Origin of the sequence: Vibrio sp. B1FLJ16 (assembly GCF_905175385.1) — a bacterium.
Taxonomy (GTDB): Bacteria; Pseudomonadota; Gammaproteobacteria; order Enterobacterales; family Vibrionaceae; genus Vibrio.
In genome coordinates, this window is the sequence record NZ_HG992750.1 from 519045 (window position 1) to 576418 (window position 57374).

General features: G+C 45.1%; 56 protein-coding genes (1 of these 56 only partly in view). 36 read left to right on the forward strand and 20 right to left on the reverse strand.

Annotated elements, in window-relative coordinates; genetic code table 11:
- Positions 1 to 204 precede the first annotated feature (204 nt).
- Positions 205 to 981, reverse strand: coding sequence for a DeoR/GlpR family DNA-binding transcription regulator (locus KHN79_RS16400; RefSeq protein WP_182011481.1), 777 nt, complete (start codon positions 979 to 981; stop codon positions 205 to 207).
- A 280-nt stretch (positions 982 to 1261) separates the two neighbouring features.
- Between KHN79_RS16400 and ltnD the strand changes: the two genes are divergently transcribed.
- The 6 genes from ltnD to KHN79_RS16430 all read left to right on the forward strand — a co-directional run bounded on the left by ltnD (position 1262) and on the right by KHN79_RS16430 (position 7769).
- Complete coding sequence (ltnD, locus tag KHN79_RS16405) at positions 1262 to 2161, forward strand: L-threonate dehydrogenase (protein WP_182011480.1); 900 nt, start codon at positions 1262 to 1264, stop codon at positions 2159 to 2161.
- Positions 2162 to 2185: 24 nt separating this feature from the next.
- A complete protein-coding gene (otnK, locus tag KHN79_RS16410) occupies positions 2186 to 3442 on the forward strand; it encodes a 3-oxo-tetronate kinase (RefSeq protein WP_182011479.1) in 1257 nt (418 codons plus the stop codon).
- Positions 3443 to 3453: 11 nt separating this feature from the next.
- Complete coding sequence (locus tag KHN79_RS16415) at positions 3454 to 4101, forward strand: aldolase (RefSeq protein WP_182011478.1); 648 nt, start codon at positions 3454 to 3456, stop codon at positions 4099 to 4101.
- On the forward strand, positions 4101 to 4877 hold the full coding sequence (gene otnI / locus KHN79_RS16420) for a 2-oxo-tetronate isomerase (protein WP_182011477.1): 777 nt from the start codon (positions 4101 to 4103) through the stop codon (positions 4875 to 4877). Before KHN79_RS16415 ends, otnI begins: the two co-directional genes overlap by 1 nt.
- Positions 4878 to 5039: 162 nt before the next feature.
- Complete coding sequence (locus KHN79_RS16425; protein WP_182011476.1) at positions 5040 to 6494, forward strand: SLC13 family permease; 1455 nt, start codon at positions 5040 to 5042, stop codon at positions 6492 to 6494.
- 123 nt (positions 6495 to 6617) lie between these two features.
- Positions 6618 to 7769, forward strand: a complete 1152-nt coding sequence (locus KHN79_RS16430) for a glycerate kinase (protein ID WP_182011475.1) — start codon at positions 6618 to 6620, stop codon at positions 7767 to 7769.
- An 858-nt stretch (positions 7770 to 8627) separates the two neighbouring features.
- Here the strand turns inward: KHN79_RS16430 and KHN79_RS16435 are convergent.
- Positions 8628 to 9434 (reverse strand): PEP-CTERM sorting domain-containing protein, encoded by an 807-nt coding sequence (locus KHN79_RS16435; RefSeq protein ID WP_182011474.1) that lies wholly within the window; start codon positions 9432 to 9434, stop codon positions 8628 to 8630.
- Between the two features lie 355 nt (positions 9435 to 9789).
- Here KHN79_RS16435 and KHN79_RS21625 point away from each other — a divergent pair, with 355 nt between their 5' ends.
- Positions 9790 to 10917: a nitrilase-related carbon-nitrogen hydrolase gene (locus tag KHN79_RS21625; RefSeq protein WP_244812753.1), complete on the forward strand. Its 1128-nt coding sequence runs from the start codon at positions 9790 to 9792 to the stop codon at positions 10915 to 10917.
- The gene (gene nadE / locus KHN79_RS21630) at positions 10859 to 11875 is read left to right on the forward strand and encodes an NAD(+) synthase (RefSeq protein WP_244812755.1); all 1017 of its coding nucleotides are present in this window, start codon (positions 10859 to 10861) and stop codon (positions 11873 to 11875) included. The genes KHN79_RS21625 and nadE overlap by 59 nt, the downstream gene beginning before the upstream one ends.
- A gap of 98 nt (positions 11876 to 11973) precedes the next feature.
- Here the strand turns inward: nadE and KHN79_RS16445 are convergent, their stop codons facing one another.
- On the reverse strand, positions 11974 to 12447 hold the full coding sequence (locus KHN79_RS16445) for a DUF2798 domain-containing protein (protein ID WP_182011473.1): 474 nt from the start codon (positions 12445 to 12447) through the stop codon (positions 11974 to 11976).
- A gap of 138 nt (positions 12448 to 12585) precedes the next feature.
- On the opposite strand from KHN79_RS16445, the gene KHN79_RS16450 reads away from it, so the two are divergent.
- Positions 12586 to 13029: a winged helix DNA-binding protein gene (locus KHN79_RS16450; RefSeq protein ID WP_182011472.1), complete on the forward strand. Its 444-nt coding sequence runs from the start codon at positions 12586 to 12588 to the stop codon at positions 13027 to 13029.
- Positions 13030 to 13312: 283 nt separating this feature from the next.
- Here KHN79_RS16450 and amrS read toward each other — a convergent pair whose 3' ends face one another.
- Positions 13313 to 14401, reverse strand: a complete 1089-nt coding sequence (amrS, locus tag KHN79_RS16455; protein WP_182011471.1) for an AmmeMemoRadiSam system radical SAM enzyme — start codon at positions 14399 to 14401, stop codon at positions 13313 to 13315.
- 64 nt (positions 14402 to 14465) lie between these two features.
- On the opposite strand from amrS, the gene amrB reads away from it, so the two are divergent.
- Both amrB and amrA read left to right on the forward strand, forming a co-directional pair.
- Entirely contained in the window at positions 14466 to 15269 is an 804-nt protein-coding gene (gene amrB / locus KHN79_RS16460) for an AmmeMemoRadiSam system protein B (RefSeq protein ID WP_182011470.1), read from the forward strand.
- Positions 15247 to 15825, forward strand: a complete 579-nt coding sequence (gene amrA / locus KHN79_RS16465; protein WP_182011469.1) for an AmmeMemoRadiSam system protein A — start codon at positions 15247 to 15249, stop codon at positions 15823 to 15825. Before amrB ends, amrA begins: the two co-directional genes overlap by 23 nt.
- A gap of 18 nt (positions 15826 to 15843) precedes the next feature.
- On the opposite strand, the gene KHN79_RS16470 is transcribed toward amrA, so the two are convergent.
- The 3 genes from KHN79_RS16470 to KHN79_RS16480 form a co-directional block, all read right to left on the reverse strand.
- Positions 15844 to 16434, reverse strand: a complete 591-nt coding sequence (locus KHN79_RS16470) for an AAA family ATPase (RefSeq protein ID WP_182011468.1) — start codon at positions 16432 to 16434, stop codon at positions 15844 to 15846.
- Between the two features lie 136 nt (positions 16435 to 16570).
- Complete coding sequence (locus KHN79_RS16475; RefSeq protein WP_244812757.1) at positions 16571 to 17374, reverse strand: metallophosphoesterase; 804 nt, start codon at positions 17372 to 17374, stop codon at positions 16571 to 16573.
- 38 nt (positions 17375 to 17412) lie between these two features.
- Positions 17413 to 18291: a LysR family transcriptional regulator gene (locus tag KHN79_RS16480; protein ID WP_182011467.1), complete on the reverse strand. Its 879-nt coding sequence runs from the start codon at positions 18289 to 18291 to the stop codon at positions 17413 to 17415.
- A gap of 156 nt (positions 18292 to 18447) precedes the next feature.
- Here KHN79_RS16480 and KHN79_RS16485 point away from each other — a divergent pair, with 156 nt between their 5' ends.
- Positions 18448 to 19650 carry an MFS transporter gene (locus KHN79_RS16485; RefSeq protein ID WP_182011466.1) on the forward strand — a complete coding sequence of 401 codons (1203 nt, stop codon included), beginning with the start codon at positions 18448 to 18450 and terminating at the stop codon, positions 19648 to 19650.
- An 88-nt stretch (positions 19651 to 19738) separates the two neighbouring features.
- Here the strand turns inward: KHN79_RS16485 and KHN79_RS16490 are convergent, their stop codons facing one another.
- A complete protein-coding gene (locus KHN79_RS16490; protein WP_182011465.1) occupies positions 19739 to 21016 on the reverse strand; it encodes a cytosine deaminase in 1278 nt (425 codons plus the stop codon).
- Between the two features lie 149 nt (positions 21017 to 21165).
- Between KHN79_RS16490 and KHN79_RS16495 the strand changes: the two genes are divergently transcribed.
- A complete protein-coding gene (locus KHN79_RS16495; RefSeq protein ID WP_182011464.1) occupies positions 21166 to 21519 on the forward strand; it encodes a DOPA 4,5-dioxygenase family protein in 354 nt (117 codons plus the stop codon).
- Between the two features lie 63 nt (positions 21520 to 21582).
- Here KHN79_RS16495 and KHN79_RS16500 read toward each other — a convergent pair whose 3' ends face one another.
- Both KHN79_RS16500 and KHN79_RS16505 read right to left on the reverse strand, forming a co-directional pair.
- Positions 21583 to 22509, reverse strand: coding sequence for an FAD-binding protein (locus KHN79_RS16500; RefSeq protein WP_182011463.1), 927 nt, complete (start codon positions 22507 to 22509; stop codon positions 21583 to 21585).
- Complete coding sequence (locus KHN79_RS16505) at positions 22506 to 23258, reverse strand: electron transfer flavoprotein subunit beta/FixA family protein (protein ID WP_182011462.1); 753 nt, start codon at positions 23256 to 23258, stop codon at positions 22506 to 22508. The genes KHN79_RS16500 and KHN79_RS16505 overlap by 4 nt, the downstream gene beginning before the upstream one ends.
- Before the next feature lie 141 nt (positions 23259 to 23399).
- On the opposite strand from KHN79_RS16505, the gene KHN79_RS16510 reads away from it, so the two are divergent.
- The 10 genes from KHN79_RS16510 to KHN79_RS16550 all read left to right on the forward strand — a co-directional run bounded on the left by KHN79_RS16510 (position 23400) and on the right by KHN79_RS16550 (position 34169).
- Complete coding sequence (locus KHN79_RS16510) at positions 23400 to 25037, forward strand: electron transfer flavoprotein-ubiquinone oxidoreductase (RefSeq protein ID WP_182011461.1); 1638 nt, start codon at positions 23400 to 23402, stop codon at positions 25035 to 25037.
- A gap of 243 nt (positions 25038 to 25280) precedes the next feature.
- On the forward strand, positions 25281 to 26081 hold the full coding sequence (locus tag KHN79_RS16515; RefSeq protein ID WP_182011460.1) for an ABC transporter ATP-binding protein: 801 nt from the start codon (positions 25281 to 25283) through the stop codon (positions 26079 to 26081).
- Positions 26081 to 27820, forward strand: coding sequence for a long-chain fatty acid--CoA ligase (locus tag KHN79_RS16520; protein ID WP_244812759.1), 1740 nt, complete (start codon positions 26081 to 26083; stop codon positions 27818 to 27820). The genes KHN79_RS16515 and KHN79_RS16520 overlap by 1 nt, the downstream gene beginning before the upstream one ends.
- On the forward strand, positions 27727 to 28032 hold the full coding sequence (locus tag KHN79_RS21635; protein ID WP_244812761.1) for a hypothetical protein: 306 nt from the start codon (positions 27727 to 27729) through the stop codon (positions 28030 to 28032). Before KHN79_RS16520 ends, KHN79_RS21635 begins: the two co-directional genes overlap by 94 nt.
- Entirely contained in the window at positions 28032 to 28925 is an 894-nt protein-coding gene (locus KHN79_RS16525) for a branched-chain amino acid ABC transporter permease (protein ID WP_182011458.1), read from the forward strand. The genes KHN79_RS21635 and KHN79_RS16525 overlap by 1 nt, the downstream gene beginning before the upstream one ends.
- Positions 28926 to 28936: 11 nt before the next feature.
- Positions 28937 to 30004, forward strand: coding sequence for a branched-chain amino acid ABC transporter permease (locus KHN79_RS16530; RefSeq protein WP_182011457.1), 1068 nt, complete (start codon positions 28937 to 28939; stop codon positions 30002 to 30004).
- A 63-nt stretch (positions 30005 to 30067) separates the two neighbouring features.
- The gene (locus KHN79_RS16535) at positions 30068 to 31312 is read left to right on the forward strand and encodes an ABC transporter substrate-binding protein (protein ID WP_182011456.1); all 1245 of its coding nucleotides are present in this window, start codon (positions 30068 to 30070) and stop codon (positions 31310 to 31312) included.
- 55 nt (positions 31313 to 31367) lie between these two features.
- Complete coding sequence (locus KHN79_RS16540) at positions 31368 to 32189, forward strand: ABC transporter ATP-binding protein (protein WP_182011455.1); 822 nt, start codon at positions 31368 to 31370, stop codon at positions 32187 to 32189.
- Positions 32190 to 32198: 9 nt separating this feature from the next.
- A complete protein-coding gene (locus tag KHN79_RS16545) occupies positions 32199 to 33416 on the forward strand; it encodes an AMP-binding protein (protein ID WP_182011454.1) in 1218 nt (405 codons plus the stop codon).
- A 150-nt stretch (positions 33417 to 33566) separates the two neighbouring features.
- Positions 33567 to 34169 (forward strand): methyltransferase domain-containing protein, encoded by a 603-nt coding sequence (locus tag KHN79_RS16550; RefSeq protein WP_182011453.1) that lies wholly within the window; start codon positions 33567 to 33569, stop codon positions 34167 to 34169.
- A 35-nt stretch (positions 34170 to 34204) separates the two neighbouring features.
- Here the strand turns inward: KHN79_RS16550 and KHN79_RS16555 are convergent, their stop codons facing one another.
- Together KHN79_RS16555 and KHN79_RS16560 are read right to left on the reverse strand one after the other, a co-directional pair.
- A complete protein-coding gene (locus KHN79_RS16555; protein ID WP_182011484.1) occupies positions 34205 to 34825 on the reverse strand; it encodes a c-type cytochrome in 621 nt (206 codons plus the stop codon).
- A gap of 47 nt (positions 34826 to 34872) precedes the next feature.
- Entirely contained in the window at positions 34873 to 36186 is a 1314-nt protein-coding gene (locus KHN79_RS16560; protein WP_182011452.1) for a molybdopterin-dependent oxidoreductase, read from the reverse strand.
- Between the two features lie 323 nt (positions 36187 to 36509).
- On the opposite strand from KHN79_RS16560, the gene KHN79_RS16565 reads away from it, so the two are divergent.
- Positions 36510 to 38069 (forward strand): HD-GYP domain-containing protein, encoded by a 1560-nt coding sequence (locus tag KHN79_RS16565; RefSeq protein ID WP_182011451.1) that lies wholly within the window; start codon positions 36510 to 36512, stop codon positions 38067 to 38069.
- Between the two features lie 276 nt (positions 38070 to 38345).
- On the opposite strand, the gene KHN79_RS16570 is transcribed toward KHN79_RS16565, so the two are convergent.
- From KHN79_RS16570 to KHN79_RS16585, 4 genes are all read right to left on the reverse strand, one after another.
- The gene (locus KHN79_RS16570) at positions 38346 to 38804 is read right to left on the reverse strand and encodes an exoribonuclease R (RefSeq protein ID WP_182011450.1); all 459 of its coding nucleotides are present in this window, start codon (positions 38802 to 38804) and stop codon (positions 38346 to 38348) included.
- Between the two features lie 188 nt (positions 38805 to 38992).
- A complete protein-coding gene (locus KHN79_RS16575) occupies positions 38993 to 40564 on the reverse strand; it encodes a PAS domain-containing methyl-accepting chemotaxis protein (RefSeq protein WP_182011449.1) in 1572 nt (523 codons plus the stop codon).
- Between the two features lie 217 nt (positions 40565 to 40781).
- On the reverse strand, positions 40782 to 41396 hold the full coding sequence (locus tag KHN79_RS16580; RefSeq protein ID WP_182011448.1) for a glutaredoxin: 615 nt from the start codon (positions 41394 to 41396) through the stop codon (positions 40782 to 40784).
- 740 nt (positions 41397 to 42136) lie between these two features.
- Positions 42137 to 43105 carry a porin gene (locus tag KHN79_RS16585; protein WP_182011447.1) on the reverse strand — a complete coding sequence of 323 codons (969 nt, stop codon included), beginning with the start codon at positions 43103 to 43105 and terminating at the stop codon, positions 42137 to 42139.
- 334 nt (positions 43106 to 43439) lie between these two features.
- Here KHN79_RS16585 and KHN79_RS16590 point away from each other — a divergent pair, with 334 nt between their 5' ends.
- Positions 43440 to 44054 carry a fumarylacetoacetate hydrolase family protein gene (locus KHN79_RS16590; RefSeq protein WP_182011446.1) on the forward strand — a complete coding sequence of 205 codons (615 nt, stop codon included), beginning with the start codon at positions 43440 to 43442 and terminating at the stop codon, positions 44052 to 44054.
- On the opposite strand, the gene KHN79_RS16595 is transcribed toward KHN79_RS16590, so the two are convergent.
- Together KHN79_RS16595 and KHN79_RS16600 are read right to left on the reverse strand one after the other, a co-directional pair.
- Positions 44051 to 44362 (reverse strand): AzlD domain-containing protein, encoded by a 312-nt coding sequence (locus KHN79_RS16595; RefSeq protein ID WP_182011445.1) that lies wholly within the window; start codon positions 44360 to 44362, stop codon positions 44051 to 44053. The genes KHN79_RS16590 and KHN79_RS16595 overlap by 4 nt on opposite strands.
- A complete protein-coding gene (locus KHN79_RS16600; RefSeq protein WP_182011444.1) occupies positions 44359 to 45072 on the reverse strand; it encodes an AzlC family ABC transporter permease in 714 nt (237 codons plus the stop codon). The genes KHN79_RS16595 and KHN79_RS16600 overlap by 4 nt, the downstream gene beginning before the upstream one ends.
- A gap of 248 nt (positions 45073 to 45320) precedes the next feature.
- Here KHN79_RS16600 and KHN79_RS16605 point away from each other — a divergent pair, with 248 nt between their 5' ends.
- The 3 genes from KHN79_RS16605 (at position 45321) to KHN79_RS16615 (ending at position 47841) form a co-directional block, all read left to right on the forward strand.
- Positions 45321 to 45956: a LysE family translocator gene (locus KHN79_RS16605; protein WP_182011443.1), complete on the forward strand. Its 636-nt coding sequence runs from the start codon at positions 45321 to 45323 to the stop codon at positions 45954 to 45956.
- 512 nt (positions 45957 to 46468) lie between these two features.
- Positions 46469 to 47320, forward strand: a complete 852-nt coding sequence (locus tag KHN79_RS16610) for a hypothetical protein (protein ID WP_182011442.1) — start codon at positions 46469 to 46471, stop codon at positions 47318 to 47320.
- Positions 47317 to 47841 (forward strand): hypothetical protein, encoded by a 525-nt coding sequence (locus KHN79_RS16615; protein ID WP_182011441.1) that lies wholly within the window; start codon positions 47317 to 47319, stop codon positions 47839 to 47841. The genes KHN79_RS16610 and KHN79_RS16615 overlap by 4 nt, the downstream gene beginning before the upstream one ends.
- Positions 47842 to 48348: 507 nt before the next feature.
- On the opposite strand, the gene KHN79_RS16620 is transcribed toward KHN79_RS16615, so the two are convergent.
- Positions 48349 to 50043: a phospho-sugar mutase gene (locus KHN79_RS16620; RefSeq protein WP_182011440.1), complete on the reverse strand. Its 1695-nt coding sequence runs from the start codon at positions 50041 to 50043 to the stop codon at positions 48349 to 48351.
- A 311-nt stretch (positions 50044 to 50354) separates the two neighbouring features.
- Here KHN79_RS16620 and coxB point away from each other — a divergent pair, with 311 nt between their 5' ends.
- Genes coxB through KHN79_RS16640 form a run of 4 tightly spaced genes read left to right on the forward strand, consistent with a single transcriptional unit; the run spans position 50355 to position 54647 of the window.
- Positions 50355 to 51518: a cytochrome c oxidase subunit II gene (gene coxB / locus KHN79_RS16625; RefSeq protein ID WP_220455417.1), complete on the forward strand. Its 1164-nt coding sequence runs from the start codon at positions 50355 to 50357 to the stop codon at positions 51516 to 51518.
- On the forward strand, positions 51515 to 53155 hold the full coding sequence (gene ctaD, locus KHN79_RS16630) for a cytochrome c oxidase subunit I (protein ID WP_182011438.1): 1641 nt from the start codon (positions 51515 to 51517) through the stop codon (positions 53153 to 53155). The genes coxB and ctaD overlap by 4 nt, the downstream gene beginning before the upstream one ends.
- A gap of 16 nt (positions 53156 to 53171) precedes the next feature.
- Positions 53172 to 53711, forward strand: coding sequence for a cytochrome c oxidase assembly protein (locus KHN79_RS16635; RefSeq protein WP_182011437.1), 540 nt, complete (start codon positions 53172 to 53174; stop codon positions 53709 to 53711).
- A 51-nt stretch (positions 53712 to 53762) separates the two neighbouring features.
- Positions 53763 to 54647 carry a cytochrome c oxidase subunit 3 gene (locus KHN79_RS16640; protein ID WP_211907307.1) on the forward strand — a complete coding sequence of 295 codons (885 nt, stop codon included), beginning with the start codon at positions 53763 to 53765 and terminating at the stop codon, positions 54645 to 54647.
- A 13-nt stretch (positions 54648 to 54660) separates the two neighbouring features.
- Here the strand turns inward: KHN79_RS16640 and KHN79_RS16645 are convergent, their stop codons facing one another.
- Positions 54661 to 54897, reverse strand: coding sequence for a DUF2909 family protein (locus KHN79_RS16645; RefSeq protein WP_182011436.1), 237 nt, complete (start codon positions 54895 to 54897; stop codon positions 54661 to 54663).
- On the opposite strand from KHN79_RS16645, the gene KHN79_RS16650 reads away from it, so the two are divergent.
- The 4 genes in view from KHN79_RS16650 to cyoE are tightly spaced (at most 8 nt apart) and all read left to right on the forward strand, a layout consistent with a single transcriptional unit that may run on beyond the window.
- Positions 54896 to 55663, forward strand: coding sequence for an SURF1 family protein (locus tag KHN79_RS16650; protein ID WP_182011483.1), 768 nt, complete (start codon positions 54896 to 54898; stop codon positions 55661 to 55663). The genes KHN79_RS16645 and KHN79_RS16650 overlap by 2 nt on opposite strands.
- The gene (locus KHN79_RS16655; protein ID WP_182011435.1) at positions 55660 to 56226 is read left to right on the forward strand and encodes a cytochrome oxidase biogenesis cluster protein; all 567 of its coding nucleotides are present in this window, start codon (positions 55660 to 55662) and stop codon (positions 56224 to 56226) included. Before KHN79_RS16650 ends, KHN79_RS16655 begins: the two co-directional genes overlap by 4 nt.
- 8 nt (positions 56227 to 56234) lie before the next feature.
- On the forward strand, positions 56235 to 57254 hold the full coding sequence (locus tag KHN79_RS16660; protein ID WP_182011434.1) for a COX15/CtaA family protein: 1020 nt from the start codon (positions 56235 to 56237) through the stop codon (positions 57252 to 57254).
- A protein-coding gene (gene cyoE, locus KHN79_RS16665) for a heme o synthase (protein ID WP_182011433.1) crosses the window boundary here: on the forward strand, positions 57247 to 57374 show its beginning. 781 nt of this gene lie beyond the right edge of the window; the window shows 128 of its 909 coding nt (coding positions 1–128); its start codon is at positions 57247 to 57249; the stop codon falls past the right edge of the window. Before KHN79_RS16660 ends, cyoE begins: the two co-directional genes overlap by 8 nt.

Sequence of the window (57374 nt, forward strand, 5' to 3'; positions counted from 1 at the left end):
GCGGCAAACTGAGAGCCTTCATAGGCTGCACTAATGTCGTGACGAGTGACATTTCCTCACACATAAATAACACCATAAGTGCTATGTAAGCAGCACTTTTTAGTAAATGCTGATACTTCCTTTTTTGAACGGATAGCCGTGATGCGATATGAATGCTATCCGGCTCTGAGGAAAGGGGACTTACATTAATGTGGAAATTGGTTCTTATAGTGTAACGGTTCGCGGCTTATCAAGAACAGTTAAACCTTTCTCCATAAGTTCTACTTTAACGATTTGTGATAAGTTTTGGTCGGTGATGATACCGTCAAACTTATCGATATCTAACGCATGAAAGCTACCAATACGACCGTATTTGGTCGAGTCTGATATGAGATAGTTTGTCTGCGCTGCTTTCACAATGGCTTTTTTAACCCAGACTTTTCCCTCATTAGGTGTAGACAACCCTTTTAGGTTCCAGGAAGAAGAGGAGATAAAGGCGATATCAATGTTCATCCCTGCAAGGAACTCGGCAACTTTACCACCAACACTTGATTGGTTCTCACGGTCTACCTTTCCACCGGTATGGTATAACTCACATTGACTGTGGCTCATCAGAAACGCAGCAATAGAAAAATCATTTGTGATGATCAGCAGATCGTCTCTGTCAACAATCTGATGGGCAATTTTTAACGCTGTTGTGCCAGCGTCTAAATATACGGTGGCATTTTTATCGATTAACGTTGCTGCGATTTGGGCAATGTGTGTTTTTTCGTCTGCTTGTTGTTCTACTTTCGCATCGTGTGAAAGTTCACTATGCAGTGCCTGTGCAAGTTGCACCCCGCCAGATACTGAGATCACTTTCCCTGAAGACTCTAGCTTTACAATATCACGACGGATCGTCATATGTGATACGCCAAGATGCTCTGTTAAATCAGAGATACTGAGTACTTCTTGATGTGACAAAAGGGACAAAATTGTTCTTTGACGTTCTGCTGGAATCATTATTTCACTTCATATTTTTGTTTTTCAGTATCCTAGCAAGCTTTCATTGGTATGTGAATATCTGTGAACATATGTTGTGTTTTGCTGTGTTAATAATGGTAATTCGCTCGTAGTAACCGTGCTTCTACACTATTAATAAGCTAAATATCATTTAAGTGTTAACTTTTGTTAAAAGTGTGACTTGAGGCTAGGTTGTGGTGTTAATCTTCACATATAATCACATCCATCAAACAAGAATTAACAAAATCCAGTTCAAATTTACCAAGAAGGCATTGTTACTATGAGTGAAGTTCAATCTGTCGGTGTGATCGGTTTAGGCTCAATGGGCATGGGTGCAGCGAAATCTTGTGTTCGTGCTGGGCTAGATGTTTATGGCTTTGATTTAAATCCTAAAGCTCTGGAAGAGTTAGCTGAATATGGCGCAAAAGCTGTTTCAACAAATGCGGTGGAGTTTGCTGACAAGCTGGATTCAGTACTTATCCTTGTCGTAAACGCACAACAAGTTAACACAGTCTTGTTTAAGACCGGTCTGGCTGCTTCATTAAGACCAAACACGCCGGTGATGGTATCAGCAACGATCTCTGCTGAAGATGCGAAGCAAATAGAAGCAAAACTTGCAGAGCACAACCTTGTCATGCTGGATGCACCAGTTTCTGGTGGCGCGGTGAAAGCAGAAGCCGGTGAGATGACTATCATGGCATCCGGCGCTCAAAGCACATTTGACGCACTTAATCCTGTGCTCGAAGCAACTGCAGCCAAAGTGTACAACATCGGTGAAGCAATTGGCCTTGGCGCGACAGTGAAGATCATTCACCAGCTATTAGCAGGCGTTCATATTGCAGCTGGTGCAGAAGCAATGGCACTTGCGGCACGAGCAAATATTCCTCTGGATCTTATGTACGATGTGGTCACAAACGCTGCAGGTAACTCATGGATGTTTGAGAACCGTATGAAGCATGTCGTTGATGGTGATTACACGCCTAAGTCGATGGTAGATATCTTCGTTAAAGACCTTAACCTGGTTTCTGATACAGCGAAAGATCTTAAGTTTCCGTTACCGCTTTCAAGTACTGCATTGAACATGTTTGTCAGCGCGAGTAACGCAGGTTTCGGCCAAGAAGACGACAGTGCGGTGATTAAGATTTTTGATGGCATTGACCTGCCAGGCGTTGATAAGTAAGCGCACAAGAGTGGAGAAGTAAATATGTTATTAGGCGTTATTGCAGACGACTTTACAGGCGCGACCGACATAGCAGGTTTTCTGGTAGAAAACGGTATGCGCACTGTTCAGCTAAACGGAATCCCGGCTCAACAGATTGATGTAAACGCCGATGCGGTAGTGATCAGTCTTAAGTCTCGCTCTTGTCCTGTCGATGAAGCTATCAAAGATTCAGTCGCGGCACTTAAATGGCTTCAAGCGAATGGCTGCCAGCAGTTCTACTTTAAGTACTGCTCAACGTTCGACAGTACAGCAGAAGGCAATATTGGCCCTGTTACTGATGCTTTACTGGCTGAACTTGGTGAAGACTTCACCATTGTTTGTCCTGCATTGCCAGTCAATGGCCGTACGGTCTACAACGGACATCTGTTTGTGTTCGAGGAACTGCTCAGTGATTCAGGTATGCGCAATCACCCGGTTACGCCGATGACTGATTCAAGCCTGATCCGCATGATGAATGCACAGTCAAAAGGTACTACTGGACTGGTTAATTTCCAAACGATTGAGCAGGGCTCACAAGCCGTAACTCAGCGCTTTACGGAACTAAAAGAACAAGGGCATCACTACGCGGTTGTTGATGCATTCAACGCTGAGCATTTAGTTACGCTGGGACAAGCGGCTAAATCATTCAAGCTTGTTACGGGAGGCTCTGGTCTCGCTGCGGGTCTGGCACGAAACTGGACGGAACAGCTTGAAGATCAGAGTGACGCAAAACAATCAGGTAAGCCTGTTAAAGCGCCGACGGTTGTATTTTCAGGCTCATGTTCTGTGATGACCAATCAACAAGTCGCGGTTTACAAACAGCAAGCACCGCACTTTGCTATCGATGTTGAAGCTTGTCTGACGAATGAAGATTATGCAGATCTTGTGTTTGACTGGGTAATGACCAACATCGAAAGTGAGTTTGCTCCGTTAGTCTACGCAACAGCAGATGCGACGGCGCTGAAAGCGATACAAGAGCAATATGGTGCTCAGGCATCTAGCCACGCTGTAGAACAGTTCTTCAGTAAGATCGCCATTAAACTTCAGTCAAATGGTGTGAAGAACTTCATTGTTGCAGGTGGAGAAACCTCTGGCGTCGTCACTCAAAGCCTTAAGGTGAAAGGTTTCCATATCGGCCCTCAAATCGCACCAGGCGTGCCGTGGGTTAAGTCAGTAGAAGGGGAGCTTTCACTGGCACTAAAATCTGGCAACTTTGGTGACGAAAACTTCTTCGCCAAAGCACAGTCATTCTTTGCATAAGTGAGGGATCAATGAGCAATAACTCTAAGACGGAGCAGCAGCTTCGGGAACAAATGGTCACACTGGCGCGCTCTATGTTCGAACGTGGTTATGCCACTGGCGGTGCTGGTAACCTTTCAATTCGGTTGGAGAATGGTCACTTTCTGGCTACGCCGACAGGCTCTTCATTTGGTCGCCTAGTAGCTGAAGAACTCTCAGTAGTGGATATCGATGGAAACCATATATCAGGAAAGAAGCCTTCAAAAGAAGTAGCGTTCCACCTGGCTATCTATCGCAATAAGCCTGAGTGCAATGCAATTGTGCACCTGCACTCAACTTATCTGACCGCGCTATCTTGTCTGGAAGGACTGGAGCGCGACAATGCGATCAAAGCGTTCACCCCATACTATGTTATGCGTGTTGGTGAGCTACCGGTTATCCCTTATCTTCGTCCCGGCGACCCTCAAATTGCAGAGGAGCTAGCGAAACTCGCAGGCGATTATCGCGCTTTCCTACTGGCGAATCATGGCCCGGTCATCACGGGTACTGATTTTGAGGATGCGGTAGATAATGCTGAAGAGCTCGAAGAAACGGCCAAACTGGCGTTCATTCTTAAAGACACAAACATCCGTTACCTAACGGATGAAGAAGTTCAGGATCTAAAAGGGAGAGGTAAATAATGGCTAAGTTTGCAGCAAATCTCACTCTGTTATTTACGGAAGTACCGTTTCTTGAGCGTTTTGAAAAAGCACATCAAGCGGGTTTTAAAGCAGTGGAATACCTTTTTCCTTACGCTTACGAGCCGCAGGAATTAGCAGATAAAATGCAGCAATTTGGTTTCGAACAAGCACTTTTCAATATGCCGCCGGGTGACTGGGATGCGGGAGAAAAAGGCTTTGCTGCAATCCCAGGCCGTGAAAACGAGTTTAAAGCGAGCGTAGAAACAGCGCTGATGTATGCGAACAAGCTGAACTGTAAAAAGGTGCATGCTATGTCCGGCATCGTTGATGAGCGATTCACTCGTGAACAACACATAGAAACGTTTATCGCTAACATTCGCTACGCAGCAGACAAGTTTGCAGAGCACGGCATTGAACTCATGCTTGAGCCATTAAACAACCGTGATGTGCCTAACTACTTCATTGCCCATCAACGTGATGCCGTGGAGCTAATTAAGCAGGTAGAGCGACCAAACGTGAAGTTGCAACTGGATCTGTACCACGCACAAATTATGGATGGTGATTTAAGCACTCTGATTCGTGAAGTCGCACCGTACACAGGGCACATTCAAATCGCTTCTGTACCGGAAAGACACGAACCTTCGGAAGGCGAGCTGAACTATCCTCATTTGTTCGATGTGTTAGATGACTCAGGTTACCAAGGGTGGATTGGTTGTGAATACAACCCGAGAAATACCACAGAGCATGGACTCGGCTGGGTCAAACCCTACCTGTAACTGCTTATAACCAAAAAACGCTTTGCTCAACAAAGCGAACTGGAAAAGTAAAGCCAGTTTAATCAACAAGATTAAACTTTATAAATAACAATAAGCGCGGTGGGTATCGCTCGATTACCCATCAGTGCAAACCCTACGAAATACGAGAAGAAGGAAACAAAAATGGACGGAGCATTAATAGGCATTGTGATTGGTATCATCGCCATGATGGGGATGATTATAAAAACACGTATCCCTGTCGCGCTTGCGATGATTATTGCCAGCATTATCATGGGTCTGTTCGCAGGAATGGCACCGACCGAGTTAATTAACGCGATCAAAGCTGGCTTCGGCGGCGTTCTGGGTGGTATTGGCCTGATCATCGCTTTCGGCGTTATCATGGGAGCGTGTTTTGAACGCTCTGGCGCGGCGGTTCGCATGGCGAAAACGTTCGTAAAAATTTGTGGTAAAGGTCGTGAAGATCTTGCGCTTGGTTTCACCGGCGTGCTTGTGGCAATCCCTGTATTCTGTGACTCTGCGTACATCATTTTACACTCTCTTGTTCGCGCAATTTCACGTGATACTGGTAAGTCAGCAGTTGGCTTAGGTGTAACACTTGCTCTTGGTCTCTTGATCACTCACGCGCTTGTGCCGCCAACACCAGGGCCAGTTGCTGTTGCAGGTATTCTTGGTGTAGACCTTGGTGAGTACATGCTTTGGGGTCTGATGGTTTCAATACCAATGATGCTTCTGTCTATGATCTACATCCGCCGCGTTGGTAACGAATACTACCGCGTTCCAAATGGTGAATCTTGGATCACAAATCAAGCGGATTGGGCAAACCTTGAGAAAGTAAAAGCAACGGATGATAAAGATCTACCAGGTAACTTCCTATCATTTGGTCCTATCCTGATTCCAATTGCACTTATCCTAGCTAACACACTGATTGGTAAGGGTGATACTGCGCTACATACAGTAATGTCTCTATTGGGTAACCCAGTAGTAGCCGTTGGCCTGGGTGTACTTATGGCACTTTACGGTCTAACTCGTCACATTGAACGTAAAGACATGGTTGGTTCCATGGATGATGCGCTATCAACGACAGGTCTAATCCTTGTGGTTACTGGCTGTGGTGGTGCAATGGGTGCGGTACTAAAAGCATCTGGTGCAGGTCCACAGGTTGCAGAAGCAATCGCAAGCAGCGGTATTCCACCACTACTAGTTCCATTAGCAATTGCATCAATGCTTCGCCTGATTCAAGGTTCAGCGACAGCGTCTATGATGGTTGCGGCAACAATGACACTGCCTCTGGTAGAAACACTAGGTTTAGACCCAGTATTTGTTGCACTAGCGTGTGCGGTTGGCCCTGTAGGCTTCTCTCACCTAAACGACTCTTACTTCCACATTATCAACCGTACGCTGGGTATCACTGAACTGGCGGATCAGCTGAAGATTTGGTCAGTATCGTCAACTATCGCATGGGCTATCGGTGCTTCAATCATCATGGTTCTGAACTTAGTGTTCGGTAAAGGTGGCACCATTATCGATCCGTTAGTACCAATCGCTGTACTTGCTGCGGTAATCATTGCGGTAAAAATCAAAAGTGGTAAAACTAACTCTGTAGAATCGATTGCATAGTAATGTAAGCAGGTCATAAATTAAGAGCCCTATATTGCTAATACCAATATGGGGCTTTATCAGCATATGACCCATTGGTTATTCGATTTAAACTCAATCATTCAATAAAGTGGTGTGCTATTGATGAAAATTGTAATTGCCCCAGATTCTTATAAAGAAAGCCTATCTGCAATAGAAGTGGCTGAAGCCATTGAAACCGGATTTAAGAGGGTCTTTCCGGATTGGCAATATGTGAAATGCCCGGTTGCTGATGGCGGTGAAGGTTCGGTTGAAGCACTCGTAGATGCATCTGGTGGTCATCTGGTTAAAACACAGGTTGTGGGCCCGCTGGGAGAGCCTCATCAGGCGTTTTATGGCATTTCTGGTGACAAAAAAACGGCATTTATTGAAATGGCTGCTGCAAGTGGTATTGAGCTTGTTCCGGTAGAGCAACGAAATCCTTACACAGCGACCAGTTATGGAACGGGGCAGTTAATTGAGCATGCGCTTGAGCAGGGTATCCGTCACCTTATTCTGTGCATTGGTGGCAGTGCGACCAATGATGCTGGTTGTGGCATGATGCAGGCGTTGGGTGTTTCGTTTAAAGATGCACAAGGGAACGAGCTACCTTATGGTGGGTTAGCGTTGAAGAGCCTTGAGAACATTGATGTAACAGGTCTTGACCCGCGGTTAAGTGAATGCCTGATTGAAGTAGCTTGTGATGTGACCAATCCGTTGACAGGAACAAATGGCGCTTCATATGTCTACGGACCGCAAAAAGGAGCGACGCCAGAGATGGTGGTACGCCTTGATGCTGCATTGGCTAATTTTGCTGAAGTCGTAGAGCGTGACCTGAATAAGCAGGTAAACGATATTCCGGGAGCAGGTGCCGCAGGCGGTATGGGAGCAGCATTTTGTGGCTTTTTAAACGCTGAGCTTCGTCCGGGAATTGATATTATGACCCAGGCTGTGGGGCTGGAAGCGATAGTTCAAGACGCCGACTTGGTCATAACAGGTGAAGGTCGTTTGGACAGCCAGAGCGTAAATGGCAAAGTGCCAGTGGGTGTCGCTAAAGTAGCTAAGCGTTATAACTTACCAGTTATCGCTATAGCCGGTGCGTTAGCTGATGACGTTGAGGAAGTATATTCTCACGGCATTGATGCGGCGTTCGATACGGTTTACAAAATTACGACTTTTGATGAAATCGTGGCTCAGGCGAAAACAAATGTAATACGCAGTTCATTCAACATTGCTGTGGCCCTGAAGTTAGGCCAACAACTCAGACCATCAGAGTGAATCCCGATTTATCACTGACTATGATTCCACGACTTGTTTTAGTTTTTATGTAGTAGTAAGCACTGGAAAACTATCCAAGGATATACCCAAGTAACCTCAAGATGCTCGGTTCAGCGAGAATGACTTGGCTTACAGACGAGGCAACGATTTGATGATCTAGTGGTTCTAAATCAAAAATCGTTAACAAAGTATGAAAGCCAAGATAACTCGCCCTTTGGGAGCGTGTCACTGACACAATTTCATCGTCAAACAACTTGGAAAGAGCTCGCTATTCCGCTGCGTTGCTTTCCTCGAACTTGAGTCAGTGACAACGCTCTGAACCCTGCATCTTGAAGTCACTTGGGTATATATTCTCTTAAATAGATTCTATTGATATTTAACGAGCAGAAATCTGACTGATTTAGATTTTTTGCTCTATATTTTAATTTGGGCGTTAAGAGGCGCTTTGTAAAAGTTTAATTTAAATATAATAGGATATAAGTTTATCTTTAAGATTTGTTATTTAATCCTATATTCATGATTTTAAATTCGGCAATTAAACTTTTTAATTAGGATGTTTATTATTAATGTCAATTATTGAGCTAGATTGAATTAGTACGATGTTGTTAGGTTTGACTGCAATATGTAATTAATTAGAGTTGCTGATATCATGGTAAAGATAACAGAATAAACGCTTGGGGATAAAAAAGCTGAACCTAAAAGATAGGCTCAGCTTTTGTCGTCATTTATATAAACATTTAGTATTAATAACACATCAAAGAAAAGGCCGTGTACAAAATAGCAACAACAACGGTCACTATCGCCTCAAAGGTAATGTAGTTACTTGGTTCTATTAAATGACATGTATTAGCTTAGACGTTAACAAGGCAAACTTTCTGTTAGTGAACTTGAACTGTTTTTCTGTGCCTTTGGACGGTAACGCATTGATAGAACTGCAAAACCGATAAGTAGAATTGCCCAAGAAGAAGGTTCAGGGATTGGAGTACGAATGATATCTACGTCTATATCAGCAAATTGACCAAAACGAATGTTGTCAATTGCAAACCCTGCAGGTTCATCTCCAACAAGATCAAGGAATACCCCAGCAATAGAAGAGGTGCCATCATCAGTCGCAAGACCGAGAAATTCAATGCCTGTAACGGTATTAGATACTGATCCAATCAAATTACCAGCTCGATCAAAAGCGGTAATTGCTGTTGATGTTACAGCGTTGAAGTAACCACCATCAAAGCCAACACCAAATTGGTCTTCGCTGAAAAGCACTGCAATACCCCCATTAAAGCGAGGAGTGCCGCTTAACACAGGAGAGGTCGGGTTTGAACCATCTTGAGTGATGAATGTGGATGGGGAGTTTGCGTCTAAAGATAAGGGACTTGATGGCTGGCCGATAATACATGCACTTGCAGCTGCTCCGGGGCAATCAGCAGAGGGGTTCTGACTCAAACTTTGTCCTAAAAACCATCCACCAAAGCTTACATTCGGATCGCTTGCCTCGCCGCCATATTCTGTTGGCGTATAATAAGGGTTGACGGTTCCAAGCGAAAATTCTGAAAAAGTGATCACTCCAGAACCACTATTGAAGTCAGTTTCAGAGAGAGTAATTATTCCTCCATACGAATTTATTGATAATAATAGCAATGGTAATGTGGCAATAAATCTAAACATTTAATATTTCTCCTTTATTAATATTAGGCAAATATAAAATTTGCCAAGGCCGTTTAAGTTAAATTTATGCCGTTTTATAAGTTGCTAATTTTGTTACTTTTAAATTTTGCAACTTTTTGTTTGTGTAAAATTAACTGACGAATTAATTGATTTTTAATAATTGTTAAATGTTTTAATTAATGTTTTTGTAAATAAATTGATGAGTAATTTGTATTCTAAAACGTAGCAATGTTTGTAGATCAAGAGCTCTGGTTGAAAACGTTATGCTGAAGCTATTTCGGAAAATTGGGCAACTTTAGTGTTATTCATCAATACTTAGAGGAGATAAGTTACAGAGCTACAAAAAGGAATTGCCGTGAAAAAACTGCGTATTAGCTCATGTTCTTTGAACCAGACTCCGATGGATTGGAACGGAAACCTGACGAATATTAAAAAAGCAATTCAAATTGCGCACAACAAAGGGGCTAAGTTACTCATTACGCCTGAGCTATGCATTTCTGGCTATGGCTGTGAAGATTTTTTCCATAGCCCTCATATCGCTAATCGGGCACTGAAAAGTGTCGTTGAACTAATCCAGTTTATTCCCGATAGTATGGCGGTTTCCGTAGGGCTGCCGGTGCTGATCAACAATCGCATATACAACGGTGTTGCTCTGCTCACCAGCAAAGGCATTCAGGGTATTTCTCTAAAGCGTAACCTAGCCGCCAATGGCCTCCACTATGAGCAGCGTTGGTTTACACCCTGGACGAGGGATAAGAACGCATCAGTGTCGATGAACGGGTGCCCGGAACCTGTGCCTATTGGTAACCTTGTTTACAGTATTGACGGCGTCAGAATCGGCTTTGAGATTTGTGAAGATGCGTGGGTGGCTAACCGCACATCAGAACACTTCTTTAATCAAGGGGTGGAAATCATCGCCAATCCGAGTGCCAGTCATTTTGCTATCGGTAAATCGTTGACACGTAAACGGCTCGTGGAGGAATCTAGCCGAGTTTATTCTGCCTGCTATGTCTACTCTAATCTGTCTGGCTGTGAGTCTGGCCGCGCCATTTATGATGGCGGTGTGATGATTGCAGTTGACGGTAGCCTGGTTGCCAAAGGCGAACGATTCCACATGAGCGATGTGGAAGTCATTACTGCCGATATCGATTTGTCCCGCAGCCGGATAGGCCAAATCAATAGCAGTCAACGTTATTACGAGGAACATGACTTTGACACTGAGGCGATCGTAAAAATCAGACTGAGTGAAGCGGCCAATTCACCGAAGTTAACTGTACAGTCATTAAATCAGCCTTGGGAGGATAGCGAGCACTTAGAGCATGAAGAAGCACTACGTGCGATTGCGATGGGTCTTCGTGACTGGCTGAAGAAAACACATACTGGTGGTTATGCGCTCTCATTAAGTGGGGGGGGCGGATTCTGCATTGGTTGCCAGTACTGTTTATGTATCCGTTATCCTGGAGTTGTGGGAGCTTGTTACTAAGACAGAACAAGGCTCCGACTGTATTCTTCCTGAACATCTGAAAAAGTTTGTCGCGCAAGAGCAGGTTCAAACGTTCCAACACGTAATGCTAACCGACAACCAGTACGATTTAGTGATGAAAACCGCATCGGCAATTATGTCTAACATGCTGACTACCGCTTATCAGGCCAGCGCGAACAGCGGATCGGTAACTCACGAAGCTGCAAAAAATGTAGCGGAGTCATTTGGAGCGAAGTTCCTGAATCTGAACATTGCTGAGGTAGTCGAAAACTACGAGTCTATGATATCGAAGGCCACCAATAATCAGCTCAACTGGAATGATCATGATATCGCCCTGCAGAATATTCAGGCTCGTGTTCGGTCACCGAGTATTTGGTTCATCGCTAATTTAGAAAATAAACTCTTGCTCACAACCAGCAACATGTCGGAAGGGGCAGTGGGGTACTGTACGATGGACGGTGACTCTTCCGGTGTGCTTGCCCCGATTTCTGGTGTTACTAAAAGTCGAATTCTGAAAATGCTGGTCTGGCTGGAGCAAAAGGGTTTTTACTGTTCAGGAAAGCAAATTCTTAAGTTGGAAGCGCTCTCATATATAAATAATCAACGCCCGACGGCAGAGCTGCGCCCCGAAGAGCAAAGTGATGAAGATGATCTGATGCCTTATGATGTGCTGGATCGCATGGTCTTTTTAACACTAGAGGCAGGCATGTCTCCCGGGGATATTTATGATGCGATGTCGGAAGAGTTTGAGACCATAGACAAGCAAACCATGGCGGATTACACCGTGAAGTTTTTCAGGTTACTTTTCCGCAATCAGTGGAAACGTGACCGTCAGGCCCCCGGTTTTCATATTGAAGTAAATAGTCTGGATCCAAAAACCTATAAGCGTTTTCCGTTGCTAAGTTCTGGTTATCGGGAAGAACTTAGTGATATTGAGAACCGCAGTCACGGTGAATGACGGAAATTGAAAATAAAAAGGTGAGTTACTCTATTAGGTAACTCACCTTTTTAACGCCAGTGTAAACACCAGTCCAATCTAAATTTCAGAAGCGAGAATTAATTGGCAGCTACCATCTCTGCTGGTGGAAACAGTTTGAAAAACGCTGCTCGTGCGATCGGGCCAACGACGACAAATTGCAGAGGCAATGCAACAATGATGTTAAGCGCAAACACTTTAGCATAAGCGGCAAGCAGAGAACCTTCATAGCCTTGAACCACAGTAGCAATCAGCGACATTGCGGTACACATGAACAGCACCATGAGCCCAGATATAAGCAGAACTTTTTTAATAAATGGTGTGGTTTCGTTGGTCAACTTCGCAACGATTTTCTTTACCAAAGGCGCAACGAAAAACCAATCAATGACAAACGCCACTGCGAAGATCATGACAAATTTTACAGACGCTAATGAACCGATCACGTCAACGTGACCAGACGAGTGTAGAAACGTATTGTATATCGTCATCCCTAACACCATTAGAAAGCAGATCATTATTGAGAAAACGAAGTTCTCATATTTATTCTTACCCATAAATCCTCAATCAAAACTAAAATCAACATGTCAACTTGGTTGACAATGTTAGGGTGGTTGAATTTAATTGTCAACCAGATTGACAATTGTTTAAGCTAAGGCATACTTTGCGGCACATAGTGATTTTCAGAGCAGAACATGGACACTAATAAATATTTTTACACCTTAGGGCTTGTTGACCTTATCAGTGAAAAACATAAGCAGCTTCGACAAGAAACCATGCAGAGAATAGAAAGCCATTTTGGGCAGGTGTTTTCTGAAATGGACATTTATCTTGTCAGCCTCATCCAGTTTAATCCTATGAGTGTCAGTGAATCAGCGCGGTATATGAACATCAGCAGGCAAGCGGCCCATAAACATGTTAAGAACCTGGAGTCACTGAACTTTGTACAGTTGATGACCTCTGAAACTAATCGTCGGGAAAAAATCATCACACTTACGGATTCTGGCAAGCAATTGGGTGAGCAAGTTAACGGGATTAAAACAGAGCTGGAGTTAGAGTTGAAAGCGCAGTTAGGTGAAGAGAACTATGCGTTAATCAAATCACTGCTCAAAGATGATTGGATCGGTCCAAAGGCTTAGTTGCCGAGTAATAACGCTCATTTAACAGCGAATGGTAGAATGTATCTACCCGTCATTCTGAACAGCGACGTAGGAGCGTGATTCAGAATATTCAATCCGAGCACTGTGTCGCCTAAATGACTTCTATTTATCTTCAGCGTGCTGATATTAGATTCCTAGTCTCGCCATGGCTCGCTGGAATGACCCTGTAAGGGACGTTCGATTGACATTAAACTTCTGGATAAATGACCGCTCTGTAACTATTTGTATAATCGTGCTTTGAGGCAAAAATTTTAGCCATAATTCAAAGTCGATGAATCGCCACAGGAATACGCCTTGGGCCAAAGTTTTCTTTTGGTCCGGCAAAACGTCCGGGAATTTTGTAGCCACAATGATTACAGTGGCCGTTATTGTCTAGCTCGTAATCGCCAAGCTGATACCAGTCTCTTTCAATCACTTGTTTACCGCAAACAGGGCAGTAAGTCGCGTCGGACGCCGGATCATGCACGTTGCCACAATAGACAAAGTGCAAACCATGTGAAAGCGCGATATTACGGGCTCTTAATAAGGTGCTGAGCGGCGTTCTGCCCTTATCCAGCATTTTAAAATCCGGATGAAAGGCACTAAAGTGCAGGGGAACATCAGGACCAAGATTTTCGGCTATCCATTGGCACATCGCGTTGAGTTCAGCGTCGCTGTCATTTTCATCCGGGATGAGAAGAGTCGTCAGTTCGAACCAGACGTTCGTTTCATTTTTCAGATATAGCAAGGTATCAAGAACGGGTTGCAGGTGGCCGTGGCAAATCTTGTGATAGAACTCTTCCGTGAATCCTTTCAAGTCGATATTGGCTGCATCCATATGACGGTAAAACTCTTCTCTCGGTTCTTCACATATGTAACCAGCGCTGACGGCGACACTTTTCAAACCAAGCGCACGAGCCGCTATTGCAGCATCTATCGCGTATTCCATAAACACCACGGGGTCGTTGTAGGTAAACGCAATACTTTTGCAGCCGTATTTTAACGCCGTATGGGCTAATTCTTCAGGCATAGCGGTATCGCACAACGTATCGAGCTGACGAGATTTGCTGATATCCCAGTTCTGGCAAAACTGGCAGCTCAGATTACAGCCGGCGGTACCAAAGCTCAGAACACTAGAGCCCGGGTAAAAGTGATTGAGGGGCTTTTTCTCTATAGGATCAATGCAGAAGCCTGACGAACGGCCATAGCTAGTCAGAACGACTTCTCCTTGTCTATGCATGCGCACAAAACATGCGCCGCGCTTGCCCTCCCGAAGTGTGCATTTACGCGGACATACATCGCAACAGACTCGACCATCATCGAGCTTATGCCAGTATTGGGTGGGGAAATAATCAGGAGGAGAGGTTTGCATAGTGAATTAACCCTCTGATGACCTACACTGAAAGTATAGTTGATGCAATGCGAGTAGGACGACTATGAAATATCGAGAAGCTGCGGTGGCCGGAAGATTTTATCCCGCGGCAGAAAATGAGCTCAACAACCAACTGGCCAGTTTTCTCTCTGAGCAAGCCATATTACCTGAAGCTCCAAAGGCGCTAATTGTTCCCCATGCTGGTTATTTTTATTCAGGGGCGGTTGCTGCGAAAGCGTATCGCTTGCTTGGGAACAGTAAGCATCGTTTTTCTCGTGTTGTTCTGTTTGGACCCAGTCACCATGTTGCGCTTGAAGGTTGTGCGGTGCCGAGCAGTGATGCATTTCTGACGCCAAGCGGTGAAGTGGCAATTGATCGGGACAGTGTAGATTTGCTTGTATCAGAAGGATTAGCAGCAGAGTCGGATCAAGCCCACCACTGGGAACACTCCTTAGAAGTACAGCTTCCTTTCCTACAATATTGTCTTGATAACTTCACGCTTCTCCCAGTCGTTGTGGGGCGAGACATGCATGGTTACGTTAAGCGAATTCTGGAGTCAGTCGCACAATCTCCCGAGACACTGATTGTGGTGAGTAGCGATCTCAGTCATTACCATCCATACAGCGAAGCTAATGAGATTGATGCAGATACGATTCAGCGTGTTTTGTCGTTTGGGAGTAATATTCATCCGGAACGGGCGTGCGGCTGCAATGCGATAAATGGCTTACTTGATTATGCGAGAGAACAGCACTGGGAGATCAAGTGTGTGAATTACACCAACTCCGGAGATGTTATGGCGCATCATGAACACCGCGCTCCGGAGCCCTCCGAGGGGGTAGTCGGTTATGCCAGCTTCATCTTGTTTTGAATTAAGTAAGGAAGCCCGCGCTAAGTTACTTCAAATGGTTTGGCAAGTTCTTGATGACGCGATGAAGGGTAGTGGAATGAAATTGCCTTCGGAGCCAAGTAACCAAGAATTACTCAAACCTGCGGCCTGTTTTGTCACATTACATCATAATGGCGAGTTGCGTGGCTGTATCGGATCTCTTGAAGCGCAAGAACCACTTTGGCTCAATGCCTGCAAAAATGCTTATGCGAGTGGCTATAAAGACAAGCGTTTTCAGCCTCTGACGCTAGCAGACCGCAGTGGTCTGAGTCTGGAGATTTCCGTTTTATCTGAACTCGTTCCTATGAATAACGAAGGTGAAGCTGCTTTGCTCAGAGAGTTACGTCCCGATATAGATGGACTGTTATTGGAAGAAGGTTCTCACCGATCGGTATTTCTGCCGTCGGTTTGGGAGGTATTACCTACGCCCGAGAAATTCGTTCAGGCATTAAAGCGCAAAGGAGGCTGGCTGGAGAGCTACTGGAGTGAAGACATCAGCCTTCACCGATTCACGACTGTTGTGATTGAAGACTCGTAGCTTCCAACGTCCTGCCAATTACTGAGAAGCTGGGTAACGGTTAATAACGTTCTCTAGCGTCATAATCCCGAACATGATCTTTCTGACAAACGACTCGGAGCTGCCAACAAAGTAAAAGTGTGGATGCTTGGACCAAATACGTTGCAGTTTTTTGTCCAGTTTTGCTGCCTGTTCCAGTGATTCACTTCTGGTTGGGTTGTTACTGCTGATCTCTTGTCCCGACGCGGCGGCAGATTCAAAAAAGATCACCGCATCATATCTTTCAAGTTCTTTTTCAAACGTTGAGTTTACCTGTTTGAAAAAGTCACTCTCGGAGTTAGGCCAATACGCGAGCCCGTCCAGTGAACCACGGTCACACACCAATAATCGATCCGGATACTGAATCTTGTGGATGTCTTCGAGGTTTTTTTGCAGTTGAAAGATGGTCTTCTGAACCATTTTGACACATTGCTCGTTGTCTGAGCGTGTGACGCCACCAGAAAAAAGCAAAGTTGCGGCTTCAGGAACCACCATGATTTGCCCGCAAAGTTCTCTGCGAAAAAGATCCAGCGCAGTAGTTTTTCCACCACCCGGGCCTCCGGTTACCACAACCTTAAGTTGCTTTTTCATTGCTGCCTCTCGCTTAGGTACTACCTTGATATTTAAAGCTTAGTCGAAATGTATCCAAAGAAAGGCAATGTTAGATTTTAAAAATGTGTCGTATTGGCAGTCATTAATCGACCGCCCTGCGGTTTTGGGATATTCGTCAGATTATTTCGAATTGAATACGCTTTTCATCGTGCATATTGATTGAGTGAATGTCGATGCTGCCGGGATGGAACTCGCACAAGCTAAGGCGAGGGTCTGGGATAAAGTTGTTAGCGCTATAGCCACAGCCAGTATCGATGAATATTTTGTTTCGCTTTATTTTCGGGCTGTCTAAAGGGGTGTGTCCGGATATAACAAAATCGACATTATTGATATGTGTTCCTGTACTTCTCAATATATCGTCCCGCCCCCATAACATGGTCTTCAGCGATTCTTTATCTATAGGAGCTTCTGGTGGCCAGCGGGCAAAAGGACATTCCGCGTGTACAACACCGATTCGTAAATCTCCGACTTTGACAGTAAGCGTGAGGCTATAGTGCGAAGTGATTGTTTCTATTGCGGTGTTCTGTTCGGCATGATTCAGCGATAACCACCATTCGCCGCCGTTTCTCATCCAAGTGTTTCTTGTATATGGGTCTGCATCATACCTTTCGAGAATGAAGCATTCATGATTACCTAAAACGGGAAAAAACCATTTTTCTCTGGCGAGATTCAGACAGTGTAATGAGTCCTCTCCGCGGTCGGTTAAATCACCGACTGAAAAGAGGCGATCTTTATATTTGTCGAAATGAAGTTGCTTTAACGCGTGAATAAGCAGCGAGAAATTGCCATGAATATCTCCGACAAACAAATCTCTGCCATGTTTATTCTGTTTGAAATGGGTATGAACTGGTATATCCGATGAAGCAATCATGAAAATAGTATTGGTGAGCATCCTGTCAAATAAGAATAGCACAGGCATGACATAGGGCTTCTTCGAAAAATAAACAGCCGTTGGGATCAGTTACCGCTTACTTCATTCAAAATGAAATCCCGAAAAGCCTGATTCGCACGTGAAAGGTAGCTGTCTCTGCGCCATGCCAGACTCAAATCAATTTCGAATGTCTCTGCGAATGGTCTGGTGACGATGTCTTCGTCCTCGCTGATAACAACTGCCCACAGTGGTGAAACGGCATAGCCCTGGCGGATCACGGATTTTATTAAAGGTAGTAAGTTACTGCTAAACGCGACTTTGGGCTTGATGTTTACCTGTTGAGATATTCGGTCCAGTAATGTGTGATGGTAATAGCCTTTTTGAAAGAGTACTAAGTCGTGCGCGAGAAAATCAGAGTATTCAATCACTTCTTTTTCAGCTAGAGGGTGGTCAACCGCCATGCATACCACCATCTCTTCGCGGATCAGGAAGCCACTTTCTAACTCAGGAGTAAGATCTTTACTGGCGACAACACCCAGCTCGACTTCGCCATTAAGCAGTAATTGCCGAATGTTACGGGTACCAGTATCAAGGATGTTCATATCAATATTGGGGTACTGATGCCTGAACGCCATAACAAGAGGCGGGAAATAGTAGGAACCAAGCATACTGGGTACGGCAACGTCCACATGCCCTTGATCCAGTCCTTCCATGGCTTGCATCGCCAGCTTGGCGTCCTCAGCTTGTTTAAGTATTTGTTTTGCGTGAGAGAGAAATTCGCTACCAGCTATCGTTAACGAGATACCGCGATCCCTGCGATTAAACAGTTTTGCTTTAAGTTCGTGTTCTAACTTTTTGATGCTACTGCTGATCGCTGGCTGTGCCAGATTGAGAGCTCGTGCTGCCGCAGAAACAGAGCTTCGCTCCGCCGCTTCAACGAAATGTTTTAACTGACGTAATTCCATATAAAACCATCCCTGTCCATATAGGATATTGATGTCAATACACTTATATTTTCCATAAATATTGTTTATGGATCTGATAAACACAAAATATTTTTTTTATTGCTGATTGACCAATACGCTTATTTTTGTGACCAATATCAATAAAAGTAGTTAGCAGTGAAAAAATTAGCCCATTACAACAGAGTCGTCATTTGTGTCTGTCTCTTCTCCATTGTGACGTTTTCCAATATTTACTGGTTGCAGCCTTTGCTCCCGGTTCTGCAGGAAGCGTTTCACGTAAGTTCCCTTGAAGCCAACCTTGCAATGTCAGCCCCGCTATTTGGGATGGGGTTAGGTTTACTGTTTTTCGCCAGTTTGTCGGATTCCATCGGGCGATGCAAAGTGATGCTGGGCGGAACGGCTTTTGGATTGTTGGTTTCTCTCGCACTGCCTCTGGCTGAGAATTATCATGTTTTCTTGTCACTACGTTTCTTACAAGGGGTTTTCTTAGCGGTTTGTCCGGCTTTAGCAGTACCGTTAATGAGTGAAGAGCTGCGTAAAAACTGGTTCGCAAGTGCGGTCGGTTTGTATGTGGCCTCGAATACAATCGGTGGGATTTGCAGCCGCTTGATGGGCGGACTCAGTGCAGAACTACTTGGTAACTGGGCTTATGCAGGCTATATGATTGCGGGTATTAGTGTGGTTCTGTATGGCATTATTTATTACCTGCTGCCTGCTCAGCGCCACTTCCAACCGGCTCCGCTAAAAGTAGTCAAATGCCTTAAAGCGTATGGCTATCATTTCAAAAATCCTCAGTTGGTGGTTCTGTATCTGTTTATTGGCTTGGCATTCGGTACATTTGTCAATCTTACCAACTATATGATGATGGTGCTGAGTGACTATCCCTATCACTTACCGAGCGACATTAGAAGCCTAATGTTCCTGACGTTGCTTGGCGGTACGACCAGCTCATCGCTTGCAGGGCAGTTTGCGAAAAAATACAGTCCGATTGCCGGCGTCGCATTTGGTGCGATTATTATGTTACTAGCTAATTTCCTGATGAGTTGGTCGAATATCTCCACGTTGGTGGTGGGTATGGTGATGGTTTCGGTCGGATTCTTCTTCTGTCATGCTCAGGCGAGTACCTTAGTCGGCAGAAAAGCCACTAAATCAAAAGGTAGTGCGCAAGCGTTATACAGTTTGTTTTATTACTCTGGCGCGAGTGTGGGGGTGTTTTTCCTGGAACCATTTTATCAGGCTTGGGGATGGCAGGGCATTTTGATTGCCACACGTATTGCTTTAACGATGTGTATTCTCCTGGTGATTATTTATCAGTGGATCAAAATCTATAAAGACAATCACTCTGCGGCAATGCCTTAACCGGGTAAACTACCTCTGGATGCAGGTTCGGGAGTATGTCATGAGCCCCGCATCAGAGGTCGTTTGAGTGTGACTGTTGGCCCCTAAGTTAACGCTTAAAGCTAACCGGTTCTCTGTCTTGCAGGTAGATTTCACTTTCAGCAGGTTTAGTGTGAGCAATGACTTTCCCCCGTCGGATTGAGTATTGAACAGGCACCTGGCGACGGACTGCCTCAAAGCCATTCTCAGCGGGTAAGATGATAAGGTTTGCTGCTTTACCGACGTCAATGCCGTAAGCGTCCCCAAGTGATAATGTGCGCGCGGAGTTTTCAGTGATTAAGTCCAATGACTGGTTGATCTGCTCATAGCCCATGATCTGACACACATGCAGCCCCATATGCAGAACCTGTAACATGTTTGCCGTACCAAGCGGGTACCAAGGGTCGAACACATCATCGTGACCGAAACATACGTTGATGTTTTTCGCCATCATCTCTTTTACGCGAGTGATACCGCGACGTTTCGGGTAATCGTCAAAGCGACCTTGTAAGTGAATGTTGACTAGCGGGTTGGCCACAAAGTTAATACCGGACATACGTAATAAGCGAAACAAGCGAGAAGTGTAAGCACCATTGTAAGAGTGCATAGCCGTTGTGTGACTTGCGGTTACCTTATTGCCCATGTCGTATTTGTGAGCCAATGCCGCCACGGTTTCAACAAATCGTGATTGTTCATCATCAATCTCGTCACAGTGAACATCGATAAGGCGGTCATATTTACGCGCTAACTCAAAGGCATAGTGCAAAGACTCAACGCCGTATTCACGGGTGAACTCAAAGTGGGGGATTGCTCCCACCACATCTGCGCCCAGCTTTACGGCTTCTTCAAGTAACTCTTTACCATTCGGGTAGGACAGAATTCCTTCCTGCGGGAAGGCAACGATCTGCAAATCGACCCAAGGCTTCATCTCTTCTTTCACTTCCAGCATCGCTTTTAAAGCGATTAAGGTAGGATCGGAAACATCAACGTGAGTACGTACATGCTGGATACCGTTCGCGATTTGCCATTTTAGTGTTTGTTTAGCTCGCGTTTTAACATCTTCTTTTGACAATAAATCTTTGCGCTCAGCCCAACGTTCAATACCTTCAAATAGAGTGCCCGACTGGTTCCAGTTCGGCTCGCCAGCAGTTTGAGTGGTATCCAAGTGAATATGTGGCTCACAAAACGGAGGTATGACTAAACAACCTTTTGCATCTATCTCTGGTACTTCTGTTGGTGTTTCCTGACCACTAGGTGTAATGCGTCGAATAATACCGTCTTCAATATGGATATCTTGTGGTTCATTGTGTGAACGTAAAATAGCGTTACGAATATTAAGCTGAGACATAGTGTACCTTTCTGATTGAGATAGTGATGACTGAGTCACTTTGTTTTGCTTAACATTGAGTTAACAACAAGTGCCTCACAGAGTCTAGAAAATAAATATGTTATTTTCTCTGATACATAATCTGTTAACCAAGGACTTCAAAGCCCGCCATGAATAAAGTTCAGCCTCCGATAAACTCACATAACAACTATCACGCGCACGTTTATTTTGACCAGCAATCCATTGCGTTTGCGGCGTCACTATGTAAAGAAGCTGGGCGGCGTTTTAATGTAAATATCGGAAGAGTTCATGAGAAGTTGGTCGGCCCACACCCGAAATGGAGTTGCCAGATCAAATTTACCTCAAATGAGTTTGATGAGTTGATCGCTTGGTTAGATCAAAATCGCAATGGACTATCGGTGCTAGTACACGCCGATACAGGAAATGACCTGGAGGATCATACGCTACATGCATATTGGTTAGGTGATAGTGTTTATCTGAATCTTTCGATGTTTGGTGCTTAAGAGGTGCCAGAAATAAAAACTCAGAGCAGAAGTTGTCCGCTCTGAGTGAGTTTATTTTATGGTTTACAACTGCTCAGCAAGCTGCGGCAATATTTCAAACAAATCGCCGACTAATCCGTAGTCCGCAACTTCGAAAATGGGGCAGTCAGGATCTTTGTTGATGGCGACAATCACCTTTGACTCTTTCATTCCCGCAAGGTGCTGAATTGCACCAGAGATCCCAACCGCAATGTACAGTTTAGGTGCCACAATTTTACCGGTCTGACCGACCTGCAGGTCGTTGGCAACGAAGCCAGCATCGACTGCAGCGCGCGATGCACCAATAGCAGCGCCTAGTTTATCTGCGACTTTTTCAATTAACTCGAAGTTCTCTTTACTACCTACACCACGTCCCCCAGAAATCACGATTTCCGCCGCCGTCAGTTCCGGGCGTTCAGAAACGGTCTTGTCGATAGATATCAACTCAACCACTGGTGATTGAATTGAGGTTTGCTGATGCTCAATATCGACCTGGCTATTGCACGCGACTGGGTCAAAGGCAGAAGCACGCACAGTTACTACACGCAAATTGTCGTTCGAGGTCACTTTTGCAAAAGCATTACCTGCATATATTGGGCGAATAAATGTCTTTTCATCAATAACTTGAACAATGTCAGAAATTTGCCCGACTCCGCATTTGGCTGCGATACGTGGTGCGAGATCTTTGCCTTTTGATGATGAGCTTGCCCAGAGCCCGTCGAAGCCCTCTACAAGATTTACTACTACTGGTGCGACATTTTCTGCGAATTGGTGCACTAACGACTGGTCATCAATACAAATGACTCTTGAAATACCATCAACACGACTTGCCTGTTGAGCGACGTCTTCACACTGATAGCCAATTACAAGCAAAGTGTTATCCTGGCTGACCTGATGCGCCGCGTTCACGACTTTTAATGTATCCGCATGCAGTTGGCGGTTGTCATGTTCTGCAATAATTAGATTCTTCATGAAATCACCTTTGCTTCGTTACGTAGCTTATCGATAAGTTCCGCTACAGAGTCCACTTTAATGCCCGCTTTTCTCTGAGCTGGTGGCGTGACTTCAGTAATAGTCTGGCTAAATACGACTTCAACACCGAGACTCTCAGGTGTGACTGTTTCTAACGGTTTACGCTTGGCCTTCATGATGTTCGGCAATGAGGCAAAGCGAGGTTCGTTTAAGCGTAAATCGGTGCTTATAACTGCTGGTAGGTTCATCGCCACTGTCATTAAGCCACCATCAACTTCTCGCACTACCTGAATTTTTTGATCTTCGATTTTTACTTCGGATGCGAAGGTTGCCTGAGGCCAGTCAAGCAGGCCAGCTAGCATCTGCGCGACTTGGTTGTTGTCTGTATCGATGGACTGTTTACCAGTGATCACCAGCTGAACTTGCTCTTGCTCGGCGAGGGCTTTTAGCAGCTTTGACACCACTAGCGGCTCAATTTTGTCTGCCGTTTCAATATGAATCGCTTTATCTGCGCCTAGCGCCAGCGCCGTGCGTAGTTGTTCCTGACATTGTGTTCCGCCAGCACTCACAACGATGACTTCTTCTGCAATTCCTTGCTCTTTGAGTCTAACTGCTTCTTCTACGGCGATTTCACAGAAAGGGTTGATGGTCATCTTGACGTTATTGGTTTCAACATCGCTGTTATCCGGTTTAACTCGAACCTTAATGTATGGGTCAATGACCCTTTTAATTGGCACTAGTATTTTCACGTTAGATTCCTTTTTACAGTGAAGGCTGTGGATGACGTCTGACGTCTTTAAAATGATGTTAATTTACCTTTACGTTTGCGTCAACTTTAAATATATTGTTATTTAACAAATTGGCAACATGCATAGAAAGGGAATACAACCATGGAAAGAGACTGCATGGAGTTTGATGTTCTGATTGTTGGCGCTGGGCCTGCGGGCTTGTCTGCTGCCTGTCGCATTAAACAGTTGGCAATGGAAAAAGACCAGGAAATCTCAGTTTGTGTTGTAGAGAAAGGTTCGGAAGTCGGGGCTCACATTCTTTCTGGAGCTGTAATTGAAACGCGCAGTCTGGATGAGCTGTTTCCGGATTGGCAAGCAAAGGGAGCTCCCCTTAATACCGAAGTAAACCAAGATAAAACCTACTATTTTAGCAATGAGCTTAATGGCTTTGAGCTGCCAACTTGGGCGGTGCCAAATACATTGCACAATGATGGTAACTATATAATCAGTCTCGGTAATTTGTGTCGATGGATGGCATCAGAAGCGGAGAGCTTAGGGGTGGAAATTTATCCGGGCTTTAGCGCCAGTCAGGCCATTTTTGACGAACAGAACCGTGTTTGTGGTGTGATAACAGGAGACATGGGGCTGGATAAAAACGGAGAGCAAAAAGCCAATTTTGAACCCGGAATAGAATTGCGTGCCAGGTTTACTCTGTTTGCTGAAGGCGCACGTGGTCATATCGGTAAGCAGTTGATTAATAGATTTAATCTCTCTAAAGATAAAACGCCTCAGCACTATGCTATCGGCTTTAAAGAGCTATGGGAAATACCGCAAGATCAACACCAGCAAGGTCTGGTCGTCCACGGATTAGGCTGGCCACTTGCGAACGAGGCGACAGGCGGGAGTTATCTCTATCATCTAGAGGATAATCAAGTCGCGGTTGGTTTAATCGTTGATCTCAATTATGCCAACCCTCATCTCAGCCCGTTTGATGAATTCCAACGCTTTAAACACCATCCGATGATTGAGCAGTACCTTAAAAATGGCAAGCGGATCAGTTATGGTGCGAGAGCGATTTCCAAAGGCGGATTTCACTCTCTGCCGACTCAGCAGTTCGAGGGAGGATTACTGATCGGTTGTGATGCGGGAACATTGAATGGTGCCAAAATTAAAGGCACGCACACGGCAATGAAATCAGGGATTCTGGCCGCTGAATCGGTAGTTGAAGCTATGTCAAATCAATCAGTTACTGCGGACTATCAAAAGCATTTCAAACAGTCGTGGCTATACGAGGAGCTTTATCAGGCGCGCAACTTTTCGAGTGGTATTCACCGCTTTGGTTCCTGGTTAGGTGGCAGCTTAGCCATGCTGGAGCACAACGTGTTAAACGGCAAAGCGAAGTGGAACATACGCTGTGAAAACGCAGATCATCAGTCTTTACTACTGGCTGAGAACAGCAAAGCGATCGTCTATCCGAAGCCTGACGGTGTGTTAAGTTTTGATCGCCTCTCTTCGGTCTATTTATCCAATATTTTCCATGAAGAAGACCAGCCATGTCACCTCCGGCTTACCAGTCAGCGCATTCCAATAGAACAGAATCTGGCGCTTTACGCTGAACCGGCGCAACGTTACTGTCCCGCTGGTGTGTATGAAGTCGTTCAGGGTGAAGAGCAAGAGGAATTGCAGATCAATGCGGCCAACTGTATCCACTGTAAAACCTGCGACATTAAAGATCCAAGTCAGAATATTACCTGGACTCCTCCAGAGGGCGGCGGTGGCCCTAACTATCCAAACATGTAACTTTCCGTTATTGATTTTTGTTAACAATTTATTTACTTAAAGTTTGCGTTAGCTCAAATCTTTATCGCTGAGCTGGATTGCAACTTAATCTTTGAAGCACTATTCTGAATTTAAATTGACGTTTACGTAAACTGAATAAAAATATTGATGCATAGGTGTAGAAGCGGTTACCAGTATCAAAGTCAGGTTTGATATCGAAATAGTGCTCAATGGAACGCACTTAAAAAGAAAGGGAGATCAATTATGGTATCGGAAACACCTCTTTTGCAGGTAAACGATATTTCATTGGCCTTTGGTGGGGTGAAAGCTTTAACCGATGTGAGTTTCCATGTGAACGAAAAGGAAATCTTTTCAATCATTGGTCCAAATGGTGCTGGCAAAACCTCGATGCTCAACTGCATCTCCGGTCGATATACCCCGAATAAAGGGTCAGTAGTCTTCGCGGGAAACGACGTTACGAAACGCACACCCAGCCAACGTGCTGAGTTAGGGTTAGGCAGAACCTTCCAGAACCTAGCACTCTTTTCTCATATGTCTGTGCTCGACAACATTATGGTTGGGCGTCACCACCTGCTGAAAAACAACTTCGTAACAGGCCCGCTTTACTGGTTCTCTAATGCACAAAAAGAAGAGATGGCACACCGCAAGTACGTCGAAGAAGTCATCGATTTTCTAGAAATCCAACATATCCGCAAAGCCACTGCTGGCACGCTTTCTTACGGGTTACGTAAGCGAGTTGAGCTTGCGCGCGCGATTGCTTTAAAACCAAAACTCCTTCTGCTTGATGAGCCGATGGCGGGCATGAACCTTGAAGAAAAGGAAGACATGGCACGTTACATCATGGACCTCAATGAAGAGCTGGACATCACCATCATCATGATCGAGCACGATATGGGGGTGGTTATGGACATCTCGAACCGGGTGTTAGTACTGGACTTTGGTAAACATATTGCCATGGGTGAACCCGAAGAAGTGATGGCAAACCCACATGTCAAACAAGCCTACTTAGGTGAAGAGCTACCGACATTAGAGGAGAGTGCATAATGGCACAGCAACATAATGATTGGGCAGATGTAAGCAGCTTAGATACCTTTCCAAAAGTGTTGCAGCACAATGCCAAGCACTGGCCCCAAGAGGTCGCAATGCGTGAAAAGGAGTTTGGTATTTGGCGTGAATTTACCTGGCAGGATTATGAAGACCGAGTCAAGTGGATGGCACTAGCACTCGAAGATCTTGGTCTCGGTGACCAGGACGTAGTTGGCCTGTTAGGGGATAACCGACCAGAATGGGTGTGGGGTGAACTGGCTGCGCATGCGATCAAAGGTTTCTCACTGGGTATCTATCAGGATTCGATGCATGAAGAAGTGGCTTATTTAATCAACTATGCCAAAGCAAAAGTGGTGATTGCTGAAGATGAAGAGCAATGTGACAAATTGCTTGAGCTAGGCGATGAGATACCAAGCGTTAAGTATATTATTTATTGTGACCCTCGTGGGATGCGCAAGTATGATGACCCACGACTTATTGATGTTGAAAAAGTCTATAAGAAAGGTCAGCTGATTGATAAAGCCTATCCGGATAAATACCTGGATATGGTTGCCGCTACCAAAGGTAGCGATCTTTCGATTCTCTGTACCACCTCAGGTACCACATCTAAACCGAAACTTGCCCAGTTACACAGCGGTGCTTTCCTCGACCACTGTGCTGCTTACCTGCGTGCTGACCCACGTTCTCCGGGTGATAACTACGTTTCCGTTCTGCCTCTTCCATGGATCATGGAGCAGGTGTACGTGGTTGGTCAGGCGTTGATATCCCGTCAAATTGTCAACTTTGTTGAAGAACAAGAGACTATGATGTCGGATTTGCGTGAAATCGGCCCTAACTTCGTTCTGCTTGCACCACGGGTATGGGAAAACATCGTAGCAGACGTTTCTGCGCGAATGATGGATTCCACCCCGTTTAAGCAGAAGATGTATAAGCTGGGAATGAAGCTTGCGAACGACGCGCTGGATAAGGGTAAACGTTCGAAACTCGCTGAATGGATTCTGCTTCGTGCACTGCGGGACCGTTTAGGTTTCTCAAACCTGACTTCTGCTGCAACCGGTGGTGCAGCGATGGGGCCGGATACGTTCCGCTATCTGCAAGCGATCGGTGTGCCACTTAAACAGCTCTATGGTCAGACCGAAATGTGTGGCGCTTACACCGTGCATACTGCAGATGATGTGGATTACGATTCAGTCGGTGTTGCGTTCGATAATGCTGAAGTAAAAGTCATCAACCCTGACAGCAATGGGGTAGGTGAAATCATCGCGAAAAGCACTGGCATGTTTACCGGCTATCTCAATAACCAGTCGGCTTACGATGAAGACGTACAAGACGGCTGGATGCACACTGGTGACGCAGGGTACTTTAAAGATTCTGGCCACTTAGTCGTTATTGACCGACTAAAAGACATGTCGGAAACCAGTCATGGCGACCGCTATTCTCCGCAGTTTATTGAAAACAAGCTTAAGTTCTCGCCATTTATCGCAGAAGCGGTTGTCGTGGGTAAAGGCCGACCTTGGCTCTCAGCAATTATTTGTATCCGCTATGCGATTGTCGCCAAGTGGGCGGAGCAAAGGGGCATCGCTTTCACCAACTACACCAATCTTTCAGCACAGCCTGAAGTGTATCAACGATTCGCGAAGAGGTGCTTAAAGTTAACGAATCGCTTCCGGACGCACAGAAAATCAGCAAATTTATTCTGTTATATAAAGAGCTCGATGCGGATGACGGCGAGCTGACTCGTACACGTAAAGTTCGTCGCGGTGTGGTTGCGGAGAAATACGGTGACATCATCGACACCATCTACAGCGCGGCTTCTAATGTCGACGTAGATACGGTGATCACATATCAGGACGGCACCAAGACGCGCATTCAGACTTCACTGGTGATTGAAACGCTTATCAAACATGAGCTCAAACTGGTGGATAGCGAACAACGGAGGATCGCATAGTGAATACGGATTTATTACTGCAACTCGTCATCAATGGCGTGATCGTCGGCATGTTGTATGGCGTCGTCGCCATGTGCTTTGTATTGATTTATAAATCGACTCAGGTAGTGAACTTTGCTCAGGGTGAGTTCCTGCTAATCGGCGCGTGGGTCTGTTGGGCTGCGCTGGTTCATCTGCAACTGCCTTTCTTCGTCGGTTTCCTGCTCACACTCGCCTTTATGATGGTGTTTGGTATCGCGGTGCAAACCATCGTGCTCAGACCCTTGATTGGTGAGCCGATCATCTCAGTGATTATGGTGACTATCGGTTTGTCGATGTTCTTCCAGGCACTGATGAAATGGATATTTGGTGTATCAGCAGTGTCATACCCGCAAGTGTTTGAGACCAACGTGGTCAACATTGGCGGATTGAACGTTGAGTATGCTTACATCCTCAGCTTGATCTTCTCGATGATCATCATGGGCGCGTTCTACTGGTTCTTCAAATTCAGCAAAATGGGTTTGGCGATGCGAGCGACCGCGTTCAATCAACAAGTTGCCCAGAGTCTTGGCATTTCTATTAAGAAAGTGTTCGCAATCAGCTGGGCAATTTCGGCAATGGTATCGGCGACAGCAGGGATTGTTATCGGCATCGTAAACGGCGTATCGGACGCGCTTTCTATCATCGGTATTAAAGTTTTCCCAGCAGTTATTTTGGGCGGCCTGGACTCAGTTGTCGGCGCGATTGTTGGTGGTATCACCATCGGACTGCTGGAGAACCTTGCGGAGTTCTTTGATAGCCAATACCTGCAAGTGGGTAACCTCTACAACATCGCACCTTTCTATGTGCTGTTGATCATTCTTGCCTTCAAGCCTTATGGCCTGTTTGGTACCAAAGATATTGAGCGTATTTAAGGAGAAACAACATGGCTCAACTTAGCATGCGCCCATGTGGGGATTTTCGAACCACATATAAAAGCGATACGCCAATTTTTGAAACCAAAACCATACGACGCTTAGCAATCGCCGGTGTGATTGCCATGCTGGCCGCGCCTCTGGTACTGGATATTTACTTCCTCAATCTGTTTATACAGATAGCGTATCTCGGTATCGCGGCGCTTGGTCTGAACATTCTGGTCGGTTTTACTGGGCAAATATCATTAGGTCACGGTGCGTTCTTTGGTTTTGGTGCATTTGCATCTGCCTGGTTGAACAACCAGTACAACATTCCGGTCGTGTTTGCGATTCCGTTAGCGGGCTACCTGACGATGATTGTCGGGATGATATTTGGCCTGCCAGCGGCACGAATCAAAGGGCTGTACTTAGCAATCGCAACCTTAGCCGCGCAGTTCATTTTAGAAGACTTCTTTGCGCGCGCAGAGTGGTTCAGTGGCGGCTCATACGGTGCTAGCGCCAACCCTATCAATCTGTTTGGCTTTGAGTTTTCAACCGATGAAAGCTTCTTTTATGTTGCACTGTTTGCGTTGATATTCATGTATATGTGGGCATCCAACTTAATCCGCTCTCGTGATGGCCGCGCGTTTGTTTCTGTGCGTGATCATTACCTGTCGGCTGAAATCATGGGCATCAACCTGACCAAATATCGTCTGCTCTCTTTCGGTGTGTGCGCATTCTACGCGGGTATTGGCGGTGCGCTCTACGGTCACTATCTGGGTTTCGTTTCAGCGGAAGGCTTTACCATCATGATGTCTATCCAGTTCCTGGCAATGATCATCATTGGTGGCCTCGGCTCGGTGAAAGGGACACTAATGGGGACGATCTTCATTGTACTGCTGCCAGAAGTTTTAGAGTTCGGTGTAACGGGGTTGTCTGCGTTTGGTGATGCCACCGCGTTCTCGGACGGCTTGGCTTACTTCAAAGAAATGGCAATCGGGCTGGTCATTATGCTGTTCCTGATTTTCGAACCGCAAGGGTTGTCGCATCGCTGGCAACAGATCCGGGCATATTGGAAACATTATCCGTTCTCTTATTAATCGGTTTAATCGGTACGTCGTGTACTTAAGTGGAATACACCTCAATAACAAGGACTACGAGTTATGAACAAAGGACATTTAGCGACAACGTTAGTACTCTCTTCAGCACTATTTACTACTGCTTCCTGGGCAAAAGATTCCGTGTTTGTAGGACATCTGGTGGACTTCTCTGGTCCAACTGCATACGTAAGTAAACCTTACGGTTCTGGTGTGCGAGACGCTCTGCAGTGGATCAACCAAAATGGCGGCATCAGTGGTACTGAGTTGGAATTTGAGACGGTTGATATGGCTTACAAAGTGCCGGTTGCGATTTCTAACTATAAGCGTTGGGTCGCACGTAAGAACATGGTGGCGATGCAAGGCTGGGGCACGGCCGATACCGAAGCGCTGATCTCATTTGTAACTAAAGACAAAGTGCCGGTATTTTCCGCTTCGTACTCTGGTCACTTAACTGACCCGACAGGAAAAAACCCGAAAACGGCCAAGCCTGCTCCGTATAACTTCTTCTATGGAGCGTCCTACTCAGATGCCTGTCGCGCCTTGGTGAAATGGGCGAAAGAAGACTGGGAATCAAAAGGCAACACCACTGCGCCTAAATTTACTCACATCGGTGATAACCACCCTTTCCCGAATGCGCCAAAAGAAGCGTGTGCAGAATACGCGAAAGAGCTGGGTTTTGAAGTACAAAACCCTGTGGTCGTGTCTCTCAAACCAGGTGATTTCAAAGCGCAATGTCTGTCGCTTAAGGAGTCAGGTACTAACTACGGCTATATCGCCAACTTAGGTGGCTCGGTCATTTCGCTGGTGAAATCATGTAACACGGTAGGGACCGATTTCCAGTATATGGCGAACATCTGGGGTGGTGATAAACCTGTGATAGAAGCGGCAGGTGATGGCCTGAAAGATTACGTATTCCCTGTCATGACTGCATTCTGGGGTGATGATACAGAAGGCATGAAGCTGGTACGTGAAATCTCTAAACAGTCTGAATCTGAACCGGGAGAGTTCCGAACTCACCACTACATCCGTGGCGTTTGTTCTGCGTTCTACATGAAAGAAGCGATGGAGTGGGCAAAAGCGAATGGCGGTATTACCGGTGACAACATCAAGAAAGGTATGTACGTACACAAGAACTGGGTACCGAAAGGTCTAGAGGGTGTGTGTATTCCTGCTAACTGGCAACCAGAAGATCACCGTGGCACAACAACCGTAAACGTGTTTATGGGTAATAACCAGGGCGGAACCGTTGACATCAAAAAAGTGTCTCAGGTTACATTGTCACGTCGTGACGATTGGCTAGGTTACTAATTAAGAAAATAGGACAGGCAGGGGTATTCCCTCTGCCTTCACAAGGAGTAACTTGATGAGTGAATTAGCAAGGGAAGTCGAACCTGCAGAAATCTTACTCTCTGTAAACAATATCGAAGTGGTCTACGACGAGGTAATACTGGTTCTGCGCGGCGTAAGTCTTGAAGTACCAAAAGGTCAGATCGTAACGTTATTGGGGGCTAATGGTGCGGGAAAATCGACCACACTAAAAGCAATCTCTGGTTTGCTGAAAACTGAAGATGGTGAAGTGACCCGTGGCGAAATTAACTTCATGGGTGAGCGTATCGATAATAAGAGCCCGGAAGAAATCGTTCGTTCCGGTATTTTCCAGGTTATGGAAGGGCGTCGGATAGTCGAAGACATGACCGTCATTGAAAACCTGCGTCTGGGGGCGTTTACCCGCAATGACAATGAAGTCGAGCAAGACATCGAAATGGTGTTTGACTACTTTCCTCGGCTTAAAGAGCGCACGGGGCTTGCCGGCTACTTGTCGGGTGGTGAGCAGCAAATGTTAGCGATTGGCCGTGCACTCATGGCTCGCCCGAAAATGATTTTGCTGGATGAACCTTCGATGGGGTTATCGCCACTGCTGGTAAAAGAAGTATTCAGTATTATCGAGAAAATCAATAAAGACCAGGGCATCACCATGCTATTGGTTGAGCAGAACGCGAACTTTGCGCTTCATGCCGCCGATTACGGCTACATTATGGAATCAGGCAAAATCGTACTGGATGGTAGTAAGCATGAGCTGCTCAATAACGAAGACGTGAAAGAGTTCTACCTTGGTGGCGGCGATGAAGAGCGCAAGAGCTTTAAGAACCTTAAGTCTTACAAACGTCGTAAGCGTTGGTTGTAGGGAGTTATCATGAACGAACTATTCGACACAAAAGAATCCTTATCTCCAACAGAAAGAGAACAGGCACTGTTTGAGCGCTTACCAACGCTGATTGAGAACGCAAAAGCGCACAGCGATCACTATGGTAAACACTTTGCAAATCTAAGCCCAGCAATCGCGGACAGTCGTAAAGGGCTTGCCGAATTTCCAATTACTCGCAAGTTTAATCTGCCTGGCCAGCAGCAGCTTAAGCCGCCGTTTGGCGGTTTAAACAGCGTCGTTATCGGTCAGATGGCGCGAGTGTTTCAATCACCAGGACCTTTGTATGAAGCACAAACGGATGAGTCTGATTTCTGGCGTATGGGACGAGCGTTTCATGCTGCAGGATTTCGTAGTGGTGACTTAGTCCACAACACGCTGTCTTATCATTTCTCCCCTGGCGGATTCATTATGGATGGCGGGGCAAGAGCCTGTGGCTGCGCGGTATTCCCAGCAGGAGTAGGTAACACTGAAGCCCAGATTGAAGCCATCAAACAGCTGCAGCCAATCGGCTATACGGGCACACCGTCTTATCTGCTTACTTTGCTTGCGAAGTATCAAGAGCAATATGCTCAGCCTCCGAGCATTAAAAAGGCGTTGGTGTCTGGCGAAGCGGTCTCAGCAGAAATGCAACAAGCCTTCACAGAAAAAGGCATTGATGTGTATCAAGCCTACGCAAGCGCGGAACTTGGTTTGATCGCTTATCAAGTGCCTGATGAGCAAGGTTTGGTAGTAGCAGAGGACATCATTGTTGAAATCGTTGACCCTGATGGTGTTCCTGTTCAACCCGGAGAAGTCGGTGAGGTGGTCGTGACTTTACTAGATGAGAAGTTCCCGCTGATTCGCTACGCAACCGGTGATCTGTCTGCTTACATCGAAAGAGACTCGAATTCACCACGCACTAATATGCGAATAAAGGGCTGGCTGGGACGTGCGGATTCAGCCGTTAAAATCAAAGGTCTGTTTGTCTATCCGCATCAGATTCAGGAAGTTTGTCGACGCCATGAAATCAGAGGCTCTTTGAAGATTGAACGTGATGGCTTTAACGACACCATTACGTTTTGCTGCCAAGATAACAGCGCTCAAGGCAAGTATGTCTCTGCGGATGATATTCAAACAACACTTCAGTCTGTTACTAAGCTCAAAGGTGATGTTTTGTTTGTAGAAAACTGTACAGAGCAGCCTCTGATTAACGATTTACGTAATTAGCAATCGGCTTATTTAGAAAACATTGATCTCATTGGTCACGTTCAATCTGAAAGTAATTTATAAAGGCTGGGTAATGCGAGTATATAAGGGATACGAGTATGAGATCGTGTCCCTTTTTGGACTGAAAGGCGAAGCTTTAGAGGAAGTACAATGACTACGTCAGACTCACCAGCAATTGATGCTCAGTTTTGGAATAATCTGTTTACTAAGGGGACGATGCCCTGGGACCGTAGTCAAGCGCCTGAGGAGTTACAGGGGTATCTAAATCGAACCTCTGATGTGGCTCAATCGGTATTTATTCCGGGCTGCGGTGCCGCACACGAAGTCCCTCACTTTATTCAGCAAGGGCACAACGTCGTTGCGATGGATTACAGTGAAAAGGCCGTTAACCTCGCTAAATCGAAACTTGGTCAATATCAGGATAGTGTTAAGTTGGGTGACGTGTTCAGTGCTGAGTTCTCCCAAACATTTGACGTGATTTATGAGCGAGCATTTTTAGCCGCGTTACCGAGAGAAATGTGGGACAATTACTTTTCAATGATTGAACGTTTATTGCCCGATAATGGCCTGTTAGTGGGCTATTTTGTCATTAGCGACGACTACGATTCACGTTTCCCTCCTTTTTGCCTGCGCAGTGGTGAACTGGAAAGTAGGCTGGAGCAATCCTTTAAACGAATCGAATTTGCACCAGTTTCCGATAGTGTTGACGTGTTCAAAGGAAAAGAACACTGGATGGTGTGGCAGAAGAAGTAGCAATCAACTGCTGCGTCACAATCAACGTATTATGGTTATTTGGGTATACCATAATACGTTGATAAATAATCCAGTACCGCTTTCCGATCGTTATCCGATAATTCTTCCATACCTTGTTCTTCTATCATCCAATCGAGCATTTTATCCCACCTTTTTCTGCTTAATCCTTGCTGGGTGACCATATACAGGGAGTGGCAAACCGAGCACACAGCCGCCACAAGGTCCATGTTCTCTCCGGGTGTTAGTATTCCCTCGCCAAGTGATTTAACCTCCATTCCTGTGGAAGCGGTAACCCAATCGGCAGGAGTCGGGTTCTTAGTAGCAAGCCATGCGATGATAGCGGCGCGGGCGCCCGGGTCTTTTACGCCCGGATACACCATGTTGGTTCCTGGTGCAAAGTCATTAGGCGATGATAAAAATGCATCAAGCTTGTCAGCGTCCCACTTACCCTGATGCTGCTTGAGGCCTTCGCTGTAGCTGAAGCCCGTAAAACTGGCAATGTCGCGCTCTGCTATGCCCCATAAAGGCGGCCCGACAAGAGTAACGCCATTGGGCTCAAATTGGTGACAAGCTTTGCAGACCATTGCCTGTTGCTCGCCAGCTGCAATCAACTCTTCGTTTGCTGCGCCAAATCGGCTAAAAACCGTTAATAGCATAAAAGAGAGCGGGAGTACCCGCTCTTTAATGACAGTTCTCTTCACACTTACCCCTTAACCACTAAGGCTATACGATGGAAAGTGTTGTTGAGGTAGCCCTTTGGATTCCAGGCGATGGCAAAAGGCTGACTGACATCTTCATCGTCTGTCGCTTTCGCCCAAATTTCATAGTAACCCGCCTGAGGGAACTTAACATTGGCACTAAAGGTTTGCCACGCGCCCTCATTGGCAGGTTTCGCCAGATCGGTATCCATCCATGTTGCCCCAAAATCAATAGAGAGCTGCACTTTAGATACTTTACGGTCTCCGGACCACGCATGGCCACGCACGTTAACTTCATTGCCATTGAGTTGACTGTTAGTCTGAGGGTAAGTAATCAGTGATTTCACCGGCATTCGCTCTATGATCACGAAATCCTCTTTCGCAACCTCTTCTCCGGGAGCTACCGGGCGGTTTGGTACGCGATATGATGTCCCTGTCATTTTGGCGCCGTCATGTACCTGGTCCCGGATCTGAATGCGAGTCAGCCATTTTTGTGAACAGGAGCCAGGCCAACCAGGAACGACTAATCGCAGAGGGGCACCATTCATCGGATGCAGAGCCTCCCCGTTTTGCTCAAAAGCGATAAGGTTTTCGCTGCTCATTGCTTTGGCAATCGGCACACCACGGGAAATCGGGCTTTTACCTTCCTGCCCAGAAAGGTGTTTATCTGCGCCGTAATGTGCGGTGTAAACCGCGCCATCTTTCACTCCGGCAGCTTTAAGAACATCTGCCAACCGAACCCCAGTCCAGCTAGAGCAGGCGACAGCGCCATAGGTCCACTGATTACCGGAGGCTTTAGGGTCAAAGAACGCACGGCCGTTACCACCGCATTCCACAACTAGTTGTTGTTCAACGACTTTGAAGTTTTTCTTCAGGTCGGCAATCGTAAGCGTCATTGGTTTATCAACTAAACCGTCAATGGTTAAAGACCAGGCTTCCGGATTAACATCTGTCGGTGGGAGACCGTTATTGCGTATAAAGTGATGGCGGGTAGGGGTGATGTCGTCGTCGAGCAAGTGAGGTGGTGTTTCGGCATTCATTGGTCTGTCGTTGAGTACAGTAAGGCCGTCTTTACCTTCGATAACGACGTCATCCAGACCTTCCGCAAAAGCGGCGGGAATAATCCCTGCCGGCATATTACGATGGAAAGGAATAGCTCCTCCAAGTACAGCGGCCATGGTTGCCAAACCTGCGCCCTTCAAAAATCCTCGTCTGTCAGGGTAGCTTACTCGTCCAAATACTTTTTCATCCGCAGATTCAGGATTTTTCTCATAGTATTTATAAATCCCGTGCGGCTTGTGTTTTTCGTTCTCACTCATGATGTGTTCCTTAATGGCTAACGCCCCAGAACTTTTAAATCACTTTTCGTCCAGTAGGTCGTTTAACTGTTCACTACAAAATAACGTTTTAAATGTGTTTTTCATCAATAACATTAGACGACGATTGATGACCTTAACAACATTTTTGTTATTAACTGTTTAGGCATAAAACGTGAAGCTTGGGCACTTCATTGAGTAGTCCTGCTGACAAAGAGTTGACAGATAAGTCTGATTTCCGCTTCTTAAGAAAAAATTTGGGTCAAAAGAGGGTAAAATTATGAGCTCTATTCGCTGATTAAAAAACAACCTAAATAACAACAATTATGCCCATCGTTGAAAAAGTAAAACGACTTATTACCGCGAGCACAGATCTGCTGGCTGAACAAGTCATTCATTTAGGAAGCCAATACGGTTACATAGCCTATACAACCAATACGACGGCTGCATGGCGTGAATCTATTGTCGGCGTTTCTGACGGTTTAATCGCTTTACTTTCGGTTGGTGATATTAGAGAGCTAGACCCGAATCTAAGAATGGAACTGAATGATTGGGATGAAGATATCATTGGTTATTTCCGTGATAGGGCAATTGTTCATCACAGACGAGCAATTGAACTTTATATGTACATGGGCTTGCTCAAGTACTATCGTGAAGCTTATCTTGATTTAATAAAGTCACTTGATGCTACGACAGAAGATCGCGAATGGTTAACTACCGTAATTAATGGTTATTTCAACCGCGGTGAAGCAGTAACTTGTTATGAATATCAAAAGTTATCTTTAGATTCTAATAAAGAACTCGAAGTGATAAAACAGAGCCATCGTGACGTGCTTACTCATAAAAATCAGCTACTTTCTATTATTGAAAGTATTGATTTACCGTTATTTGGTGTAGATAACCTCGGTTATATCCGTAATGCCAATGGTCTGGGCCATAAGATACTGTCGACACACTCTAATACTGCGGACGATAAAAACTATTGGGATGTTAGTCTGGACGAGAAGTGTTTTAACATTAATGACGTAATTCCTAATTTTCAAGAAATCAGTGAGTCTGATGAAGTCAACAATCATCTGTATAACATAGTGAATGTTAACGGTGACCATTACGAACTGTACTTTTACAAGTACAAGGGTATGGTGCGTTATCGCGATGAACGTGATTCGATCATTTTGATGTTGCGTGATATTTCAAGCCTAGTGGCGTATGAGAATCAGCTTGAAACGGAGCGACAAAAACGTTTTGATGAAAAGCAAGAAATCATCCAGGTACTGGGGGATATTTTAGAAAGCCGTTCGGATGAAACTGGCCAACATGTGCGCCGAGTTGCTTGCGTCTCCAGCAAATTGGCGATGCTTTACGGCCTCAGTGATGAAGATATAAATGCACTCTATACCGCAAGCCCACTGCATGATGTAGGCAAAATAGCGGTACCTGATGCCATTCTAAACAAGCCCGGTAGATTAACCAAACAAGAGTTCGAAATTGTAAAAAAACACACTTCCATAGGTTATGAATTACTGAGAGGTAGCGACTCTGAACTGATGCAAACGGCTTGTGTTATCGCGCATGAACACCACGAAAAATGGGATGGTAATGGCTATCCGTGTGGGAAATCGGGCGAAGATATCCACATTTTCGCACGTATAGTAGCAATTGCGGATGTGTTTGATGCACTATTGAGCAAACGCCCTTACAAGAATGCCTGGGCGAGAGAAGAGGTGTTACAAGAGTTTGTCGATCAAAAAGGCAAGCACTTTGACCCGGTTCTCTGCCAAGTGTTGATCGATAACTTTGAAGAGGTTGCTGATTTACACGCACATGCAGAGGACTTCATTCTGCCACAGGTAGGTCAACTGCATGCTATTCAGGATATTGCTTAAACCCAGCGGTGTAGTAAAAGGATTAAGGAGTTAAATCATTATCTCCTTAATTGTACTAATTCAGACCTGGCAATTATCCACTCTTAGACTTATACCAATCACAGTAAATAAGTGTTCAGAAATAGCGTAGGAAAAATGCTTGAGAACAACGCGAAATTTTTCGATAAGTAGTTATTCTACAATCAACCTACTTTATAAACGAAAGAAAAAGGCAACGAAGTTATCGAGTATTTTAACCAGCTAGATTGACCAGTTAATTACTACGATTGGTATTACTTAATCTTGGTGATTTTGCTTAGCATTGATATCAGCATAAGTGTGCAGCAGTGTTGTCAGGGTATTAACCCAGCCAAATACGTCTACAGGCGCATTTTTAAGTAATGTTTCAACTTGCTCACAATGGGTTTCGAGGGTGATGGCTTCTTCCAAGTGGAATGAGATCGCATAAAAATGCCATAGCACCAATCGCGTCATCCTTTCACTGTTTTGCTTCGCATTTTCTGAATCCTCAAAAGCTTGCTGAATCTCACTCAGTGCAATAGCTGTGATACGTAACATCGCATCAAGACGTGCCGACAACATGCGTTCTTCACTGTCTACTTCCTCTTGTTCAAAAGTAAATAGTTCATTCATCACATCTTCTGGCACCATTTTACTGATCATTCGAGCACTGAACTCTTCTAGTTCATGGCGTGGCATGGTAACGAGACATTCAAAGGTGTAATCGCGGAGCATAAAATCACTTTATTTGGTTATAAATTTCAACCCGTGCATTCTAAACACTGAAAACTCATTTGCCACTAATTTATCCAAGGGAGTTTTGAGAACCTGTCATAACGGGAATGACTCTGACTCTCAGGGTAAGGCAAGTTTTCTGATTAAAAAAGCCGCGATTTGCGGCTTTTATTTGAACTAAGAGGGGTTTAATGTTTTTGGAACTGAACCATCAAGCGTTGCAATTCTTCCAGTTTGCTCACCAATTCACCAGTTCGGTTTACTGAGGCTTCACCATGTCCGATGTTTGATTCTGAGAGTTGCTTAATTTTCGCGACGTTACGATTTATATCTTCGGTTACTGTCGCTTGTTGATCTACTGCCGCCGCAATCTGATGGCTAGCGCTGTTCACATCGCTAAGCATAGTGTTGACACGTTTTAATACCTCACCTGTACCAATTGCTTTATCTCTACAGACATCAGATAATTTACTGCCGTGATCCATCGCATTTACAGCTTTACTTGCCGTGCTTTGCAGGTGGGATATCATGCTATGGATTTCTTCTGTTGAAGATTGAGTTTTGGAAGCGAGTGTTCGCACTTCGTCAGCAACAACCGCAAAGCCTCGGCCGCTTTCACCTGCGCGCGCTGCTTCAATCGCTGCATTTAGAGCAAGTAAGTTGGTTTGATCAGCAATGCTACTGATAACTTCAAGGATCGTCTCAATCTGCTGACTGCTTGCTGACAAGTCATTAATGATGACTTTCGCTTCTTCTAAAGCTTCGTGAAGATCCGCGACAGAATCAATGGTTTGATCTACATTTTCAGAACCTTGGTCAGCTAACTGGTTAACCTGATTGACTAAGGCTGACGCTTCCACTGCATTATTGGCGACGTCTCGGATTGAATGCGCCAATTCTGTCACAGCGGTAGCAACAGAGTCAGTCTCTATGCCTTGGCGGGCTAAATTATCTTTTATCTCTTCTTGATTAGATAGTTCATTCTGAGCATCTTCTTGAATACCTTTGGACGTTTCCGTCGCTCGCCCGATGATGGCTCGAATCTCAGCAGTGCGTTTATTGAGTGCTAGTTCAATCACAGAGTAGTCATCATAACGGCCAGTATATACCCACTCCATGAGAGGGTTATCGTAGGCAGCAGAGGCTGCTTTTGTAACTTGTTTCAAACGGCGGCGATGAAACAACTCATTAATTGTCATGCCGGCCATCGCTAACAATGATGCAGAGCCGCAAAGGATTGGTGATGCACCTGCAATCACAGCTACTGAACTCGCAACAGTGATACCCGCTGCCAGATAGCGTCCCCAACTAAAACTAAATCTTGGTAACTTTAGCTGAGTTGGCAGTTTGTCCTTGCGTAAATGGCTATAGAGCGTTTCGGCACGCTTAATCCATTCACGCTTTGGTTTGGTTCGTACCGACTGATATTCAACAATGTTACCCGCGGCATCTGTAATCGGAGTAATAAAAGCCGAAACCCAGTAAAAACCACCGCCTTTTCGTGCGTTTTTTACCAAACCCATCCAACTGCGTCCGGACTGAATGGTTTGCCACACTTGTTTAAATGCCGCTTTAGGCATATCTGCATGACGGACGATGTTATGCGGATTTCCAACCAGTTCATCTTGTTGATAGTTCGCAACATCGCAAAATGAATCGTTCGCGTAAGTCACAATACTAGTAGGGTCTGTGGTAGAAATAAGATTTGCATCAGCCGTAAGTTCAACCTCTTTTTGAGAGGGAGCCTTGTTTTCACCCATTGCAAGCAATTCCTTTTTAATCAATTTTATTTTTTATATACTTATTTTTATAATTGATATTTTACTCAAAAGCATTGATCCAGGTAAACCAAGGCGGTGTATCCATAGTGAATTATGTGATTTGTACGAAATTGATGTACAGCAAGGCAAAGTCTTTTTATGGGCGATGGTAGCTTCCTTGCTTTACACACCAGTTTCGACGACATTAATGAAACTACTAGGCGGACTGGCTTGGTATTTCAACTACATTATTCGGGACTTGATCCAGCCCCCTTGCTGCTAACCACTTTTCCAGATTATCTGCGCCCCCAACGTATTCACCGTCAAGCCAAATTTGTGGCACAGTGACTGGCGTTTTCTCACCGATGATTGCTTTTACTTCCGGGATCATCCTGTAAAGAGCTGCACTGTCTTTCACCACATCGTAGTACCGATGCGCTATACCAGCGTCATCTAGCATTTGTTTAGCTTTGCTACAGTAGGGGCAGGTCTCCTTGCCATAGATGATGTTGCCTGTAATCTGATCGCGCTTTACCCATTCGGAAATAACGGATTGGACTAATACACCTCGGTTTAGAGCTTCTCCCTGACTCACTACTTTACCTTCTACAATCAGGATTGGAGCGTGCCACGCTCCGGCTTTTAACGGTTCCCACCAGTGCGACAACCAGTCTTTTACTTCCAGCTCTATCGGAACGTCCGATAATTCATTTTTGAAGGTATCGGTTAAAATGTCGTGAGTGAGCGTGCATTCGCCACAAGGAATGTTCACCTTAAAAGGTCCCCAGCTTCCGGCCCAACGATAGAGTGTAATTTTGATTGGTTGTGTCATACGACGTTCCTTATTTCCTTTCCTAAAATATAGAACTCGAAAGTCAGGTTTTTCTTTCAAACGATGTTGTGATGTTTTTTCATATATGCCCTGAAAGACCACTCAGCTATAAGTCCTGATGCGTACCATTGTGTAGAGTTTTGATTCAATTGACTATTTCAGGGTGTTCGAATGTGTATGGATCATATGTTCTATTGGTCGTGACGCCAATAAAAAAAAAATGCCTCCCAGAGGGAGGCCACATTACCAATTCAAAGGACGTGCCTGTTATAACAGGTACAAAGAACGAGAAGCACAAACGCTGCCATGCATTTGCAATATCTATAATGCAGTTCGCGTGCCAACTTTTATCTTATTGATTTTATTGGTTTTATTTTTTTGTTACTTTTGCTACACAGAAAGTGTGCACTAAGTCAGTGATTAATTGCATTAAAATAGGGCAGAAAAATGCGACGTATAGCGCGCAAGTCGATGAAAATAGAATGAATAATCGGCGAAGCTTCAAACAATGGGTTATTAAAACTAAAAATGGCCGACAAAAATGCCGGCCAAGGATTCGCTCTAGGACAAGAGAGTGTCATACCAATCTAAATAAGTACTTGCTCATTCTTGCTGGTTAAAATCGCTGATAGCTGCGTTATAGATTTTGCAATTAGAATAACTAGTTACTGCAATCTATGCCTTGCTCTAAGCGATTTTTCCTGCGCAATAAATTGACCACTTACTTATCCAGATTGGTATTAGAAATCGTAGCGTACGCCAAGACGCAGTGTGTCTTCACCTTCAACTACTTTACCATCTTCATTTTTCTCTTCATCAAGCTGGTTCAGGTAGTAAGAAAGGTAAGTACGGAAGTTACTGTTTAGTTTGTAGTAGCCAACAAGCTCGATACCATCAACAGCATCGTATGCACCACCGTTGTTTGGGTCGTTTTCCTGGTAAGTATAAAGCGCCGCTAAAGTTACCTGGCTAGCAACTTTGTAGCTTGCTACTAGTTCGTAAGCCGTGAAGTCTTCAGAATCGTCCAACTGACCTTGTGAGTATGTACCAGCAAGGTAGAGATCATCCAGTGAGTACGCAATACCGCCAAGGATTTGGTCTTCAGAGTTGTCTGCGTCGATATCTCCGCCTGAGTATGCAAGGCCTAAATCCAGACCCATCGGCAGAGAATAGATACCAGAAATACCGTACTTGTCTTCGTTATCACCAGAGTTTGCCTGGTAAGTCGCTTGTAGCTGCAGCGCATCAAATTCACCACGGTATGCAAACACGCTGTTTTGCTTATCAGAAGATGAATCAATCACTTGTTGAACGCCTGAAAACTCCGTGATATCCGTCATGTCAGAGATGATCACAGCAGCCATGTCCTGACGGCCGACCGAGAATGCACCTGAGTCTGTATTTACACCAGCGTACATGTAACGGTTTTTAAACTCACTCTTACCAGTGTCTTGTTCAGCTTCATATACTCCAAATGCTGACAGGCCGTTACCGATGTCCGTTTTACCTTTCAGATTAACGCGAGCACGGCTCTTATCTTTCATTGAACCTTCAACTTCAGCGCCGCCAGAACCGATAAAGTCGCCACGGAATTCAACGCGACCACCAACTTTTAGCTCGGTACCTTCGTTTTTGTAAACCGTTGCTGCGAATGATGGTGCTGTTACCAATGCTGTAAGAATTGCAGTAGTGAGTGCTGCCTTTTTCATTATGATATTACCTTAGTTGTTATAAATGGGCTTTCTTGCCTGATGTGTGAATGACGCTAAGGTAAACCGGAAAAATGAAAGATAGATTTCTGTTTCGTTATGATTTAATTTCAGTTTTGTTGCTAGTAAATGACTGACTTTTCAATATATTACTCATTAGTCGTTCTTTGTTATGCAAGTTGAGTATCAATGCGGGAAGAGTATCTGGACTGAATTGGTGACAGAAAACTCAAAATGGGCTGAATTTTTTGCATTTAGTTAATGTGTATGCGATCTAATGTCGCCTAGTCAAAGAGTTAGATTATTTTGATGCATAGTTTTGCAGGGAAGAGCGATGAAAGTAGTTCAAGTTGAAGATAGGAAAGTTGAAGTGGGTAAGGTGGTGTGTGTCGGGCGTAACTACGTTGAGCACATACATGAACTGGATAATGCGATACCGGATCAGATGGTCGTGTTTAATAAGCCTTCAACCTCCGTCTCGGCGACTTTACAGTCCTTCCATCAGGAGCCTCTGCATTATGAAGCTGAAATCTGTTTTTTAATTAAAGATGGCCAGTACTCGGCAGTTGGTCTGGGACTTGACCTGACCAAGCGAGGCTTGCAGGCGAAACTGAAACAGCAGGGACTACCGTGGGAACGCGCAAAAGCATTTGATGGATCGGTTGTTTTCAGCCGCTTTGTCTCTCTTGAAGGTATTGATATTAATGACCTGAACCTAGAGCTTCTAATTAACTGTGTTCACGTGCAGAAAGGTCATGTGAAGCAGATGCTATATCCGCCGTTGACCATTCTGGAAGAGCTCGGCAGTTACACGACATTGCAAAGCGGTGATGTGGTAATGACAGGAACACCTCAAGGTGTCGGGGAAGTCCACCAAGGTGACGTCTTTCTAGGCCGTTTGAAATGTGGCGACGTCACTCTGCTGGAAACGGAGTGGGTGGCGAATTAAAGCGCCACTCTTAAGATAAGGAACGCGACCATACTCACTACCGTGGTGAGTAAAACGTTCTTTGTCAGATAAGCGATAACTGCCGCGATAATGGCAGCGAGCAAAAATGGATTTTGCAAGCTCAGACCAAGTTCACCTTCGGGAATAAATACGATGGGTGCCCAAATTGCGGTCAGTACCGTAGGGCTAGCGTAACTCAGGATGTTTTGGGTGCGTGTACCCAATCGAACTGGCAGTTTTGGCTCAAGAAACAGGTATCGGCTGGTAAAGACGAGCGCCGTCATAAGCAAGATGGACAACATAATCATTGGCGTTTCTCCACGACTTGTTCAACGAAATAACCAGTTAACATCGCTAAAATGCTCGATATCATCAAACTTCCTTCCACCTCGTAATAACTCAGAGCTACTGAACTCACCAAAGCACAGACGACACTTGAGAGTACCGCGACGTTTTTTATCGTAGGTACAACAATAGCGATGAATGTTGCCGCCACTGCAAACTCAAGCCCCATCTCGTTAAGCTCCGGAATCATACTACCCGCTATGATTCCCGTTAGTGTGGCGAGATTCCAAATCAGGTAAAAACTCAATCCCGCGCCAAGTGCGTACCATCGGTTAAATTGTTTGTCGGAGTGATGACCTACGATGGCAAATAACTCGTCGGTTAGTAAGAACCCTAGTGACAGCCTCCATCTGAGGGGAAGCGGTGAGATCTTGCTGCGCATCGATACGCTATACAAAAAGTGTCTCGATGTAATGAAAAACGTGGTTAAAAGCATGGTTGCCAGACCTGCACCAGCTTTGATCATCCCCATAGCGACCAGTTGAGCAGAACCCGCAAATAGAATTGCTGACAGGGCCTGCCCCTCAATAGGATGGAGACCGGTATCAATTGCAAATGAGCCTGCAAGCAACCCCCATGGGAGTACTGCGATACTAAGTGGCATCATGGCTATTGTGCCTTGCCAGAACAGTGAGGCTTTTGGTTCTTCTTCTAAAGGCAAAGTGTTATCCATAGTGTGTTCTTATTATTCCAAAAATTAGATTAACTACACGGTAGCGCGAGTACGTTAATGTGCCTTGAACAAAATTGCTATGTGTTTTAAGAATGATGAAATTGTTGGGTGTGGGTTAATGATTTGTTTTTAATGCATTTACAATTTTCTTGTACTAATTTAATTGCTATTTATGGATTAAAAGTATTGTTGTGAGTTAATTTGTTGGTATAAAATCCGGCGCTATTTTGTAGTAACCCTGTTCCATTATGATTGATTTAGTTGTTCTTCCTGTTTATCTCACCGCTGTTATTGCCTTATTACTGTTACCTGGCCCTGACATGTTACTGATTGCTAGCTCGAGCATGAGCTATGGTAAAAAAGTGGGTTTGTTTGCCAGCTTAGGCAATGCGACTTCTGGCGTTATTTTAACTCTGCTGGCTGCAATGGGTGTGTCGACCTTGATTGCCATGAGCCCTATGGCGCTTAAAGTACTCCACCTGTTAGGCGGTGCGTATTTATTAAAGATGGGGTGGGATTGTTTGAGAGCGCAAGCGTCTTCTGCTCCAGAGCTTGACCAGATGAGTAAGATGGCCTCAACTTACTATCAGCGAGCGTTGATGAGTAACTTGCTTAACCCGAAAGCGCTAGTCTTTTTTGTCATGTTCTTGCCTCAGTTTGTCTCAAGTAATATCACTGCGTCTTCTGGCGAACAAATGCTCGCGCTGGGTTTACTGCTCAATGTGATGGGTCTGTTGTTTAATCTGTTATTAGTTGCCTTAGCCGGTACGCTAGGTAAGGGGCTGATTGAGAATGAAAAATTCAGAATGTACCAACATAAGCTGATGGGGCTTGTGTTTGTGATACTCGCACTGTGGATGTTGAGTAACCTGGTTTCGGGGTAGGTGTTTTTTCACCGCTCAATAAATGAAGCATAAATCAGCCAGGCTGATAAGTTATGGGGATCTGAGTTTAAACTCAGGTCCCTTTTTAGTACTGATCTGCCCTAGAGGTTTGGGTGATAAGTTTAGCGACTTTCCCATGCTTGTACTTACTCATGAATTACTAATTAAACAAAGCCGTTCTGTCTAATGATGAGCTACGATGCTGGTTTTGGTGTATGAAGACATCCAAATTCTATTAAGGATAAACTATCCTTGGCAATAATTATCAGAAGGAGATAGAAGCTAACCCCAAAACTATGCTTCATTTTGTTTTTAACATACTACATTTTTGGTGATGTAAGACTGAAGTATTAACACACTTGTTTCTTAGAGCATTAGTTATTACTGATTAATAATTAATATTGACAGTTTCAAGGTAAGAGAGATTTGATACGCAATTGCGTGATTTAAGAAGGTCAACTACACATAAAATTCCTAAAATAGCGAAAATTATTTTTAGGAGACAGTCAGAAATGCCAAGCTCTAGATTTCAATGTTTAAGTAAAAAAAATAAATCAAAGCGTGATGCTTGTATTCAAAGCTCGGATGTTCAAGAAGTTGATATGTATGTACTAGAAGCAAAAGGTTTGACAGCTTTATGGGTAGCCAATCAGAAGCAGCAGGGGCTGAATGAAAAACAAATTGACGTTAAAGCTGTTACTCTTGGTATCGCTGGATTTTCAGCTTCCTATGGTAGCGCTATACACGATGTAAGAAGTTTCTACTTATTGGCTGAAGACTTAAAAAGAGGTGGGGCGATTTTAGGAAAATATGAGATTACTCAGAACGGTGATAAAAGCTATATCAAGTTTAAAGGTAATCATAAGCTTAGAAATCTAATCAAAGGTACTCGGTATTTATCGGATAACGCTAAGATCATCGCTTTAGGTATTGGAAAAGAGGGGATGAAAACTTCAGCCAAAGCAGGGGTCATAGTTACCGTTATTTATTCTGTTGTTTTCCGAACTTTAGAGTTGGCATTAACAAAGAACTACTCTGTAGCGAATTGGGTTGTAAATATAAGTGCAGATGTCGTTATAGCGTCTATTTCTGCAACATTAGGTTATATTTCGGGAACGATGCTGGCTGGAGTTGGTATAGTTTTGATTCCCATAGCCGCAGGAGTTTTTGTTTCAGTTGCGGTGGGTCTAGGTCTAGGTATGCTTGATGGACGATATCAAATTAGGGAGAAAATATTAGAATCAATAAACAAACATATCATGCTTCTAGCATATGAAGATATAAATAAAGTAAACCAAAGGGCTATAACACAAAAATCACTGCACCAATTAAATAATAGCTCATTCAGTGGGTATTTTAGATGAAAAAATACATCTTATTATCTGTGGTTTTAATTGTGTCCATTTCTCTCTGTTGGTTGTTTATCGTTGAATTGATAAATTATTATGAATTTAAAACTTTACGAAAACAAATAGTAAATGACTATGGCATAGTTTACATCGACCCAACTTATTTAGTCTTTTATGCAACTTTTTTATTTGTTCCTCCGTATGTATGCTGCGTCGTGAAATTGAGTCTTTGGGGAAAAGATAGTTTAGGGATTGCTGTGAAACTATTGGTAGTAACGACACTTTTGGCATTAATAATAGCTGTTCCTGGCCAACTATTCGAATATCATCGACAAAGCATCATAGCTCGTGAACATGGCTATAACGACTGCCCTCCATTCACATTATTGTCTAGCACTCATATCATTAAGGCTATGGTTAAAGACTTACAATTTTGTACCGATGATGAGATCAACAGTATTGCTAAATACGGATATTTAAGAGAGCTGCCAGTTGTGAATGCTTATGTCAAAGAGGCTTACGTATCTAAAGAGTAAAGGGTATTAAATTACGAGGTCGGGTACAGAAACATGATAGAACCGAATTGTTTTACTTTGGAGCGATAACCTGTTGTTTTTCTGGGTAGAACTCATATCACCCTACGTACTTTTAAATTTTCGTAATCTAAGCTTCTAATCTGTTTGAACCAAAAAGGGATCTAAGTTAATCCTCAGATCCCCATAAAATATCGGCCTCTATACCCAAGTGACCTCAAGATGCAGGCTTCAGAGCAATGTCACTGATTCAAGTTCAAGGAAAACGACGCTGTGTAATAGCGAGCTCTTTCCGAGTTGTTTGACGATGAAATTGTTTCAGTGACATGCTCCCAAAGGGCGAGTTGCCTTGGCTTACATACTTTGTTAACGATTTTTGATTTAGAACCACTAGATCATCAAATCGTTGCCTCGTCTGTAAGCCAAGTCATTCTCGCTGAACCGGGCATCTTGAGGTTACTTGGGTATTAATCAGCACCTCTTTTTATTTTCAGAGTCTAGCAAAATGACTTACAAGCTATTCTGGTGAGCGTTAATAAGGTCATTCATCTTCGCTTCTGCCGCTTTCTGAGCCTGCTCGTAATTCATGTTGTCCGGGAAGTCTGTGATGACTTCGTAGTAACATTTTAGTTTTGGTTCAGTACCTGAAGGGCGAACGATGACACGTGATTGATCTTCAAGATGGTAAATCAACACGTCGCTTGACGGTAGATCAATCGCCTCTTCTAATCCGTCGTCGTAACATCTTATCGATGTTTTCAGGTCTTCCGTTATCGCCACTTTCTTACCTGCGATATCCTTCGGTGGATTTGCTCTCAACTTGTCACCGATAGGCGGAGATTTTGGATCCAGTGCAATACTGCGTTGTGCATTGAAGTAAAATCCATGCTGACGGTAAAGCGCTTCCAGCTTATCCCATACGGTTTTACCTTGTGCCTTTAGTTTTCCGGTTAACTGCGAGAAAGCAACAATTGCCGATAGACCGTCTTTGTCCCAGACTTTATTACCAACGGTGTAACCTAATGCTTCTTCGTAAGCGAACAAGAACGGTTTTTGCTCGGTTTCTTTAAGCATTGCTATATTGGTCAGCCATTTAAACCCGGTCAGCGTCTGGTAGTATTCTGCGCCATGCGCTTTAGCGATGCTGCTTAACAGGCGAGAAGAGACAATCGTATTACCAACCAGCGAGTTTGGTTGCTGCTCTAACAAGTAGTCACCAAACAGTGAGCCAACCTGGTCACCCGTGAGCATTTGATACTCCCCATCAGGGCGCTTCACTGCTACTGCAAAGCGGTCTGCATCAGGGTCATTAGCACACGCGATATCGGCATCTACAGATTTACCCAATGCCATCACCATGTCCATTGCACCGGCTTCTTCCGGATTCGGGAAGTTGACGGTCGGGAAGGTGCCATCAGGCTCTCGCTGCTCTGTTACACTCGCCACTTTCTTGAACCCGGCGTCCGATAAAAGGGTCTCTGCCATTTCGGCACCCACACCATGCATCGCAGTGTAGGCAATAGAAATATCTGTGTTGTTATCTGGCGTTAGCAACGCGTTTTCATTCATAACTCTACGGTATGTTTGGTAGTAGTCATCTTCCAGCCAGACCAGTAGACCTTTCTGTTTTGCATCGTCTAATGACATGAGAGGTAAAGGCTTGGTGGTAGCTTCGTCAATTTTTGCAGCGATACCAGAATCATGCGGCGGGATAATTTGCGCACCGTTTTCCCAGTAAACTTTAAAGCCGTTGTATTCCGGCGGGTTGTGGCTTGCTGTGACGACAACAGCTGCAGCAGCATTCATTTTGCGTACACCAAATGCAACGATCGGAGTCGCAGCGACTTTATGAGTAAGGTAGACCTTAATCCCAAGTGCGGTCAGTACTGACGCCGTGTCGTGAGCAAACTGTTTAGAGTCTGGGCGACCGTCGTAGCCGATGACGACGCCACGTGAACTGGCATCTTTCACCTGATCAATTAGATAGTGACCAAGTCCGGTCGCGGTTTCCTGAATTACCAGGCGATTCATGCGGTTTGGACCAGCGCCCACTTTTCCGCGCAGCCCTGCGGTACCAAACGCAAGACGTGAGCCGAATCTGTCGTTCAGTTCTTGCTGTGCATTAGTGTCTACCAGGTGTTGCAGCTCTTCACGAGTTTTAGGGTCAGGGTCTCGTGCTAGCCATTGATCAATTATTGCGGTCATGTCTGTCTTTCCTTAGTAGGGGGTCTACTTGTATCGACTTTTACGTCATAGCTTGCAGTCAATGTAAATGGTTCTCAATTGCTATTCAAACAGGGCAATCGTTAAACCGATTTTATTTTTCTTGATCGAACAAAATTTATTCGCGTTTTATTACTTGAAGAACTTTAGAACTATAACTAGCCTTTTAACATAAATATAACAAACCATGTCGAAATCGCAGTTTTTGCGATTTTTCTTAAATTTGTTCGATATTTGCATCGGGACGCAAGGAAGCTCGCGTGAGCGAAGCGGCTGAGCAGAGGAGAGATCTTTTGAAAAGATTAGCAACTACTCTTGCCTTAACACTGAATGTGACTTTAATCACGTTCTCCTCCTACGGTTGGTCTAAAGACAACGACTACAATATGACGAAAGGGGTCACAGCGATCAGTGAGCAAGTCTATGATTTGCATATGCTGATCTTCTATATTTGCTGTGCGATTGCCATCGTTGTTTTTGGCGTCATGTTTTATTCCATCATTCGTCATCGCAAGTCAAAAGGAGCTGTTGCTGCTCATTTCCATGAAAGTACTAAAGTGGAAATCATCTGGACGGTTATCCCGATCATCATTCTCATTGCAATGGCGATTCCCGCAACAAAAACTTTAGTTGCAATGGAAGATACTAGCCAATCGGATCTCACCATTAAAATCACGGGTTCACAGTGGAAGTGGCACTACAACTACTTTGGCGAAGATGTCGAGTTCTTCAGCCTACTCGCCACAAGTCAGAAGCAAATCGACGGAATTGAAACCAAAGGAGCGCATTATCTGCTTGAGGTTGATAATCCTCTGGTACTTCCTGTGAACCGTAAAGTTCGCTTTCTTCTCACCTCTGATGATGTGATTCATTCCTGGTGGGTCCCCGATTTTGCCGTGAAGAAAGACACCATTCCCGGCTTTATTAACGAAGCGTGGACACGTATCGATGAGCCCGGTGTATACCGAGGCCAATGCGCAGAGCTATGTGGTCGTGCCCATGGCTTCATGCCTGTCGTTGTTCATGCGATGGCTGAAGACGAGTATGAGCAGTGGTTAGCGGTTAAAAAAGAAGAAATTGCGCTGCAAAAAGCGGCAGCACAAGAAGCGCTAACCCAAGACTTATCTATGGACGAATTAATGACAGAAGGTGAAGCCATTTACACCGCGCGATGTGCGGTATGTCATCAAGCCAGTGGTGAGGGTATTCCGGGGGCATTCCCAGCAATTAAAGGCAGCCCAGTAGCGACAGGTAATATGGCTGAGCATATCGGCGTAGTTGTGAACGGCCGAGCTGGAACTGCCATGCAGGCTTTTGCTAACCAGTTGAGTGATAAAGAAATTGCAGCAGTGGTTACCTATCAACGCAATGCGTGGGGTAATGACACTGGTGACACCGTGCAAGCATCTGACGTCGATGCCTTTAAAGCACAAAACAGTGCTAAGGAGGAAATATGAGTAAGCCAGCAGAAAGAGCAGTAAAGTCTGCGCCGGTAGAAGCGCAAACCTCGGCGAATTCAACCATAACGTTGGATGATGACCACGATCTTCATCATGCTCCTACAGGGATTACTCGTTGGTTGTATTCGACCAACCATAAGGATATCGGAACGCTATACCTGTGGTTTAGCTTTACGATGTTTCTCACTGGCGGGGCAATGGCAATGGTTATCCGTGCCGAATTGTTCCAGCCTGGTTTACAGTTGGTTGATCCCGAGTTCTTCAATCAGATGACAACCGTTCATGGCCTGGTGATGGTATTCGGTGCCGTTATGCCTGCATTTACCGGGTTGGCGAACTGGATGATTCCGATGATGATCGGCGCACCTGATATGGCATTGCCGAGGATGAACAACCTGAGCTTCTGGATTTTACCTTTCGCGTTCCTGATTTTATTGAGTTCACTGTTTCTGCCTGGGGGAGCGCCTAACTTTGGCTGGACGTTCTACGCGCCACTCTCTACCACCTATGGACCTGACAGTACCGCGCTGTTTGTTTTCTCAGTACATATCATGGGTATCAGTTCCATCATGGGGGCAATCAATGTCATCGTAACCATCGTCAATATGCGCGCTCCGGGCATGACCTGGTTCAAAATGCCGATGTTTGTCTGGACGTGGCTGATCACTGCTTTCCTGCTTATTGCCGTAATGCCAGTACTGGCTGGTGCGGTGACTATGGTTCTGACTGATAAGTATTTTGGTACCAGCTTCTTTGATGCGGCTGGTGGCGGTGACCCTGTCATGTTCCAGCATATTTTCTGGTTCTTCGGTCACCCAGAAGTGTACATCATGATCCTGCCGTCTTTTGGCATCATCTCTGCAATTCTCCCTGCATTCAGTGGCAAAAAGCTATTTGGTTACCACTCTATGGTGTATGCAACCTGTAGTATTGCACTGTTGTCCTTCTTAGTTTGGGCGCACCACATGTTTACCACAGGTATGCCGGTGTTTGCGGAAATCTTTTTCATGTACTGCACCATGCTGATTGCGGTACCAACGGGGGTAAAAGTATTTAACTGGGTCGCGACGATGTGGCGTGGTTCACTCACCTTTGAGACCCCAATGTTGTTTGCGATTGCGTTTATTGTTCTGTTCACCATTGGTGGATTCTCGGGACTGATGCTCGCTATTGTACCGGCTGACTTCCAGTACCATGATACCTATTTTGTCGTTGCTCATTTCCATTACGTACTGGTTTCAGGCGCGGTGTTCTCAATTATGGCGGCGGCGTATTACTGGCTTCCGAAGTGGACCGGAAATATGTATGACCACAAGCTCAGTCTGTGGCATTTCTGGTGCTCCATTATCTCCGTCAATGTGCTGTTCTTCCCGATGCATTTCTTAGGGCTCGCAGGCATGCCGAGACGAATCCCGGACTATGCGATTCAGTTTGCTGATGTAAACCAAATCGTGTCTATCGGTGGCTTTGCTTTCGGCCTGTCCCAGCTGATTTTCTTGTGGCTCGTGATTAAGTGTATCCGTGGTGGTGAGAAGGCGATGGCGAAACCTTGGGAGCGTGCAGAAGGGCTGGAATGGACAGTACCGAGTCCGGCACCGCATCATACCTTCACCACACCACCTAAAATCGACTAGCGGATAGGTGGCGAGTGTGACTAAGTCAAATCCATCCAACAGAAAGCTGACCATCAAGTTGCTGCTTGCGACTGTGCTCATGTTCGGCTTTGGTTTTGCACTGGTTCCTCTTTACGACGTGATGTGCGATGCATTAGGTATTAACGGCAAAACCAGTGAAGTGGCGGCTATTCAGCCGAAAGGTATGGTGCCTGACACGAGCCGGACGATACATGTAGAGTTTATGGCTCACGTGACCCCAGACATGCCATGGGAGTTTAAGCCAAAAGTCATTTCGATGGATGTGCACCCGGGAGAAGTGGTGCAAACCGAGTATCTTGCCTTTAACGAGAGCGGGCAGAAGCTTGTCGGTCAGGCGGTGCCCTCAGTTTCACCCGGTAATGGTGCGGCTTACTTTAATAAAATTGAGTGCTTCTGTTTCAATCAGCAACCTTTAGATGGTAAGCAGCGGGCACAAATGCCGCTGATTTTTTACATTGAGCCAGACGTTCCCGACTCAATACATACATTAACGCTGTCATACACGCTCTATAAACTGCCCTCGGATGGCAGTTAGTCTCTTACAGAGAGCGACACAGATCGGATAAGGTCTGTAAGGAGAGAACTTATGAGTAATAAACCTGCGACTTACTATGTTCCTGCTCAGAGCAGTTGGCCAATCATTGGCGCATTTGCTTTGTTCTTAGTCGCCCTCGGTGCTGGTATGACAGTGCAAGGAACGCAAAGTGACGGCGCGGTCGGAACTATTGGTCACATAGTGCTTGCTGTGGGCTTTTTGTTTTTGCTCTATATGCTTGCCGGATGGTTCAGTAATGTGATTACCGAGTCGTTGACGGGGCAATACAGTTCACAAATTACCCGGTCGTTCCGTCAGGGAATGAGTTGGTTCATCTTTTCTGAGGTGATGTTCTTTGGTGCATTTTTTGGTGCACTGTTCTACGCCAGAATGATCGCTGTCCCATGGCTAGGTGGGGCGGATAATAACTTTATGACCAATGAAGTACTCTGGCCGAACTTTGAGGCAACATGGCCGTTAACCACGACGCCTGGTGGTGAAACGACACAAGCCATGCCATGGCAAGGGATTCCACTGACCAATACCATTATTTTATTACTTTCGTCTATCACGCTGCATATGGCACACATCAGCCTGGAGCAGAACAAGCGTACTGCGCTTATCGTCTGGTTAGAAATCACCATAGTACTCGCGGCTTTCTTCTTGTTTTACCAAGCAGAAGAGTACATTCACGCGTATCAGGAAATCGGGCTTACACTTCAGTCCGGGGTGTATGGGAACACCTTCTTTATGCTGACAGGGTTCCATGGTATGCATGTCTGTCTTGGTACGATTTTCTTAACCGTGTTGCTTTTTAGGATTGCTAAAGACCATTTCTCACCTCACAACCATTTTGCTTTTCAGGCGGGTAGCTGGTACTGGCATTTTGTTGATGTGGTATGGCTTTGTCTGTTCGTATTTGTCTATGTACTTTGATTTTACTCCTAAACTAGTAAGGCCGAGGGTTGGGATCTAACCAGCCAGAACTTAATGCGATAAGAAGAAGGATCACAACCAAAGCGGAAAACATAACACGACGACCCAAATAGTGGCTCATTGGTTTATGGCTGCTATCGGGATTATCCGGGTCTTCGCGAACCATTTCGATAAGCGCTTTTGCGAGGTTGAAAATGATGAAAAGCAGCAAAAGGACCAGCATTAATTTGAACAGGAATACGGTGGACATGGAACCTCCGGTTTCATCGTTATTATTATCGAAGCGGTTTTGGGTAGCGGTTTGTTTAACTGTGGCTGTGTTTTCACTGTTGGTCAAACTGGGCTTTTGGCAATTGGAGAGAGGAACAGAGAAACAAGCGCTTGAACAATCTATCCTCGCCCGTGCGGATTTACCTTATCAGGATATGAGGATCGTACTAGACAATAATGACTGGCGTGAATCGAGCGTATTAGGCGTTAGGGTTAAAGCACAAGTAGTTCCAGAACCGTTGCCGGTCATTTTACTGGATAACCAAACTTATAACGGAAAAGTCGGCTATCTGGCTTATCAGGTTGTATCAGTAAACCAAGAACAGAACATTTTAGCTCTTATGGAGCTTGGTTTTGTGGAAGGGGCACGTTCCCGTTCTGAGTTACCCGCTGTTCAAGAGTTAGAAGGGCCAACTTTTATAACCGGGCGCCTGTATCGCAAATCTATGAACCCATTAAGCTCCGAACTGATGCCAGAACTAGGCGATACCGTCCGGGTGCAAAATCTCAATATTTCTCAGTTGAATGAGTTATTGAATGTCGAGCTTATGCCCGCTGTTCTGCAACCTGACAACCTGGTTCAGTGGCCATATGAGTTCCCCTGGAATCCGTTGCCACTTACCAGCGCCAAACATTTTGGATACGCATTCCAGTGGTTTGCGATGGCTGGCGTTTTTTTACTGCTGACGGTAGCTATTTATATTCGCTGGTCTAAATCAGCAGCATCACATGGAGGTGAAGCATGAATTCGAATGTCGCTAAATCGAATATTACAAAATCGAATGTTACGAAAGGGCGTTTAGTCCTGATTTCATTGGTTTGTATGTTTGCCCTTCCGGCCATTATCGCTAAGCTGATTTTGAGTCAGGGCTGGTATCACAGCGGTGTAACAAACCGAGGCGAACTGATTGAACCTTACACAACGTTAGGGCAATTAGGGCAAGCCTCTCCTCAAACGGTTCACGGATGGCAGTTAGCGTATGTGGTTCCTGAACAGTGTGATACGCAGTGCCAGCAACAGCTCCACCTTCTTAAACAAAGCCACATAGCGTTAGGTAAGTATCAGGAACGCGTTGTGCCTGTTCTCTGGACTTCCGGAACGTCTGACTTGGTGGATATGCCAATGGAGACAATGGTAATGAATGCCTCGGTTGAAGAGAAAGTTGAACAGGGGCAGGTGGTTATCGTCGATCCTTTAGGGCAGTTAGTTATGTCCTACACACCAAAGCCAAACGAAGATTTAGTTAAGCTCAGTAAGGATATGCTGGCTGATTTGCGCAAATTGCTTAAGTTATCCCGAGTGGGATAGGGGGAATCATGATATTAGTGCGGCTGGTGAGAGTGAGCTTAGTTGTTACTTTGGTGGTGATCATGCTCGGTGCGTATACGCGTTTATCCGATGCTGGCTTAGGCTGCCCTGACTGGCCGGGTTGCTATGGTCATTTGTCGGTTCCCCATCATGAAGACGACGTAGCAAGAGCGAACCTTAATTTTCCTGAGCGTGCCGTAGAGCACGAGAAAGCCTGGCTGGAGATGATCCACCGCTATTTTGCAGGGTCGCTCGGAATGTTGATTTTTGTTATAGCGGTTATTGTGTCTCGGTCTGAGCGTGTTAATGCATTCATTCCTGTCACGCTGTGCCTGCTGGTGATAGGGCAGGCGCTGTTAGGCATGTGGACGGTTACGCTTAAGCTGATGCCCGTCATTGTTATGCTTCATCTGCTTGGTGGTTTTACATTGCTGGTGCTGCAAGCGGTATTTTATTGCCAGCTAAGGGCGCAAGGGAGTATCTATTTTTCTCCGTCCACAAGTTCAGTGCGATTGTTCTCAATGATCGCTTTTGTCGTGGTGCTATGTCAGGTGTTACTTGGTGGTTGGACATCCTCTAACTACGCAGCTTTGATGTGTACTACGTTGCCTATTTGTGAAGGGGACTGGGTTAGTTATTTGTCATGGCAAGAGGCGTTTTCTTTCTGGCAGACCGGATTCGATAATTACGAGTTTGGCGTTCTGGAATATCCGGCAAGAATGACCATCCATGTTAGCCATCGTATCGGTGCTATTGTCACTGCACTGGTCGTTGGGGCTTATTGTTTATTACTGATTAAGCATGACTCACATTATTTACGCACTTCAGGGACGTGGATCGGGCTTGTACTCGTATGCCAGGTCATGTTGGGTGTGAGTAATGTCGTGTTTCAGCTACCTATCTATGTTGCGGTGGCGCATACCCTTGGTGCTGCAGTTCTACTGAGCCTGATTTGTGTGAGTCAGTTTTACTTGTGGCAGGGTAAAACGCAATGGAGCCCTCAAGTGAAAGGAGTTCGCTATGAATAAAGAAATGGCATTGTCGTTAGAGGGACGAAAGAGAATAGGTTCCACTTACCTAAAGCTCACTAAACCTAAAGTTGTCGCGCTGATGCTGGTTACGGCGATAGTGGGCATGAGCTTAGCGCC

What these genes read in the sequence shown, in the direction of transcription:
- KHN79_RS16400 (WP_182011481.1), bottom strand. Translation starts at nt 981, where the DNA reads ATGATTCCAGCAGAACGTCAAAGAACAATTTTGTCCCTTTTGTCACAT.
- ltnD (WP_182011480.1), top strand. Translation starts at nt 1,262, where the DNA reads ATGAGTGAAGTTCAATCTGTCGGTGTGATCGGTTTAGGCTCAATGGGC.
- otnK (WP_182011479.1), top strand. Translation starts at nt 2,186, where the DNA reads ATGTTATTAGGCGTTATTGCAGACGACTTTACAGGCGCGACCGACATA.
- KHN79_RS16415 (WP_182011478.1), top strand. Translation starts at nt 3,454, where the DNA reads ATGAGCAATAACTCTAAGACGGAGCAGCAGCTTCGGGAACAAATGGTC.
- otnI (WP_182011477.1), top strand. Translation starts at nt 4,101, where the DNA reads ATGGCTAAGTTTGCAGCAAATCTCACTCTGTTATTTACGGAAGTACCG.
- KHN79_RS16425 (WP_182011476.1), top strand. Translation starts at nt 5,040, where the DNA reads ATGGACGGAGCATTAATAGGCATTGTGATTGGTATCATCGCCATGATG.
- KHN79_RS16430 (WP_182011475.1), top strand. Translation starts at nt 6,618, where the DNA reads ATGAAAATTGTAATTGCCCCAGATTCTTATAAAGAAAGCCTATCTGCA.
- KHN79_RS16435 (WP_182011474.1), bottom strand. Translation starts at nt 9,434, where the DNA reads ATGTTTAGATTTATTGCCACATTACCATTGCTATTATTATCAATAAAT.
- KHN79_RS16445 (WP_182011473.1), bottom strand. Translation starts at nt 12,447, where the DNA reads ATGGGTAAGAATAAATATGAGAACTTCGTTTTCTCAATAATGATCTGC.
- KHN79_RS16450 (WP_182011472.1), top strand. Translation starts at nt 12,586, where the DNA reads ATGGACACTAATAAATATTTTTACACCTTAGGGCTTGTTGACCTTATC.
- amrS (WP_182011471.1), bottom strand. Translation starts at nt 14,401, where the DNA reads ATGCAAACCTCTCCTCCTGATTATTTCCCCACCCAATACTGGCATAAG.
- amrB (WP_182011470.1), top strand. Translation starts at nt 14,466, where the DNA reads ATGAAATATCGAGAAGCTGCGGTGGCCGGAAGATTTTATCCCGCGGCA.
- amrA (WP_182011469.1), top strand. Translation starts at nt 15,247, where the DNA reads ATGCCAGCTTCATCTTGTTTTGAATTAAGTAAGGAAGCCCGCGCTAAG.
- KHN79_RS16470 (WP_182011468.1), bottom strand. Translation starts at nt 16,434, where the DNA reads ATGAAAAAGCAACTTAAGGTTGTGGTAACCGGAGGCCCGGGTGGTGGA.
- KHN79_RS16475 (WP_244812757.1), bottom strand. Translation starts at nt 17,374, where the DNA reads ATGCCTGTGCTATTCTTATTTGACAGGATGCTCACCAATACTATTTTC.
- KHN79_RS16480 (WP_182011467.1), bottom strand. Translation starts at nt 18,291, where the DNA reads ATGGAATTACGTCAGTTAAAACATTTCGTTGAAGCGGCGGAGCGAAGC.
- KHN79_RS16490 (WP_182011465.1), bottom strand. Translation starts at nt 21,016, where the DNA reads ATGTCTCAGCTTAATATTCGTAACGCTATTTTACGTTCACACAATGAA.
- KHN79_RS16495 (WP_182011464.1), top strand. Translation starts at nt 21,166, where the DNA reads ATGAATAAAGTTCAGCCTCCGATAAACTCACATAACAACTATCACGCG.
- KHN79_RS16500 (WP_182011463.1), bottom strand. Translation starts at nt 22,509, where the DNA reads ATGAAGAATCTAATTATTGCAGAACATGACAACCGCCAACTGCATGCG.
- KHN79_RS16510 (WP_182011461.1), top strand. Translation starts at nt 23,400, where the DNA reads ATGGAAAGAGACTGCATGGAGTTTGATGTTCTGATTGTTGGCGCTGGG.
- KHN79_RS16515 (WP_182011460.1), top strand. Translation starts at nt 25,281, where the DNA reads ATGGTATCGGAAACACCTCTTTTGCAGGTAAACGATATTTCATTGGCC.
- KHN79_RS16520 (WP_244812759.1), top strand. Translation starts at nt 26,081, where the DNA reads ATGGCACAGCAACATAATGATTGGGCAGATGTAAGCAGCTTAGATACC.
- KHN79_RS16530 (WP_182011457.1), top strand. Translation starts at nt 28,937, where the DNA reads ATGGCTCAACTTAGCATGCGCCCATGTGGGGATTTTCGAACCACATAT.
- KHN79_RS16535 (WP_182011456.1), top strand. Translation starts at nt 30,068, where the DNA reads ATGAACAAAGGACATTTAGCGACAACGTTAGTACTCTCTTCAGCACTA.
- KHN79_RS16540 (WP_182011455.1), top strand. Translation starts at nt 31,368, where the DNA reads ATGAGTGAATTAGCAAGGGAAGTCGAACCTGCAGAAATCTTACTCTCT.
- KHN79_RS16545 (WP_182011454.1), top strand. Translation starts at nt 32,199, where the DNA reads ATGAACGAACTATTCGACACAAAAGAATCCTTATCTCCAACAGAAAGA.
- KHN79_RS16550 (WP_182011453.1), top strand. Translation starts at nt 33,567, where the DNA reads ATGACTACGTCAGACTCACCAGCAATTGATGCTCAGTTTTGGAATAAT.
- KHN79_RS16555 (WP_182011484.1), bottom strand. Translation starts at nt 34,825, where the DNA reads ATGCTATTAACGGTTTTTAGCCGATTTGGCGCAGCAAACGAAGAGTTG.
- KHN79_RS16560 (WP_182011452.1), bottom strand. Translation starts at nt 36,186, where the DNA reads ATGAGTGAGAACGAAAAACACAAGCCGCACGGGATTTATAAATACTAT.
- KHN79_RS16565 (WP_182011451.1), top strand. Translation starts at nt 36,510, where the DNA reads ATGCCCATCGTTGAAAAAGTAAAACGACTTATTACCGCGAGCACAGAT.
- KHN79_RS16570 (WP_182011450.1), bottom strand. Translation starts at nt 38,804, where the DNA reads ATGCTCCGCGATTACACCTTTGAATGTCTCGTTACCATGCCACGCCAT.
- KHN79_RS16575 (WP_182011449.1), bottom strand. Translation starts at nt 40,564, where the DNA reads ATGGGTGAAAACAAGGCTCCCTCTCAAAAAGAGGTTGAACTTACGGCT.
- KHN79_RS16580 (WP_182011448.1), bottom strand. Translation starts at nt 41,396, where the DNA reads ATGACACAACCAATCAAAATTACACTCTATCGTTGGGCCGGAAGCTGG.
- KHN79_RS16585 (WP_182011447.1), bottom strand. Translation starts at nt 43,105, where the DNA reads ATGAAAAAGGCAGCACTCACTACTGCAATTCTTACAGCATTGGTAACA.
- KHN79_RS16590 (WP_182011446.1), top strand. Translation starts at nt 43,440, where the DNA reads ATGAAAGTAGTTCAAGTTGAAGATAGGAAAGTTGAAGTGGGTAAGGTG.
- KHN79_RS16595 (WP_182011445.1), bottom strand. Translation starts at nt 44,362, where the DNA reads ATGATTATGTTGTCCATCTTGCTTATGACGGCGCTCGTCTTTACCAGC.
- KHN79_RS16600 (WP_182011444.1), bottom strand. Translation starts at nt 45,072, where the DNA reads ATGGATAACACTTTGCCTTTAGAAGAAGAACCAAAAGCCTCACTGTTC.
- KHN79_RS16605 (WP_182011443.1), top strand. Translation starts at nt 45,321, where the DNA reads ATGATTGATTTAGTTGTTCTTCCTGTTTATCTCACCGCTGTTATTGCC.
- KHN79_RS16610 (WP_182011442.1), top strand. Translation starts at nt 46,469, where the DNA reads ATGCCAAGCTCTAGATTTCAATGTTTAAGTAAAAAAAATAAATCAAAG.
- KHN79_RS16615 (WP_182011441.1), top strand. Translation starts at nt 47,317, where the DNA reads ATGAAAAAATACATCTTATTATCTGTGGTTTTAATTGTGTCCATTTCT.
- KHN79_RS16620 (WP_182011440.1), bottom strand. Translation starts at nt 50,043, where the DNA reads ATGACCGCAATAATTGATCAATGGCTAGCACGAGACCCTGACCCTAAA.
- ctaD (WP_182011438.1), top strand. Translation starts at nt 51,515, where the DNA reads ATGAGTAAGCCAGCAGAAAGAGCAGTAAAGTCTGCGCCGGTAGAAGCG.
- KHN79_RS16640 (WP_211907307.1), top strand. Translation starts at nt 53,763, where the DNA reads ATGAGTAATAAACCTGCGACTTACTATGTTCCTGCTCAGAGCAGTTGG.
- KHN79_RS16650 (WP_182011483.1), top strand. Translation starts at nt 54,896, where the DNA reads ATGGAACCTCCGGTTTCATCGTTATTATTATCGAAGCGGTTTTGGGTA.
- KHN79_RS16645 (WP_182011436.1), bottom strand. Translation starts at nt 54,897, where the DNA reads ATGTCCACCGTATTCCTGTTCAAATTAATGCTGGTCCTTTTGCTGCTT.
- KHN79_RS16655 (WP_182011435.1), top strand. Translation starts at nt 55,660, where the DNA reads ATGAATTCGAATGTCGCTAAATCGAATATTACAAAATCGAATGTTACG.
- KHN79_RS16660 (WP_182011434.1), top strand. Translation starts at nt 56,235, where the DNA reads ATGATATTAGTGCGGCTGGTGAGAGTGAGCTTAGTTGTTACTTTGGTG.